The 55611-nt window shown below is 74.1% G+C and carries 56 protein-coding genes and 1 pseudogene (1 of these 57 only partly in view); 30 read left to right on the top strand and 27 right to left on the bottom strand.

Features of this window, described 5'->3' with window-relative positions; all coding sequences use genetic code 11:
* Both K7G60_RS10820 and K7G60_RS10815 read left to right on the top strand, forming a co-directional pair.
* Positions 1 to 931, top strand: the 3' portion of a protein-coding gene (locus K7G60_RS10820) for an FtsX-like permease family protein (RefSeq protein ID WP_308080681.1). It extends 1499 nt beyond the left edge of the window; 931 of the gene's 2430 nt are visible here — the last part of the coding sequence; the start codon falls outside the window, past its left edge; the stop codon is at positions 929 to 931.
* A 27-nt stretch (positions 932 to 958) separates the two neighbouring features.
* A complete protein-coding gene (locus K7G60_RS10815; protein ID WP_225800608.1) occupies positions 959 to 1390 on the top strand; it encodes a PadR family transcriptional regulator in 432 nt (143 codons plus the stop codon).
* Between the two features lie 265 nt (positions 1391 to 1655).
* On the opposite strand, the gene K7G60_RS10810 is transcribed toward K7G60_RS10815, so the two are convergent.
* The 4 genes and pseudogenes from K7G60_RS10810 to K7G60_RS10795 form a co-directional block, all read right to left on the bottom strand.
* Positions 1656 to 2438 carry an SDR family NAD(P)-dependent oxidoreductase gene (locus tag K7G60_RS10810; RefSeq protein WP_374115621.1) on the bottom strand — a complete coding sequence of 261 codons (783 nt, stop codon included), beginning with the start codon at positions 2436 to 2438 and terminating at the stop codon, positions 1656 to 1658.
* Positions 2439 to 2512: 74 nt separating this feature from the next.
* The gene (locus K7G60_RS10805; RefSeq protein ID WP_225800607.1) at positions 2513 to 3235 is read right to left on the bottom strand and encodes an HAD family hydrolase; all 723 of its coding nucleotides are present in this window, start codon (positions 3233 to 3235) and stop codon (positions 2513 to 2515) included.
* Positions 3236 to 3245: 10 nt separating this feature from the next.
* Positions 3246 to 3403, bottom strand: a pseudogene (locus K7G60_RS10800) (IS481 family transposase); the annotation flags it as partial.
* 24 nt (positions 3404 to 3427) lie between these two features.
* Complete coding sequence (locus tag K7G60_RS10795) at positions 3428 to 3976, bottom strand: hypothetical protein (RefSeq protein WP_225800606.1); 549 nt, start codon at positions 3974 to 3976, stop codon at positions 3428 to 3430.
* A 127-nt stretch (positions 3977 to 4103) separates the two neighbouring features.
* Between K7G60_RS10795 and K7G60_RS10790 the strand changes: the two genes are divergently transcribed.
* Together K7G60_RS10790 and K7G60_RS10785 are read left to right on the top strand one after the other, a co-directional pair.
* Entirely contained in the window at positions 4104 to 4682 is a 579-nt protein-coding gene (locus K7G60_RS10790; RefSeq protein WP_225800605.1) for an isochorismatase family protein, read from the top strand.
* A gap of 86 nt (positions 4683 to 4768) precedes the next feature.
* The gene (locus K7G60_RS10785; protein ID WP_225800604.1) at positions 4769 to 5128 is read left to right on the top strand and encodes a helix-turn-helix transcriptional regulator; all 360 of its coding nucleotides are present in this window, start codon (positions 4769 to 4771) and stop codon (positions 5126 to 5128) included.
* Positions 5129 to 5170: 42 nt separating this feature from the next.
* Here the strand turns inward: K7G60_RS10785 and K7G60_RS10780 are convergent, their stop codons facing one another.
* Complete coding sequence (locus tag K7G60_RS10780; protein WP_225800603.1) at positions 5171 to 5701, bottom strand: carboxymuconolactone decarboxylase family protein; 531 nt, start codon at positions 5699 to 5701, stop codon at positions 5171 to 5173.
* Between the two features lie 201 nt (positions 5702 to 5902).
* Entirely contained in the window at positions 5903 to 6715 is an 813-nt protein-coding gene (locus tag K7G60_RS10775; RefSeq protein ID WP_225800602.1) for an AraC family transcriptional regulator, read from the bottom strand.
* A 12-nt stretch (positions 6716 to 6727) separates the two neighbouring features.
* Here K7G60_RS10775 and K7G60_RS10770 point away from each other — a divergent pair, with 12 nt between their 5' ends.
* Positions 6728 to 7213, top strand: a complete 486-nt coding sequence (locus tag K7G60_RS10770; RefSeq protein WP_374115620.1) for a DUF2000 family protein — start codon at positions 6728 to 6730, stop codon at positions 7211 to 7213.
* A gap of 342 nt (positions 7214 to 7555) precedes the next feature.
* Positions 7556 to 9616 carry a SpoIIE family protein phosphatase gene (locus K7G60_RS10765; protein WP_225800600.1) on the top strand — a complete coding sequence of 687 codons (2061 nt, stop codon included), beginning with the start codon at positions 7556 to 7558 and terminating at the stop codon, positions 9614 to 9616.
* A gap of 6 nt (positions 9617 to 9622) precedes the next feature.
* On the opposite strand, the gene K7G60_RS10760 is transcribed toward K7G60_RS10765, so the two are convergent.
* From K7G60_RS10760 to K7G60_RS10750, 3 genes are all read right to left on the bottom strand, one after another.
* Positions 9623 to 10240 carry a DinB family protein gene (locus K7G60_RS10760; protein WP_225800599.1) on the bottom strand — a complete coding sequence of 206 codons (618 nt, stop codon included), beginning with the start codon at positions 10238 to 10240 and terminating at the stop codon, positions 9623 to 9625.
* Positions 10241 to 10338: 98 nt separating this feature from the next.
* Positions 10339 to 10734 carry a molybdopterin-binding protein gene (locus tag K7G60_RS10755; RefSeq protein ID WP_225800598.1) on the bottom strand — a complete coding sequence of 132 codons (396 nt, stop codon included), beginning with the start codon at positions 10732 to 10734 and terminating at the stop codon, positions 10339 to 10341.
* Positions 10735 to 10835: 101 nt separating this feature from the next.
* Entirely contained in the window at positions 10836 to 11315 is a 480-nt protein-coding gene (locus tag K7G60_RS10750; RefSeq protein ID WP_225800597.1) for an Lrp/AsnC family transcriptional regulator, read from the bottom strand.
* 723 nt (positions 11316 to 12038) lie between these two features.
* Here K7G60_RS10750 and K7G60_RS10745 point away from each other — a divergent pair.
* The 3 genes from K7G60_RS10745 (at position 12039) to K7G60_RS10735 (ending at position 17108) form a co-directional block, all read left to right on the top strand.
* Positions 12039 to 14132 (top strand): SpoIIE family protein phosphatase, encoded by a 2094-nt coding sequence (locus tag K7G60_RS10745; protein ID WP_225800596.1) that lies wholly within the window; start codon positions 12039 to 12041, stop codon positions 14130 to 14132.
* Between the two features lie 287 nt (positions 14133 to 14419).
* Positions 14420 to 15922: an FUSC family protein gene (locus K7G60_RS10740; RefSeq protein WP_225800668.1), complete on the top strand. Its 1503-nt coding sequence runs from the start codon at positions 14420 to 14422 to the stop codon at positions 15920 to 15922.
* Between the two features lie 130 nt (positions 15923 to 16052).
* The gene (locus K7G60_RS10735; RefSeq protein WP_225800595.1) at positions 16053 to 17108 is read left to right on the top strand and encodes a lactonase family protein; all 1056 of its coding nucleotides are present in this window, start codon (positions 16053 to 16055) and stop codon (positions 17106 to 17108) included.
* A 99-nt stretch (positions 17109 to 17207) separates the two neighbouring features.
* On the opposite strand, the gene K7G60_RS10730 is transcribed toward K7G60_RS10735, so the two are convergent.
* Both K7G60_RS10730 and K7G60_RS10725 read right to left on the bottom strand, forming a co-directional pair.
* Positions 17208 to 18131, bottom strand: coding sequence for a sirohydrochlorin chelatase (locus K7G60_RS10730; protein WP_225800594.1), 924 nt, complete (start codon positions 18129 to 18131; stop codon positions 17208 to 17210).
* 213 nt (positions 18132 to 18344) lie between these two features.
* A complete protein-coding gene (locus K7G60_RS10725) occupies positions 18345 to 19358 on the bottom strand; it encodes a BadF/BadG/BcrA/BcrD ATPase family protein (RefSeq protein ID WP_225800593.1) in 1014 nt (337 codons plus the stop codon).
* A gap of 97 nt (positions 19359 to 19455) precedes the next feature.
* On the opposite strand from K7G60_RS10725, the gene K7G60_RS10720 reads away from it, so the two are divergent.
* On the top strand, positions 19456 to 20133 hold the full coding sequence (locus K7G60_RS10720) for a uracil-DNA glycosylase (RefSeq protein ID WP_225800592.1): 678 nt from the start codon (positions 19456 to 19458) through the stop codon (positions 20131 to 20133).
* A gap of 43 nt (positions 20134 to 20176) precedes the next feature.
* On the opposite strand, the gene K7G60_RS10715 is transcribed toward K7G60_RS10720, so the two are convergent.
* The 3 genes from K7G60_RS10715 to K7G60_RS10705 form a co-directional block, all read right to left on the bottom strand.
* Positions 20177 to 20431: an RICIN domain-containing protein gene (locus tag K7G60_RS10715; RefSeq protein WP_225800591.1), complete on the bottom strand. Its 255-nt coding sequence runs from the start codon at positions 20429 to 20431 to the stop codon at positions 20177 to 20179.
* Positions 20432 to 20556: 125 nt separating this feature from the next.
* A complete protein-coding gene (locus tag K7G60_RS10710; protein ID WP_225800590.1) occupies positions 20557 to 21639 on the bottom strand; it encodes an exo-alpha-sialidase in 1083 nt (360 codons plus the stop codon).
* A gap of 97 nt (positions 21640 to 21736) precedes the next feature.
* Positions 21737 to 22816, bottom strand: a complete 1080-nt coding sequence (locus tag K7G60_RS10705; protein WP_225800589.1) for an NADH:flavin oxidoreductase/NADH oxidase — start codon at positions 22814 to 22816, stop codon at positions 21737 to 21739.
* Positions 22817 to 22939: 123 nt separating this feature from the next.
* On the opposite strand from K7G60_RS10705, the gene K7G60_RS10700 reads away from it, so the two are divergent.
* Complete coding sequence (locus K7G60_RS10700; RefSeq protein WP_225800588.1) at positions 22940 to 23293, top strand: helix-turn-helix transcriptional regulator; 354 nt, start codon at positions 22940 to 22942, stop codon at positions 23291 to 23293.
* A gap of 91 nt (positions 23294 to 23384) precedes the next feature.
* Here K7G60_RS10700 and K7G60_RS10695 read toward each other — a convergent pair whose 3' ends face one another.
* Positions 23385 to 24032, bottom strand: coding sequence for a DUF305 domain-containing protein (locus tag K7G60_RS10695; protein WP_374115619.1), 648 nt, complete (start codon positions 24030 to 24032; stop codon positions 23385 to 23387).
* Between the two features lie 179 nt (positions 24033 to 24211).
* Between K7G60_RS10695 and K7G60_RS10690 the strand changes: the two genes are divergently transcribed.
* Positions 24212 to 25750: an LVIVD repeat-containing protein gene (locus K7G60_RS10690; protein ID WP_225800586.1), complete on the top strand. Its 1539-nt coding sequence runs from the start codon at positions 24212 to 24214 to the stop codon at positions 25748 to 25750.
* Here K7G60_RS10690 and K7G60_RS10685 read toward each other — a convergent pair.
* The 4 genes from K7G60_RS10685 to K7G60_RS10670 all read right to left on the bottom strand — a co-directional run bounded on the left by K7G60_RS10685 (position 25729) and on the right by K7G60_RS10670 (position 28983).
* Complete coding sequence (locus K7G60_RS10685) at positions 25729 to 26400, bottom strand: TetR/AcrR family transcriptional regulator (protein ID WP_225800585.1); 672 nt, start codon at positions 26398 to 26400, stop codon at positions 25729 to 25731. The two genes, K7G60_RS10690 and K7G60_RS10685, sit on opposite strands and share 22 nt — an antisense overlap.
* A gap of 129 nt (positions 26401 to 26529) precedes the next feature.
* On the bottom strand, positions 26530 to 27228 hold the full coding sequence (locus K7G60_RS10680) for a phosphatase PAP2 family protein (protein WP_225800584.1): 699 nt from the start codon (positions 27226 to 27228) through the stop codon (positions 26530 to 26532).
* Between the two features lie 99 nt (positions 27229 to 27327).
* Positions 27328 to 28263 (bottom strand): M56 family metallopeptidase, encoded by a 936-nt coding sequence (locus tag K7G60_RS10675; protein WP_225800583.1) that lies wholly within the window; start codon positions 28261 to 28263, stop codon positions 27328 to 27330.
* Between the two features lie 126 nt (positions 28264 to 28389).
* Complete coding sequence (locus K7G60_RS10670; RefSeq protein WP_225800582.1) at positions 28390 to 28983, bottom strand: DUF5134 domain-containing protein; 594 nt, start codon at positions 28981 to 28983, stop codon at positions 28390 to 28392.
* 171 nt (positions 28984 to 29154) lie between these two features.
* On the opposite strand from K7G60_RS10670, the gene K7G60_RS10665 reads away from it, so the two are divergent.
* The 5 genes from K7G60_RS10665 (at position 29155) to K7G60_RS10645 (ending at position 33817) form a co-directional block, all read left to right on the top strand.
* Positions 29155 to 29706, top strand: coding sequence for a GNAT family N-acetyltransferase (locus tag K7G60_RS10665; protein ID WP_225800581.1), 552 nt, complete (start codon positions 29155 to 29157; stop codon positions 29704 to 29706).
* Between the two features lie 157 nt (positions 29707 to 29863).
* Positions 29864 to 31270 carry a DUF6421 family protein gene (locus tag K7G60_RS10660; protein ID WP_225800580.1) on the top strand — a complete coding sequence of 469 codons (1407 nt, stop codon included), beginning with the start codon at positions 29864 to 29866 and terminating at the stop codon, positions 31268 to 31270.
* Positions 31271 to 31305: 35 nt separating this feature from the next.
* Positions 31306 to 32067 (top strand): SDR family oxidoreductase, encoded by a 762-nt coding sequence (locus K7G60_RS10655; protein WP_225800579.1) that lies wholly within the window; start codon positions 31306 to 31308, stop codon positions 32065 to 32067.
* Complete coding sequence (locus K7G60_RS10650) at positions 32064 to 33143, top strand: low specificity L-threonine aldolase (protein ID WP_225800578.1); 1080 nt, start codon at positions 32064 to 32066, stop codon at positions 33141 to 33143. The genes K7G60_RS10655 and K7G60_RS10650 overlap by 4 nt, the downstream gene beginning before the upstream one ends.
* A gap of 74 nt (positions 33144 to 33217) precedes the next feature.
* The gene (locus K7G60_RS10645; protein WP_225800577.1) at positions 33218 to 33817 is read left to right on the top strand and encodes a transglutaminase family protein; all 600 of its coding nucleotides are present in this window, start codon (positions 33218 to 33220) and stop codon (positions 33815 to 33817) included.
* A 30-nt stretch (positions 33818 to 33847) separates the two neighbouring features.
* Here the strand turns inward: K7G60_RS10645 and K7G60_RS10640 are convergent, their stop codons facing one another.
* Entirely contained in the window at positions 33848 to 34570 is a 723-nt protein-coding gene (locus tag K7G60_RS10640) for a 1-acyl-sn-glycerol-3-phosphate acyltransferase (RefSeq protein ID WP_225800576.1), read from the bottom strand.
* A 225-nt stretch (positions 34571 to 34795) separates the two neighbouring features.
* Here K7G60_RS10640 and K7G60_RS10635 point away from each other — a divergent pair, with 225 nt between their 5' ends.
* The 6 genes from K7G60_RS10635 to K7G60_RS10610 all read left to right on the top strand — a co-directional run bounded on the left by K7G60_RS10635 (position 34796) and on the right by K7G60_RS10610 (position 41334).
* Positions 34796 to 35107 (top strand): thioredoxin family protein, encoded by a 312-nt coding sequence (locus K7G60_RS10635; protein WP_225800575.1) that lies wholly within the window; start codon positions 34796 to 34798, stop codon positions 35105 to 35107.
* Positions 35108 to 35304: 197 nt separating this feature from the next.
* Positions 35305 to 35829 carry a flavin reductase family protein gene (locus K7G60_RS10630; RefSeq protein WP_225800667.1) on the top strand — a complete coding sequence of 175 codons (525 nt, stop codon included), beginning with the start codon at positions 35305 to 35307 and terminating at the stop codon, positions 35827 to 35829.
* A gap of 199 nt (positions 35830 to 36028) precedes the next feature.
* Complete coding sequence (locus K7G60_RS10625; protein ID WP_225800574.1) at positions 36029 to 36814, top strand: electron transfer flavoprotein subunit beta/FixA family protein; 786 nt, start codon at positions 36029 to 36031, stop codon at positions 36812 to 36814.
* 89 nt (positions 36815 to 36903) lie between these two features.
* Positions 36904 to 37866 (top strand): electron transfer flavoprotein subunit alpha/FixB family protein, encoded by a 963-nt coding sequence (locus tag K7G60_RS10620; RefSeq protein WP_225800573.1) that lies wholly within the window; start codon positions 36904 to 36906, stop codon positions 37864 to 37866.
* Positions 37867 to 38021: 155 nt separating this feature from the next.
* Positions 38022 to 39311, top strand: a complete 1290-nt coding sequence (locus tag K7G60_RS10615) for an aldolase/citrate lyase family protein (protein WP_225800572.1) — start codon at positions 38022 to 38024, stop codon at positions 39309 to 39311.
* A gap of 76 nt (positions 39312 to 39387) precedes the next feature.
* On the top strand, positions 39388 to 41334 hold the full coding sequence (locus tag K7G60_RS10610) for a serine/threonine-protein kinase (RefSeq protein ID WP_225800571.1): 1947 nt from the start codon (positions 39388 to 39390) through the stop codon (positions 41332 to 41334).
* A gap of 204 nt (positions 41335 to 41538) precedes the next feature.
* On the opposite strand, the gene K7G60_RS10605 is transcribed toward K7G60_RS10610, so the two are convergent.
* On the bottom strand, positions 41539 to 42570 hold the full coding sequence (locus K7G60_RS10605) for a LacI family DNA-binding transcriptional regulator (RefSeq protein ID WP_225800570.1): 1032 nt from the start codon (positions 42568 to 42570) through the stop codon (positions 41539 to 41541).
* A 129-nt stretch (positions 42571 to 42699) separates the two neighbouring features.
* Between K7G60_RS10605 and K7G60_RS10600 the strand changes: the two genes are divergently transcribed.
* Positions 42700 to 43647: an ROK family protein gene (locus K7G60_RS10600; RefSeq protein WP_225800569.1), complete on the top strand. Its 948-nt coding sequence runs from the start codon at positions 42700 to 42702 to the stop codon at positions 43645 to 43647.
* A 79-nt stretch (positions 43648 to 43726) separates the two neighbouring features.
* On the opposite strand, the gene K7G60_RS10595 is transcribed toward K7G60_RS10600, so the two are convergent.
* A complete protein-coding gene (locus K7G60_RS10595) occupies positions 43727 to 43909 on the bottom strand; it encodes a hypothetical protein (protein WP_225800568.1) in 183 nt (60 codons plus the stop codon).
* Between the two features lie 136 nt (positions 43910 to 44045).
* Here K7G60_RS10595 and K7G60_RS10590 point away from each other — a divergent pair, with 136 nt between their 5' ends.
* On the top strand, positions 44046 to 45080 hold the full coding sequence (locus K7G60_RS10590) for an NUDIX hydrolase (protein WP_225800567.1): 1035 nt from the start codon (positions 44046 to 44048) through the stop codon (positions 45078 to 45080).
* A gap of 26 nt (positions 45081 to 45106) precedes the next feature.
* On the opposite strand, the gene K7G60_RS10585 is transcribed toward K7G60_RS10590, so the two are convergent.
* Both K7G60_RS10585 and K7G60_RS10580 read right to left on the bottom strand, forming a co-directional pair.
* Positions 45107 to 45808, bottom strand: coding sequence for an MBL fold metallo-hydrolase (locus tag K7G60_RS10585; protein ID WP_263985754.1), 702 nt, complete (start codon positions 45806 to 45808; stop codon positions 45107 to 45109).
* A 97-nt stretch (positions 45809 to 45905) separates the two neighbouring features.
* A complete protein-coding gene (locus K7G60_RS10580) occupies positions 45906 to 47270 on the bottom strand; it encodes a dipeptidase (RefSeq protein WP_225800566.1) in 1365 nt (454 codons plus the stop codon).
* Between the two features lie 344 nt (positions 47271 to 47614).
* On the opposite strand from K7G60_RS10580, the gene K7G60_RS10575 reads away from it, so the two are divergent.
* On the top strand, positions 47615 to 48865 hold the full coding sequence (locus K7G60_RS10575; RefSeq protein WP_225800665.1) for a geranylgeranyl reductase family protein: 1251 nt from the start codon (positions 47615 to 47617) through the stop codon (positions 48863 to 48865).
* Between the two features lie 33 nt (positions 48866 to 48898).
* Here K7G60_RS10575 and K7G60_RS10570 read toward each other — a convergent pair whose 3' ends face one another.
* Entirely contained in the window at positions 48899 to 49411 is a 513-nt protein-coding gene (locus K7G60_RS10570; RefSeq protein WP_225800565.1) for a nitroreductase family deazaflavin-dependent oxidoreductase, read from the bottom strand.
* 140 nt (positions 49412 to 49551) lie between these two features.
* On the opposite strand from K7G60_RS10570, the gene K7G60_RS10565 reads away from it, so the two are divergent.
* From K7G60_RS10565 to K7G60_RS10555, 3 genes are all read left to right on the top strand, one after another.
* Positions 49552 to 50247, top strand: coding sequence for a TetR/AcrR family transcriptional regulator (locus K7G60_RS10565; protein WP_225800564.1), 696 nt, complete (start codon positions 49552 to 49554; stop codon positions 50245 to 50247).
* Between the two features lie 100 nt (positions 50248 to 50347).
* The gene (locus tag K7G60_RS10560; protein WP_374115618.1) at positions 50348 to 51718 is read left to right on the top strand and encodes a sensor histidine kinase; all 1371 of its coding nucleotides are present in this window, start codon (positions 50348 to 50350) and stop codon (positions 51716 to 51718) included.
* Positions 51715 to 52380, top strand: coding sequence for a response regulator transcription factor (locus K7G60_RS10555; protein WP_225800563.1), 666 nt, complete (start codon positions 51715 to 51717; stop codon positions 52378 to 52380). The genes K7G60_RS10560 and K7G60_RS10555 overlap by 4 nt, the downstream gene beginning before the upstream one ends.
* A gap of 40 nt (positions 52381 to 52420) precedes the next feature.
* Here the strand turns inward: K7G60_RS10555 and K7G60_RS10550 are convergent, their stop codons facing one another.
* Positions 52421 to 53176, bottom strand: coding sequence for a maleylpyruvate isomerase family mycothiol-dependent enzyme (locus tag K7G60_RS10550; protein WP_225800663.1), 756 nt, complete (start codon positions 53174 to 53176; stop codon positions 52421 to 52423).
* A gap of 58 nt (positions 53177 to 53234) precedes the next feature.
* Entirely contained in the window at positions 53235 to 54467 is a 1233-nt protein-coding gene (locus K7G60_RS10545) for an MFS transporter (RefSeq protein WP_225800562.1), read from the bottom strand.
* A gap of 82 nt (positions 54468 to 54549) precedes the next feature.
* Between K7G60_RS10545 and K7G60_RS10540 the strand changes: the two genes are divergently transcribed.
* A partial coding sequence (locus K7G60_RS10540; RefSeq protein ID WP_225800561.1) for an ROK family protein occupies positions 54550 to 55611 on the top strand: 1062 nt, incomplete at its 3' end.

Genomic DNA, 55611 nt, shown 5'->3' with positions numbered 1-55611 from the left:
GGGCAGGCCCGCCGACCCGGCCGCCGTGGCGGCGGCGATCGCCGCGCTCCCGGGGACGGACTCGTGGTACCGGACCGCCCGCGCCCAGCTGGAGGTGGCAGGGCTCAAGGGAGGCGCGCCCGTCGTCGTGTACGAAGGGGACACGGCCGGCAGCCGCCACACGATGGTCTCCGGCCGCTGGTTCGGGGCCGCCGGGGAGGCCGTCGCGGCCACCCGGTTCCTGCGCGCCACCGGGGTCCGCGTCGGGGGCACGGTCACCCTCTCCGAACGGGGCCGCACGGTCCGGCTGCGGATCGTCGGCGAGGTCTTCGACCTGGGCGACGACGGCATGACCCTGCGCACCGGAGCGGCGTCCGTCGCCGCGCTCCGGGCCCGCCACCAGCCCGCCGAGTTCGCCGTGACCGTCGCCGCCGGCACGGACGCGGCGCGCTACGCGGAGCGCCTCGACGCGGCCGTGACACCGCTCGGGGCGGAGGCCGCCGTCACGGAGGGGAGCAAGTCGAGCGTCATCCGGGCGATGCAGGCCCTGGTCGTCATGCTGACCCTGATGATGGTCGTCGTCGCCTGCCTGGGCGTGCTGAACACGGTGGTCCTCGAGACCCGCGACCGCGTCCGTGACCTGGGCGTCTTCAAGGCCCTGGGGATGACCCCGGGGCAGACGGTCGCGCAGGTCCTCACGTCGGCCGGCATCCTCGGCCTCCTGTCGGGCCTCGTCGGCGTGCCGCTCGGCGTGGCCCTCCACGGCCGGGTGATGCCGGCGATGGGCCGTGCGGTCGGCACCACGATCCCGCCCGCCGACATCGACGTGTACGGGACGCCGCTGCTGGTGCTCCTCGCGACGGCGGGCGTCGTGATCGCGACGGCCGGCGCGCTGCTTCCGGCCGGCTGGGCGGCCCGCACGGCCACGGCGCGGGCGCTGCGGGCGGAGTAGGGCGGGAAGGGGGGATACGGTCGCCGCATGTCTGAAGTCCGGTTGACCACGCCCTCCTTCCTCGTGCTCGGCATCATCGACAAGCTGGGCGAGGCCAGTCCGTACGACGTGAAGGCGGAGGCCGCGCGGACGGTGGCCCCGTTCTGGTCCATGCCGCACGCGCAGGTGTACGCGCAGTGCGACCGGCTCCTGGCGGCGGGGCTGCTGTCGGAGGTACGGCAGCCGGGTGGCCGCAACCGGCGCCTGATGAGCCTCACGGAGGAGGGGACGGCGGCACTGCGCGGCTGGCTGTCCGACCCCTCCTTCGTGCCGGTCGAGGCCCGCGAACGGGGCGTCCTCAAGCTGTGGTTCGGCGCCAGTCCGCGCGTCCACGCGCCGATCCAGATCGACGAGCACCGCAGGGCCCTGGACGAGTACGAGGGACTGGCGCGGGACGTCGGCGAGCCGCTGACGCGCTGACAGCGGGAGGCGCTGGAGTTCGGCATCCGGTACGAGCGGATGATGGTCGATTTCTGGCAGTGGGCGGAGAGCCGGGAACCCTGATTCCGCCGCCGACCGCTCGTCACCGACCTCTTGTCGCCGACTGTTCGTCACCGTTCGTCACCGGCCACTCGTCCCCGACCGGTCGACCCCGTCGCGGTGACCGCGAGGCCCGGAGCCGCTCGCCGGCGGCCCCTCGGGCGGACCTCTCCCGTCCGCCCGACGGGCCGTCAGCTCCGGGATCTCAGATCGCGGTCAGCCCGCCGTCCACGGCCAGCGCGCTGCCCGTGACGAACGAGGCACGCGGGCCGGCCAGCCAGAGCGCGGCCTGGGCGACCTCCTCGGGATCCGCCATGCGCTTCTGGATCTGGCGCGTGACGAAGGCCTCCTCCAGGTGGGGGTGGGCCGCGATCGCCCCTTCGATGAGTTCGGTCCGGGTGCAGCCGACCACCAGGGAGTTGACCCGGATGCCGCGCTCGCCGTACTCGGCCGCGGCGGCCTTCGTCATGCCGATCACGGCGTGCTTGGCCGCCACGTAGGGCGCTCCGGCACCGGTCGCCACCACGCCCGCCGTGCTGGCGGTGTTCACGACGGAGCCGGATCCGTGGGCGAGCATCGCGGGGACCTGGTGGCGCAGGCAGTTCCACACGCCGCGCACGTTCACGTCCATCACCTGGTCGAAGACCGCGTCCTCGGTCTCGTGCAGGTCGGTGCCGGCCGTTCCCCAGCCGGCGTTGTTGAAGGCCACGTCCAGATGTCCGAACGTCTCCACCGCCGCGTCCACCACGCGGCGCACGTCCTCGGAGCGCGTGACGTCGCCCCGTACCGCCAGCGCCCGGCCTCCCCCGGCGTCGATCCGGGCGGCCAGCTCCTTCAGCTCGCGCTCGCGCCGCGCCATCAGCACCACGGCCGCCCCCTCGGCGGCGAACAGCCGGGCCGCCGCCGCGCCGATGCCGCTGGAAGCCCCGGTGATCATGGCGACCCTGCCCCTCAGCAGACCGCCCGTTCCACTCGTGCCCTCGTTCACCGCCCCATACCCCCTGTTTTCGTTTGATTCATGCGATTCGTGAGAGAAGGGAAAACCTGTGGGCCCACTCGCGCCTATGCCGGTGCGAGACCCTCGGTCGAAGGGGCCCAGACGCCGCCGGAGGCGGCCTCGGCGTCGACGGTGCGCAGCATCGCCTCGTCGATGGCGTGCAGCGAGTCCACGAGGTGCCGCACACCGGCGTCCTTCATCAGCTGACGCTGATGGCTGTGCTCGAAGGTGCTGGGGTGGCCGATGAAGGGAACGCCGAGTTCCTTCGCGCTCTCGGCGACGCGGGCCACGTCGTCGATGAACACCACCTGGTCGTAGGAGAGTTCGAAGACCTCGGTCGTGATCTCACGGATGCCGGGGCGGAAGTCGTTGGTGCACACGTACCCCGGACCGTCGAAGAGGTGCGCCCATTCCCCCAGGAAGCGGTCGAAGTGCTCCTTGCCCAGCCCTCCGTAGCAGATCGTGCTCAGCCCCAGGCCCCTCAGGCGGCGCACCAGGTCGACGGCGCCGTCGACCAGCCGCACCGGGTCCTCGCGCAGATGGGCGTCACGCTCGACGAAGTAGGCCTCCAGGGCCTGCTGCGCCGTCATCGGCACGTTCACCACGCCGGCCAGGTAGGCGCTGGCCGCCCGCTGGGGCTGGGAGAAGATGTTCCGCTCCACCTCGGCGGTGTACGTGCCGCCCCGGCTCACGACGAAGTGGTGGATGACCGGACTGAAGGTGTCGTTGAGCAACACGCCGTCGATGTTGAGCGCGGCGAGACGCAACTGTCTGAGTCCTGTGGACACGAGGTAACTCCTAGGTGTGTTGACCCGCGGCGTTGTGAACACGGGCGTCGGGCGGGTGTCCGTCGGGTGTAGTGCGGTGCGGCAGCGGTGGCGGTTGTGGGTGCGGAGGAAGTCTGCCAGGGCCGCTGTCCGCTCCCCGTTCGAGACGGGGGGCCGCGGGCGGGCCCACGACCGGGCCGATCCGGGCCGGGCTCATGGCCGCCGGCGCGGCGCTTCGTCGTCCGGGGTGTCCGGGCTCGCGAAGTGGAAGGGCACCGAGAGGCGTTCGGCCAGCGCCCGGCCCGCCGCCTGGGCGGCCGCGGCCGCCGGATGGAGCGACTTCGCGCCTGCCGCCTCGCCCAGGTGCCGTACGGCCGTCTCGTGGTAGATCGTGGCGAGGCGGTGCTCGGCGGCGGGTTCGGTGGAGACGGCCAGGAGGACCACGAACCAGTCGTGGACGGTGTCGCCGTCCCAGATCGCCTCGATCGCGGCCACCGGCCCCGGGCAGCCGGAGGCACGGGCGGCCAGCGACTCCAGGTCGAGGGGGCTGAGCGGGGTGCGCGCGACCCGGTCGCCGTGGTGGAGGTACCGGTCGTGGACGACCAGCTCCGCCCCGTGGAGTCCCAGACCACGGCCCCGGCAGACCTCCCAGACGATCCGCACCGCCCGGAACCGGCGGTCCTGGAGGACGTAGCCGTCGATCTCGTCGCGGACGCCCTCCGGCAGCAGCTCCCACCACTCGGACGTCGTCAACTCGGACATGCGGATCCCCCTTGCTCCCGACCCGTGAGGCTACCCGCAGGTCGGGGCGTGCGCGCGGGGGGTTCGCGGCCGTCCGGCGGGCCGAAACCCCGTGGCGGGCCGGGCCCGTGGACGTGATGATGACCGGATGACCCAGCGCGCGCAGCCCGTGGATGCCCTCATCGTCGTCGACGTGCAGTCGGCCTTCGTCACCGGCCGCGGGGCCGTGCCCGCCGCCGACCGGCTCGTCGACCGGACGACCGGACTGATCGCACGGGCCCGGCGGGACGGGGCGTTCGTCGTCCACCTGCAGAACGACGGGCCGCCCGGCGCCGAGGACGAACCGCACACGCCCGGCTGGGAGCTGCACCACCCCGTGGAGCCCGGACCCACCGAGCTCGTGATCCGCAAGCCCCACGACGACGGCTTCCAGGAGACCGCGCTGGGGGCCGTGCTCACCGGCGCGGGGGTACGGGCGGTCGCCGTCTGCGGCGTGATGTCGGAGATGTGCGTGCAGGCGACGGCCCGTACGGCCCTGGCCCTCGGCTACCGGGTCGTCGTCCCGCACGACGCCCACGCGACGCAGGACATCCCGGCGGTGCCGGGCATCGGCGGGGCCGTGCCGGCCGCGACGGTCTCCCGCGTCGCGGCGTACGCCCTCGGGGGCGACGCCGAGACCACCGTCACGGCCGCCGAGGTCACCTTCACGGCACCCCCGGCCTCCTGAGGCCGCGCACCGCTCGCCGCCCGCAGGGGCGAGGATGGGGGCATGGTGCAGAGTGCCGGGTCGACGCGAGGCGCGGGGTGGGTGCGATGAGGACGCCCCTCTACCGACGGAAGGCGGAGTTCTTCAAGACGCTGGGACATCCCGTCCGCATCCGGGTCCTGGAGCTGCTCAGCGAGCGTGAGCACGGGGTCGCCGAGATGCTGCGCGACATCGGCGTCGAAGCGGCTTACCTCTCGCAGCAGTTGGCCGTGCTGCGCCGGGCCGACCTGGTCGTCGCCCGGCGCGAGGGCACGGCCGTGTACTACGCGCTGACGAGCCCGCAGGTCGCGGAGCTCCTGCGGGTCGCCCGCACGATCCTCTCCGGCGTGTTCGCGGACCAGGCGGAACCCCGCGCCGGCCGCGGGGCCGCCGGACGGGCCCGGCCCCCCGGGGAGGCGGCTCCGTGAGCCGCCCGGGGGAGCCGCGAGGACGCCGGCCGGGACCGTCCGTCAGTCCTCGCGCCGCGGCTGGATGCCCGCGAGGAGGTTGAAGGCACCGGTGAGCAGGTTGAGGGTGACCACGCCGACCACTTCGGCGATCACCCGGTCGCTCCAGCCGTGCGCCCGCACCTCGGCGACGTCCTCGTCCGAGAGCGAACCCGGTTCGGCGAGGACCCGCAGGGCGAGGCCGATGAGGGCGGCCTCGCGAGGGTCGGTCGACGTGCCCTGGCGGGCGAGTTCGACGTCGGCCTCGGTCAGTCCCGCCGCGCGCCCGGCCTCTTGGTGCGCCTCGCGGCAGGTGCCGCAGCCGATCCACTCCTGGACGGCGAGGGACAGCTTCTCGCTCAGGGCGCGGGGGATCTTCACCCGCTTCATGGCGCGCGAGAGGCTGAGATAGCCGTCGAGCAGCGCGGGCGAGTGCGCCATCGTGGACACCATCTCGCCGGCGGAGCCGTGTCGTTCGACGATGTCGGTCAGCAGCTCGCGGGCGCGGCCGGGTGCCTGTTCGGGGGCGAGCGCGGTCAGTCTTCTCGTGGTCACGGAACCTCTCCTCTGTATACCCTTGGGGGGTATAACGTGGCGGGGCGGGTAGGGGTTCCCGAGCCGGACCGCCTCGATGCCGCCCCGGGGCGTCCCGGGCAGGATCCGGACCGGTACGGGACCCGGTGCGGGCCTCGCGCAGTCCGTCGAGCACCGCGGGCCCGGCCCGCGCGGCACGCGGGCCCGGCGTCCGCCGCTCGCTCACGAGAGCGGCGACGGGCCCCCGCGCGTCCGGGCGAAGCGCCCCGGGGTGGTGCCCACGATCCGCTTGAACGAACGGTTCAGGTGCGACTGGTCGCAGAACCCGGTCGCGGCCGCCACCTCGACCGGCGGCCGCCCGTCGAGCAGCAGGCGACGGGCCCGGTCGATCCGACGGGCCGTCAGGTACTGGTGCGGTGCGATGCCGAAGGCGCCGCTGAACGCCCGTACGAGATGAGCGGGGTGGGCGTGGAGCTGCCGGGCGGCCTCGTCCAGGGTCACGCCCTCGACGAGACGCGCGTCGAGGAGCTCCCGCAGGCCGTGCGCCACGCCGGGACCGGCTTCGCGCGCGGGCGTGACGAGCCGGGGCCGCAGATGGCCGCGCAGCCGCTCGCCGATGAGGGCGAGGCGGCTCTGCGCCTCCAGTTCGCCCCCCGGCTCCGCGAGCGCGGTGTGCAGCTGCCCGACGCGGCGCCGCAGCAGCGGGTCGACCAGGTCGGGCGCGTCGACCGCCGGACCGATGAAGCTCTCGTCCAGCTGGGTCAGGTCCAGGTACAGGACCCGTTTACGGAAGCCGTCGGAGGTGGCGGGCGAGCCGTTGTGCGGGACCTGCGGCGGGAGCAGGGACACCGTGTCGCCGGGAGTGCCGCGCTCGTGCCGGTCGAGGTCGTAGCGGACCGCGCCGTCGTCGACGATGAGCAGGGTCCACACGTCGTGCACGTGCATCGGGTACGCGTGCTCGGTGAAACGGGCGTGGAACACCTCCACGACGCCCGGTACGCGCGGGCGCCACGCCGAAACCTGCTGCCGGGTCACGTGCGGGCCACCATGCAAGGAATGTACAAGACCGCGCGGCGGGGCCGGCGGCAGTCTCGGAGCATGACGACGACCGACGACACGCCCGTACGTTTCGACACCAAGATCGCCGTGCTGCTGCGCGAGGACCTGGAGACCTGGCAGCGGCTGAACGTGACGGCCTTCCTGGTCAGCGGACTCGGCACGGAGCTCCCCGAGGTGATCGGCGAACCGTACGCCGACGCCGACGACACCCCCTACCTGCCGATGTTCCGGCAGCCCGTCCTGGTCTTCGAGGGGACCAGGGAGACGCTGACCGCCGCGCACGGCCGCGCCCTCTCCCGCTCGCTGCCCCGGGCGGTGTTCACCACCGACCTCTTCGCCACCGGCAACGACCGCGACAACCGCGCCGCCGTACGGGCCGTGGGCACGGGCCGGCTCGATCTGGCGGGCCTCGCCGTGTACGGGCCGCGCAACGCGGTCGACAAGATCCTCAAGGGGGCCCGGATGCACCCGTGAAGCCCCGCACCCGTGAAGCCCCGAGCGGCCCGGACCGCCCCTGAAACCCCAAGGGGGTCCTCGCACCCCTGAGGCCCCGGAGCGGGCCGTCGAGGAACGGGCCCGCGCCTTCCAGGCCCACGCCCGCACCCGACCCGTCATTAGCACCCGCACCCGCACCGGCACCGGCACCCGCACCGGCACTGGCACCGGCACCGGACCCGCGGCGTCCCCCGACCCGGGCGGGGGCAGCGGCCCCTACCGATCGGCCGCACTGCGCAGAGCCCGCCCCCGGCTCCTCGGCTAGGGTGATTCGGTAGGGATTGCGCCCCCCGGGGCCGGGCCGATGCGTAGGTCGAGGCGTTGGAGACTCATCAGTCGTCGAGCAGGGTCCCGCAGCCGCCCCGGGCGGCCGTCGGGGACGCGGGCGTGCTCCGCGAGCTGCTGCCGATCGCCCTCTGGCGGGAGGACGCCGAGGGCCGCATCGTCGAGTGGTCGCTCGCCGCGCAGGACCTCCTCGGCCACCGGCCGGAGCACGTCCTCGGAAGGTTCGCGACCCCGCTCCTCGTTCCCGACGCCAACCGCGAACTCGCCGACCGGCTCACCGATCGCGTCCAGTCGGGCGAGACCATGGTCGGCACGCTGCCCGTCCGCCACCGCGACGGCCACACGGTCACCATGGAGATGTGGATCGTCCCGGCCACCGATCCGGAGGGACGCCCGGGGGCGATGCTCATCGCGGTGGAGACCTCCGAGGTCCTGCGGATGCGGGAGAACCTGGCGGCGATGGAGAGCCTCTTCACCCAGTCGCCCATAGGGCTCGCCCTGCTCGGCCCCGACCTGCGCTTCCTGCGCGTCAACGACGCCCTGGCGCGGATGAACGGAGTGCCGGCCGCCCGGCACGTGGGCCACCGGCTCACCGAGGTGGTGCCCGGCGTCAACGCCGCCGGGCTCGAATCGCTCATGCGCCAGGTCATGGAGAGCGGTACGGCCGTGGTGGACGCCCGCCGGGTCGGCCGTACCCCCGCCGACCCCGACCGGGACCACATCTGGTCCTGTTCGTACGCCCCGCTCGTCGACCGCACCGAACGACGGCCGCTCGGGCTCATCGCCTCCCTCGTCGACATCACCGAGAGCCAGGAGGCGCACATCGAGGTCGAGCGCGCCCGCCAGCGCTTCGCCCTGCTCGCCGAGGCCGGCGCCCGGATCGGCACCACCCTGGACCTGAAGCAGACCGCCGAGGAGGCCGTCGGCTTCCTCGTGCCCCAGCTCGCCGACTCGGCCGACGTGCAGATGCTGGAGTCCGTCCTCGAACCCGACGATCCGGCGGACTCCACCCGGAGCGTGCTGCGGCGGCTCGCGGCCCGCTTCCCCGACCCGACCGCGCCCACGGCCCTCCTCGCCCCGGGCCAGACCTTCCAGATCCCCCTCGACTCCGTGTACGAGCAGGTGGTCATGCACGGACGCCCCACGAACCTCTACACGTCCGACATCCCGGCGCTCTTCACCGATCCGCGCGCCGAGGCCCTGCGCACCTACCTCGCCACCCGCATCGGCTCGGCCCGGCTCGTCCCCCTGGTGGCCCGGGGACAGGTGCTCGGGGCGGTCACGGTGACCCGGCTGAAGACCCGTGAGCCCTTCGACGCGCAGGACTGCGTCCTCATCGACGAGGTCGTCGCCCGCGCCGCCCTCAACATCGACAACGCCCGCCTCTACACCACCCAGCGGGAGGCCGCCCTCACCCTGCAGCGCAGCCTCACCAACAACGCCCTCCCCGACGTCACCGGCCTCGAACTCACCGGCCGCTACCTCCCCGCCAGCTCCCACGACGTCGGCGGCGACTGGTTCGACGTCATCGCGCTGCCCGGCGGCCGGACGGGTCTCGTCATCGGCGACGTCATGGGCCACGGCATCCACGCGGCGGCCGTCATGGGCCAACTGCGCACCGCGGTACGGACCCTGGCCCGCCACGACATCGCGCCGGACCGCATGCTCAGCTCCCTGGACGCCGTGGTGGCCGACCTGGGCGAGGACGAGATGGCGACCTGCGTCTACGCGGTCCACGACCCGGCGACCGGTGGCTGGGTCATCGCCCGCGCCGGCCACCTGCCGCCGGCCGTCGCCACCCCGGACGGCACCATCACCTTCCTCGACGGACCGCCCGGGACCCCGCTGGGCACCGGAGCGCACGACTTCGGTACGGAGGAGGTCGTCCTGCCCGAGGGCGGACTCCTCGTCCTCTACACGGACGGTCTCATCGAGGCCCGCGACCGCGACCTCGACCAGGGCATGCGGCAGCTCGCCGAGGCGCTGCGGCCCCTGGACCGGCCGCTGGACACGCTGTGCGACGACGTCCTCGGGCGGCTCCTCGCGGGCTCCGCCCAGGACGACGTGGCGATGCTCCTCGCCCGCACCATCCGCTGAACCCCGCTACGCGCGGAGCCGGTACAGATCGCGGAGGAGGGCGATCTCGGCCCCGTGGTGCAGGAGTTCCTGGTTCATCCACCAGACGATCTCCAGGAAGGGGTTCTCCGGGTCGCTGCCGTGCGGGTAGGTGCAGTGGCCCACCGTGTCGAGCGCCTTGTCGTCGACGGACAGCAGCGCCTCGCGCCAGGCGGTCGCGGCCGCGTCGAAGGCCGGCAGGGCGGTGGCGACGTCCCCGCCGACGGGGAAGTCGTCACGGGTCAGGCGGCGGCTGCCGTTCGTGTGGTCGGCGCGGAGCGCGAGCATCTCGGAGAGGTGGCTCAGCCGCCAGGCGATCGTGGTGAACGGCGGCGGCGCGGGGTGCGGCGGAGGGGTGGTGTCCCGGCCCCACTCGCCGGCGCCCACCAGGACGGTCGCGCGCGGCCCCGGGCCGTCGGCGTGCCGCCGGACGGACCAGCAGTCCGGCACCGGCTCCCAGAGGTACTCCGCGTCGGTCATCGGACCGACCTCGACGTCCGTCCCGTTGCCGCTGTCCATCGACGGTCCCGCCAGCCGGTCGGTGAGCCGCCGCCGGGCGAAGTCGAACTGGTCGAGGAGGGGGACGAGCCGCTCGGGCAGGGACACGGGACGCTCCGGATCACAGGGGGACAGGACCGTCGCACCCTGCCACAGGAGCCCGCCCGGCGCTCGCGAATATCCCTTCGGGACCGGGCCGTCGGCGATCAGGTCCGGTCGATGTGCACGCTGGTCGACTTCACACGGGCGGTGGCCTGCATGCCGACCTCGAGGCCCAGCTCCTCCACCGCCTCCCGGGTGAGCAGCGAGACGATCCGGTGCGGGCCGGCCTGGATCTCGACCTGGGCGGCGACGTCCCCGAGCTTGACGGCGGTCACGATCCCGGGGAAGGCGTTGCGGGCCGAGGTGTACGGTTCCTCCTCGTCGCCGGTGGCGCCCTGCCCGACCTCGACGGAGAAGGCGGCCAGATCGCGGCCGTCGATGAGACGGCGGCCGTTCTCGTCGCGGTGGGTGGTGACCCGGCCCGCGTCGGCCCAGCGGCGTGCCGTGTCGGGGCTGACGCCCAGCAGGCGTGCCGCCTGACCGATGGTGTAGGACTGCATGCCGGCCACGCTAGGCCGTACGGAATCCCACCTGCAAGGCGTGGAGGGCCGGCCCGCGACAGCCGCCGGCCCACCGGGACGGACCGTCGGGGAGGGGCGGCTCAGGCCGTGCCCGACCGCCGTCCGACCGCCTCGACCAGCGGCAGCAGCCGGTGCGCCACCCGCTCCCGCAGCGCGATCTCGGTGCGGGTGCGGACCACCCCGGGCAGCTGGATCAACCGCTGGACGACGTCCTCCAGGTGCCCGGCGTCCCGCGCCACCACCCGGGCCAGGAGGTCGCCGCCGCCGGTGATGGAGAAGGCCTCCACGATCTCCGGCACGCCCGCGAGCGCGTCGCCGACCTCGTCCAGATGACCCTGCGTCACCTCGACGTGCACGAAGGCGAGCACCGGGTGCCCCAGCGCGGCGGGGGAGAGGACCGGCCCGGTCGCCGTGATCACCCCGTCCCGCTCCAGGCGGTCGATCCTCGCCTGCACGGTGCCCCGCGCCACCCCCAGGATCCGCGCGTACTCGCGCACGCTGGTCCTCGGCTGCTCGATCAGCAGCCGCAGGATCCGCGTGTCGAGTTCGTCCACCGCCATGCTCCGTCGGCCTCCTTCGCCCCGGCTCGTCCGATTTCCGACTGTACCCACGCTCCCGGGGGGTGCCGTGCCCCCGGGCGCGTCCGGGACCACCTGTTCACGCGGCCGAAACACGGGAGGCCCCGGCCGGACCGGCGGGATGGGCGAGGCGGACCCCGGCCGTACCGCAGGCCGTACCGTCAGCGGCCGTCTCGTGGCCGAGAAGCCCCTGTTCGGAGGAGGCGGAGGGCGCGGAGGGCACGGAGGACGAGGTCCCGGAGACGGACCGGGCGCTTCGCCCGCGGGGCGGCACCGGCCCCTCGCGTCGACGGACGTCCACCGCGGCCGTCCCCGACGCGGACACGGAGACCGAGCGGCCCTGGACGGCCACCGGGTACGCGCCCCGCCGGAGACCGACGACGGCCCGCCGGAGGCCCCGGCCGCGAGCGCCGAGCGTGGCGGCCCGCCCCTGTCCCGCACCCGCGCCGGGCCACTGCGACCCCGCGAGCCCCGCGAGGCGGACCGCGACACGGCCGCCGGCGGTACCGGTCGCGGTACGGCGGCCCGGACGGATCGGACGACCGCCTCCGGACCGACGGCACCGACTGCGCGTACTGCCTCCGGAGAGGGTCCGGGCGGGCGCCGATCCGCCCGCCGCTCGGTTCGCGGGACGGCGCGATCTGGGAGAGGCTCGTCGGGACCGGCTGAGGCGCGGCCGGACACTTCCGGCGGGAGCGACGACGAGTGGACACGGACGGCGGGCAGGATCCGGCGGGGACGCCCCCGCCCGGGGCGGCCGAGCCCTGGAGCGCGGAGACCGCGTGGGGCGACGCCGTCCTGGACGCGGTGTTCACCCAGTCCGACATCGGGCTCCACGTACTCGACACGGACCTGCGCGTCGTCCGGGTGAACGCCGTCGCCGCCGGACTCCAGGGCATCCCCGCCGACCGCTTGCTCGGCATGCCCGCCGTCGAGGCGTACGCCTCGTTCGCCGGCGTCCACGTCGACGAGGCCGTCCTGCGCGAGGTCCTCGCCACGGGCCGCTCCACGACCGAGCGGCTCGTCACCGGTCACCCGCCCGGCGCCGAGCACGCCGAGCGCGTCTACTCGGCCTCCGTCCACCGCCTCCAGGACGACGCGGGCCGGGTGCTCGGCGTGGTCGTGACGAACACCGACGTCACCGACCGCGAGCAGGCCCACGCCCGCCTGCGGCTCCTGCACGAGGCGCACGAGCGGATCGGCACCGGTCTCGACGTGGAGCGCACCGCACGGGAACTCGTCGACGTGACCGTGCCGGCGTTCGCCGACTTCGTCGTCGTCGCCCTCACCGACGCCGTCCTCCGCGGGCAGGACCCGGCCCTCCAGGCCCGGGACACGGTCCCGCTGCTGCGCTGCACCGCCACCGGCGGCTCGGCGACCGGACCGGAGTGCCCGCAGGCCGGTGCCGTGCTGCTGCCGGGGATCTTCGGGGACGGGGAGCCGGCGGCGCCCGCCCGTCCGCTCCCTCCGGCGGCTACGAGCGACGAGCGGGCGACGCGTCTCGTGGTGCCGCTGACCGTGCGCGGGCAGATCTTCGGCGCGGTCGCCTTCCAGCGCCGCGCCGACGCGGAGCCGTACGGGCCCGAGGACCGCGCCCTCGCCGACGCCCTCGCGTCCCGTACCGCGAACTGTCTGGAGAACGCGCTCCGGTACACCCGTGAGCACATCGTCATGACGGCCCTGCAGAGCTGGCCGCCGCCCAAGGAGGAGGCCACCCAGAGCGCCGTCGACGTGGCCGGCCGTCACCGGCCCGGCGGCAGCGGCGCCGGCTCCTGGTGCGACGTGATCCCCCTGTCGAGTGCGCGCGTGGCCCTCGTCGTGGGGCAGGTGGAGTCCCCGGGGCCCGGCGCCGTCGCCACCATGAGCAGGCTGCGGACCGCGGTCCACAGCCTGACCACGCTCGACCTCGACCCGCACGAACTGCTCGCCCGCCTCCACGCGACCACCCTCCGGCTCGCGGCGGAGGGCTTCGCCGGGGAGGGCCTCGCGGCAGGGGCTCTCGCCGCGGAGGGTGAGGCGACGGCTCGCGGCACGCCCGACGCGCCGTCCCCCGACGCCCCCCACCCCACCGCCGGCTGCACGATCGCCGTCCACGACCCCGTCGACGGGCGGCTCGACATCGCGCGGGCCGGCGCCTCCCTGCTCGTCGTCGTCCACCCCGACGGCACGGCGGACACCCGGCCGCTCGGCGACGGGCCCCTGCTGGGCGCCGAGGGTCCGCCGTTCGCCTGCGCGACGCTCCACCTGCCCGAGGGCAGCACCCTCTGTCTGGCGTCCGGCGGCGAGGAGCCCCGGACGGAGGACCTCATGGCCGCCCTCGCCCACCCGGACCGCGACCCGGAGGCGATGGCCGACGACGTGGAACGGCTCCTCGCCCCCGACCGGGTCCTGCTGCTCGCCCGCACCCGCCATCTGCCGCCGGACGAACTCGCCGAGTGGGAGATCCCGTACGACCTGTCCGCCGTGGGGGCGGCGCGGGCCCACGTCGAGGACCGGCTCCGGCGGTGGAACCACCCCGCCGACCCGTTCGCGGTGACGCTCGTCGCCAGCGAACTCGTCACCAACGCCCTCCGTCACGGCGCCGCCCCGGTCGTCCTCCGCCTCATCGCCGACGGCCCGATCCTGACCTGCGAGGTGAGCGACGCCGGCCAGGCCGCGCCCCACCTCCGCCATGCCAAAGCCGTCGACGAGGGCGGCCGCGGCCTGCTGATCTGCGCCTCCCTCGCGGACAACTGGGGCGTGCGGTACACCGACACCGGCAAGACCGTCTGGGCCGAACTGGGCGGGGGCGAGCACTAGGGATCAGGGACGGCGACCGAAGGATGGTCCGTTGGTCTGCGAGTGGCCCGGCCGGAGGGCGATCCACCGGGCCAATGGCCCAGTGGAGCCGTGATGAGTTGAGCCAGCGGCACGCGGGTGGTTTCCTTGTCATATCCAGGTACTTTCGGCGCCGCGCAGCGCCGGGGCGGCGACGAGGCCGGTCCGGACCGCGGCGCCTTCGTCGTGTCCGCGTGCTCCCACCACCCCGGGACGGCAGGCGGCGGGCGAAAGGCAAGACAAGGGGGCGGCTCACCGCCGTGAAGAGGATGTTCGTGGCGCCGGATCCGGGGCGCGTCAGACTGAGGAACTCGCTGCGTGCCGTCCTGGGCATCGCGCTCGCCGTCGCGCTGGCGGAGTTCGCCGGCCTCTCGCTGGCGGCTTCCATCACCGGCGGCCTCGCCGCGCTGCTCGCGCTGTTCACCGTGGCCGACGCCACCGTGCGCGCCCAGTTCGTGACGACCCTGCTCCTGCCGGTCGCCGGGTTCCCCGTGCTCGCCGTGGCCACCGCCCTGCACGGCCTGACCCCGCTGCGCGACCTGGCGTTCCTCGCGGTCGTCTTCTGCGGCGTCTACGCCCGGCGCTGGGGCCCGCGCGGCCACGCGCTGGGGATCTTCGCCTTCATGAACTTCTTCACCACCCAGTTCCTGCACGCCCTGCCCGGCCAGCTCCCCGAGCTCTACGCCGCCATCGGCATCGCCCTGGCGGCCGCCGCCGCGGTGCGCTTCGTGCTGTGGCCGCTGGAGCGCCGCGTACCGCCCGCCGCCGCGCCGGCCCCGCTGCCCGGCTCCGGCCTCTCCCGCGTGACGACCCGGCAGGCCGTGCAGGCCGCGGCCGCCTGCGCCGTGGCCCTCGGCATCGGCCAGGTGCTCTCCGAGGACCGCTGGTACTGGGCCGTCGGCACGACGTGGTGGATCTTCGTGAACACGGTGTCGCGGGGCGAGACGCTCGTACGGGGCTTCCGCCGGGTCCTCGGCACGGTCATCGGCATCGCCGTCGGCATGGTCGTCGCCATACCGCTCCACGGCGCCCCCGCCCCCACGGCCGCCCTGGTCGCCCTCTGCGTCTTCGGGATCTTCTACTCGGCGCCCGTCTCGTACAGCTGGATGATGCTGGCCGTCACGGTGATGGCCGGTCTCCTCTACGGGCTCCTCGGCGTGCTCGACCCGGCGCTGCTCGTGCTGCGTCTGGAGGAGACCGCCGTCGGCGCGGTCTCCGCGGCGCTCGCCGTGCTCCTCATCCTCCCGGTCACCACCCACGCGATCAACGACGCCTGGATCCAGCGGACCCTGCAGGGCGTGCGCGCGGCCACCTCCGCCTCCCTGCGGCGCCTGTCCGGCGAACCGGACGCCGACCCGGCGCCGCACGCCGCCGAGCTGGAACTGCTGCTCGGGCGCGTGCGGCTCTCCCTCGCGCCGCTGGTCCATCCGCTCAGCCCCTTCCGCGGCCGGAAGGCCCGCGCCCGCCGGGTCCTCGCCCTCCTCGACGAGTGCGCCGACGAGGTGCGGGGACTCGCCGCGGTGGCGTCCGACCCGGCCGCGAGCCACGACGCCCGGCTCGCGGCGGCCTGCTGGCGCGTCGAGGCGGCCGTGGAGCGGCTGACCTCGCGGCACGGCGACCGTGACGCCGGCCGGGAGGCGCCGGTGGCCGAGACGGTCGCCCCCGTCGCGGGGCAGCGCGCGCTCGGCCACGTGAGCGGTCTGGAGAAGCTCCTCGCCGAGCTGGACGAGCCGCTGCGCACGCCCCCGGGCTCCCTGCTCGTCCGCTCCTGAGGATCCGGGCCCCACCACCGAGCCGTGGGGGCCCGGATTCCCCTTTTGGTCTAGACCGCCTGCTACCGTCGGCCCCACCAGACGACGGCGGGCGGTCGACCGCGACCGGCCCGGGGACAGGGGAGGCGCCGTGGACGGCACAGGGACGGTTCGAGGCCGGAGCGGGGTACGGGCGTACATCGGCTCCTTCACCACGGCGGGCGGCCGCGGCGTCCTCGCCGCCGACGTGGACGAGGAGACCGGTGCGCTGACCGTCACCGGCGGCAGCGACGCCGTCGCCGATCCCTCCTTCCTCGCCCTCGCCGGGCCCGTGCTCCACGCCGTGTCCGAGACCGGGGCGGGCGCCGTCGCCGCCTTCGACGTCACCGGCCCCGCGCCCCGGCCGCTCGGCGCCCCCGTCCCCGTCGACGGCGCGGACCCCACCCATCTGGCGCTCGCCGCCGGACACCTCCTCACCGCCAACTACACCTCCGGCAGCGTCACCGTCCTGCCCCTGGCCGAGGACGGCACCGCCCGCCCCGCCACCGCGGTCCTGCGGCACGAGGGCAGCGGCCCCGTCGCCGACCGCCAGAGCCGCCCGCACGCCCACCAGGTGCTCCCCGACCCCGGCGGCCGCTGGGTCGTCAGCGTGGACCTCGGCACCGACTCCGTACGGATCTGCGCGCTCGACCCCTCGACCGGGAAGCTCACCCTCCACGGCGAGACCGCGCTGCGCCCCGGCACCGGACCGCGCCACCTCGCCTTCCATCCGGCCGGCACGCACGCGTACGTCCTGAACGAGCTGGAGCCCACCCTCACCGTCTGCCGCTGGGACGCAGTGCGGGGCGTCCTCGAACCGCTCGGCGAGACCCCCGTCGTCCCCGAGGGCACCACCGGCCCCTGCCACCCCTCCGAGGTGGTCGTCGCCCCCGACGGCCGCTTCCTCTGGGCCGCCGTGCGCGGCGCCGACACCCTCGCCGTGCTCGCCCTCGGGGCGGCCGGCGCCGAGGCCGCTCTCGTCGCCACCGTGCCCTGCGGCGGCACCTGGCCCCGCGACCTGACCCTCGACCCTTCCGGACGGCGCCTGTACGCGGCGAACGAGCGCTCCGGGGACGTCACCTGGTTCACCCTCGACCCGGAGACCGGGATCCCGGCGCGCGCGGGCGCGATCGACGCCCCCGCGGCCTCCTGCGTCGTCCTCGGCTGAGCCGCCGGGCCCGCAGGACACGACGAAGGGCCCGCACCGGAGGAATCCGGAGCGGGCCCTTCCGTACGGCGCGAGGCCGGGCGCCTCGGAGGGCGGGCCTCAGAGCGACGGGGCGCCCTGCGGCTGCTGCGGCGCGATGCCCAGCGCGGCCGTGTACTGCGAGAGCACCAGCTTGCCGATGGCGGGGTAGGCGCCCAGCGGCTCGGCGGCGGCGCACCCGGCCTCCTTCGACGCCTCGTCGAGGAGACCGTCGGCCAGCTCGGGGCCGATCAGGTACGGCGCGAGGGCCAGCTGCTCCGCGCCGGCGGCGCGCAGCTGCTCGGCCACGGAGGCGATGGAACCCTCCTGGTCGAGGGCGGCGGCCATCACCGGGACGGCGAGGCGCGCGGCCAGCAGCATGCCGGTGATCCCGGCGGCCTGCACGGCCTCCTCGCCACCGACCGTGGCCAGGATGATGCCGTCGGCGGCCGTCGCGACCGTGAACAGCCGGGCGCGGTCGGCGCGGGCCAGACCGGCCTCGGAGAGGCGCACGTGCAGCGCCTCGGCGAGCAGCGGGTGCGGGCCGAGGACGTCGGTCAGCTCGGCGGTGTTGCCGCCGTCCATCAGGGCCTGGCGCACCTGGCGCATCTGGGCGCTGTCCGGACCCGCGAGCAGCGGGACGACGACCGCGGCCGGACCCGTCGGAGCGGTGGCCTCGCGGCCGGCGGCCAGGGCCAGCTCGTACCGCTCGGTGCGCAGCCTCTCGGTCGCCGCGAGGACGGTCGCGAGCGAGGGGTACTCGGTGTCGTCGCCGTCCAGGAAGCCGATCGCGGCCTCCAGGCCGGGCAGCTCGGAGCGCGCGATGCTCACGACCTCCTCGGCCAGCGAGCGTATGGCGGCGGACGGCGCGCCGGGCACGGCCAGAACCAGTGCGGGAGCGCCCTCGGGCGCCGCCGCGGGTTCGGGGCGACGGTGCCGCCCGGACTGGCGGGGTCGAGGCATTCGTACAGGCAGGCCGGAAGCAGGCCCAGTGGGGGAGCTCATGGCGCCGCATGCTACTGGTTTCGCCCGCCGCGTCGTTGGCTGAGGTGCGGTCACGTGCCTTCCGTCCACCTATGTCCGCTCTCGGCCCGGGATTCCGTTACGCCATCCTTTCGCGCCCGCCCCGGATCCGGTTCCGCTTCCCTTCCTCCGCCGCCCCGTCCGCGCCTTCTCCCGCCCCGGCGCACCGCGTTCCACCTGCGCGGACGGCCCTGGCTACGCCGCTCCGGCGCCGAACAGGCGGAGCAGCGACGGGTCTTCCGGCAGGCGCAGGGTGCCGGTGGCGAGCGCGGAGGCGAGGACGACCGCCCCGGCGAGCGGGTCTCCCGCGGCCTCCGCCGTCCGGGCCCCCGGCAGCAGCTCCCCGAGGGCGGACCGGAGCGGTGCGAGCAGGGGCTCGCCCATCTTGAAGAGCCCGCCGGTGAGGGCCACCAGGGCGCCGGGCTCCGCCGGGCACACGGCCTCGGCGGCCTCGGCGATGTGGGCGCCGGCCCGCGCGAGGATGCCGGCCGCCACGGGATCCGCCGCGGCGCAACGCCCCACCTCGGGCGCGAAGGAGGCGAGCACCGCGGGCCGGTCCGTACGCGGGTAGAGCAGGCCCGGCAGTCCGGCCGCCGGCCCGAAGAGCTTCTCGGCCCGGGCCAGGAGCGGCGCCGAGCCCCCGCGCCGTCCGTCGTGCGCGCGCATCGCCGCCTCCAGGCCGGCCCGGCCGATCCAGGCGCCGCTGCCGCAGTCGCCGAGGAGATGGCCCCAGCCGTCCGCCCGCCGCCAGGCCGTCAGGTCCGTGCCGAGCGCGACCAGCCCCGTACCGCCCGCGACGACGGCGCCCGGCCGCTGCCCGAGCGCCCCGGCGTAGGCGGTGACCGCGTCGGCCGCCAGCGCGAGGCGGCGCACGCCCCAGGCCTCCGCGAAGGCGCCCGGGAGTTCGGCCCGCAGTTCGTCCCCCAGGGTGGCCATTCCGGCGGCGCCCACGGCCGCGGCGACGACCGGCCGCGCGCCGGCCCGCTCCCGCAGGGCGGCGACGGCGGGCAGGACCTGCTCCAGGAAGTGACCGGCGGAGATCCCGCCGGGCCCCGTCCGCACCGGCTCCCGGGAGGAGACGGTCCCCAGGACGGTGCCGCTCGCCACGTCGGCCACCACGACGCGAAGCCCCGAACCACCGGAGTCGACGCCGACGACCAGGGCCCCGGCGGCCTCGCTCGCGGAGGGGAGGGGAAGTACGGAGTCCACGGGATCCACGGTGCACCATCCTCGGAGGCGTGAGCGGCGGCGGGCGGAGGTCCGGGCCGGACCCGGCTGTCACTGTAGGCCGGTAGAGTGACGGACTGTGACAGCGCGACCCTTGAACGAACTGGTGGAGCCCGGCTGGGCGGAGGCTCTGAGTCCCGTCGCGGGACGTGTCGCCGCGATGGGCGACTTCCTGCGGGCGGAGATCGCCGCGGGCCGGACGTACCTGCCCTCCGGGCAGAACGTGCTGCGGGCCTTCCAGCAGCCCTTCGACCAGGTGCGGGTCCTGATCGTGGGTCAGGACCCTTATCACACGCCGGGGATGGCGATGGGGCTCAGCTTCTCGGTCGCGCCCGAGGTCCGCTCGCTGCCTCCCAGCCTGGAGAACATCTTCCGGGAGCTGCACACCGACCTCGGTCTGCCCCGGCCGTCGAACGGCGACCTGACGCCGTGGGCCCGGCAGGGCGTCCTGCTGCTCAACAGGGCGCTGACCACGGCCCCGCGCAAGGCGGGTGCCCACCGGGGCAAGGGCTGGGAAGAGGTGACCGAGCAGGCCATCCGCGCGCTGGCCGCCCGTGGCAAGCCCCTGGTGTCGATCCTGTGGGGCAGCGACGCCCGCAGGGCCCGCCCGCTCCTCGGTGATCTGCCGGCGATCGAGTCCGCACACCCGTCCCCGATGTCGGCGGACCGGGGCTTCTTCGGCTCCCGTCCGTTCAGCCGGGCGAACGAGATGCTCCTCGGCATGGGCGCCGAGCCGGTGGACTGGCGCCTGCCCTGAGTCGGGAAGGGCGCCGGGACGGTGCCCGGTGCCCGGCCGGGGCTCACGCGAACACGAAGCCGAACTTCTGGTTGGCCCCGTAGTGACGGTCCCACAGACGCGCGAGGGCGCCCGCGCTCTGGCTCCGGTCGGCGACCTCCAGGCACATGCCCGAGTGCTGCGGGCGGATCGTGTACGTGAAGTCGCAGACGGGGGAGTCGGCCTGGGCGGGGGCGGCGGTGACGCCGAAGACGAGGCCGAGGGCGGCGGCGAGCGCGAGCGGGCCGCGGCGGGCGTGGGCGAAGAGGCCGGGATTCATGGTCCTCTGAGATCAGGGGCCCCGGCCGCCGGCCGGGGAAGCGGCCTCATGATCGCGTTTCCGTGCGAACCAACTCCCCTTGTGTCGAACGCCTTTGGCCCGGACCGACGGAATCCGAGATTCCGTCAGATCACGGCCGCCCGCACGCACAGCACGTCCGGCAGGTGCTCCGCCAGGAGCCGCCAGGTGTCCCCGTCGTCGGCGCTCGCGTACACCTCGCCGTTCCGGTTGCCGAAGTAGACGCCCGCCGGGTCCGCGTCGTCCGTGCACAGCGCGTCCCGCAGCACCGTGCCGTAGTGGTCGCCCTCGGGCAGTCCCCGGCCGAGCGGCTCCCAGGTCCCGCCCGCGTCCGTCGTGCGGTAGACCCGGCAGCGGCGGCCCGCCGGGACCCGGTCGGAGTCGGCGGTGATCGGGAAGACGTAGGCGGTGCCGGGGCGGTGCGGGTGCGCGGCGACCGCGAACCCGAAGTCGGAGGGGAGCCCCGAGCCGATGTCGGTCCAGTTCGCGCCCGCGTCGTCGCTGCGGAAGACCCCCCAGTGGTTCTGGAGGTAGAGCCGGTCCTTGTCGCCCGCGTCCTGGGCGATCTTGTGGACGCACTGCCCGAACTCGGGGTCCGGGTCGGGCAGGAAGACGGCGGACACGCCGTGGTTGGAGGGCGCCCACGCGGCCCCGCCGTCCCGCGAGCGGAACACCCCCGCGGTCGACACCGCGACCGTCAGCGCTCCCGGGTCGCGCGGATCGGTGACGACGGTGTGCACGGCCTCGCCGCCTCCGCCGGGCACCCACTTCGAGCGTGTCGGGTGCTCCCAGAGCGGGCGGACGAGTTCGAAGGACTCGCCGCCGTCCGCAGACCGGAAGAGCGCGGCCGGTTCGGTCCCCGCGTACACGACGTCCGGGGAGTGCTCCGGGGCCGGGTGCAGCTGCCAGACCCGCTCCAGGGAGGCCGCCGTGTCCTCGGGGAACCTCACCGCGGGGCGGGCCGGTTCGGTCCAGGTCCTGCCGAGGTCGTCGGAGTGGAAGACGGAGGGGCCCCAGTGCGCGCTGTCCCCGCCCGCGAGCAGGCGCGGGGTCGGCCGCCGGGTGTCGATGGCGACCGAGTACACCGCCTGTGCGGGGAAGGCGGGGTCGTCGAACTCCCAGCGTCCGTCACGCCTCCGGCCGATGAAGAGGCCCTTGCGGGTGCCTACGGTGAGGAGTGCGTCGGGCATGGCTGCCACCTCCAGGACGCCGTTGTCACTGATACGGGCCAGTCTGCACCCGGCCACTGACAACGGCCCCGGAGACACTCCAGGCCCCGCCCGGCGGTCAGATCGCCCAGGCGTACTGGGACGGGGCGGGGGTCCGCGCGCCCAGCTCGCGGGCGGCGCGGCGCGGCCAGGAGGCGTCGCGCAGCAGCTCGCGGCCGAGGAGGACCGCGTCGGCCTCGCCGTTGGCGAGGATCTTCTCGGCCTGCTCGCTCTCGGTGATCAGGCCGACGGCGGCGACGGGCAGCCCGGTCTCGGCCTTGACGCGGGCGGCGAAGGGCACCTGGTAGCCGGGGCCCACCGGGATCTCGGCCGGTCCGCCGTTGCCGCCGCTGGAGACGTCGAGGAGGTCGACGCCGTGCTCGCGCAGCAGGGCGGCGAAGCGCACGGTCTCGTCGACCGTCCAGCCCTGCTCCTCCAGCCAGTCGGTGGCGGAGATCCGGAAGAGGAGGGGCAGTTCCTCGGGCCAGACGGCGCGTACGGCGTCGACGATCTCCAGGGCGAGGCGGGTGCGGTTCTCGAACGAGCCGCCGTAGGCGTCCGTGCGGTGGTTGCTGTGCGGGGAGAGGAACTCGCCGATGAGGTAGCCGTGGGCGCCGTGCACCTCCAGGACCTCGAATCCGGCCGCCAGCGCGCGCCGGGCCGCGTCCGCGAACCGTCCGGTGATCTCCCGGATGCGCTCCACGGTCAGTTCGGTCGGCACGGGGTAGCCCTCGGCGAACTCGACCGGGCTGGGGCCGACGGGCTGCCAGCCCTCGGCCGGATCGACCGGGCCGCGGCCCTCCCAGGGGCGGTTGGTGGAGGCCTTGCGTCCGGCGTGCCCGATCTGGATGCCGGGCACGGTGCCGTGCTCCTTGAGGAATCCGGAGATGCGCCGCAGTCCTTCGATCTGGGTGTCGTTCCAGAGGCCGAGGTCGGCCGGGCTGATGCGGCCCTCGGGGGAGACGGCGGTCGCCTCGACGAGGATCAGTCCGGCGCCGCCGGTGGCGCGGGCCGCGTAGTGGGCGAAGTGCCAGTCGCCGGCGACGCCCGCGTTCGGTCCGCTGGTCTCCGCCGAGTACTGGCACATGGGCGCCATCCAGACCCGGTTGGGCACGGTCAGGGAACGCAGGGTGTACGGCTCGAACAGGGCGACGCTCATGACGGACTCCGTTTCGGGATGCCTCCAGGGTGCTCGTACGATACTCATCGTAGTACGGCATCTGTCAAACTACGAGGACTCTCGTACAATGGGCCGCATCCCGGATGAAGTGGAGCCGCCGCCGTGACGACCACCACCAGCCCGCGCGTCCTCGAGCACCCCACGCGCGACCAGATCCGCCTCGAAGAGGTGCTGCACGCCCTCTCGGACGCCGTGCGCCTGCGGATCGTGCGGGACATGGCGCGCGAGGGCGCCGAACTCAGCTGCTCGTACTTCGACCTCCCGGTGACCAAGTCCACGACCACGCACCACTTCCGGGTGCTCCGCGAGAGCGGCGTCATCCGGCAGATGTACCGGGGCACGGCCAAGCTCAACGCCCTGCGCCGGGACGACCTGGACGCCCTCTTCCCCGGCCTCCTCGACTCCGTCCTGGCCGCCGCCGGCGCCCAGGCGGGGCGCGAGGGGGAGACGGCCTGACGGCCGGCGCCCGGGCGGAACGCGAAGGGGCCGGGGCGGAACGCGAGAAGGGGGGCGGCCGCCGGCCGCCCCCCTCTCTCTTCGGTCGTGCCTACAGGGAGCGCATCCGGTTGATCTCCGAGGTCTGCTGGGCGATCACGTCGTTCGCCATCTCCTCCACGAGGCCGTTGTTCCCCTCGCTCAGCACCTCCGCGGCCATCGTCACGGCCCCTTCGTGGTGCGTGATCATCAGCCTCAGGAAGAGCTCGTCGAAGGCCGCGCCCTTCGCGCTCCGCAACTCCTCCAGCTGGGCCTCGGTCGCCATGCCCGGCATCGAGTGGTGATCGTGGGCGCCCTGTTCACGCGGGCCACCGTTGGTTTTCAGCCAACCTTCCATCGCGTCGATCTCCGGCCGCTGCGCCGCGGCGATCCGCTCGGCCACCTTCCTCACCTGGGACGAGGACGCCCGCCCCGGCGCCAGCGCCGTCATCGTCAGGGCCTGCCGGTGGTGCACGGTCATCATCTGCACGTAGCGGAAGTCCGCGCCGTTCGGGCTCTCGTCGGGGAGCAGTCGCGCGGCCTCCTCGGGGGATATCCGCCGGGCCGGCTCCCCGGGCTTCCCCGGTGCCACCACCGCGGGGCCGGTCGAGGCCCCGGCCTGCGGCGCGCCCTGGCCGGGGGCCGACTCGCAGGCGCCCAGGGCGAGTACGGCGACGGCGGACAGGGCCGCGGCGAAGACGGCACGCTGACGGCGGATCAACAACGCGACCTCCAGGTGTTCTTGCAGGGACAGTGACCGTTCCTAGCACTTTTCTCGGGGGGACCGATCAAAAACCTTCATTACGTCTGTGTTGCCATCTGTTGAGATGTGCACGCCACGGAAGATACTGCCGGGGTGCAACACCCGTTCAAAGCTGAACGGATACCAGGGAGGACGGAGTGACTTCGTTGCGTACCCCGCGTACCACGTCCGACACGCGTGATCCGCGTGCCCGGTTCAGACGCCTGGGTGTGGCATCCGCCGCCGCCGGGCTGCTGGCCACACTGCTCGCCGCGGGCCCCGCGGCCGCCACCCCCGACCCCGGAGACACCGGCCCCGCACAGGGCGCGGTCTCCTCGCAGCAGGCCGCCGAGGCGCGCGCCGCCATCCAGAGCGGCGAGATACCCGGCGTGGACGAGATCGTCCACAGCCGGAACATCGAGCACCTCGCGAACATCCCCAAGGACGCCCTCAAGGGCACCAACTCGGACCTCGCCTTCCAGGGCAAGTACGCCTTCGCCGGCAACTACGACGGCTTCCGCATCTTCGACATCAGCGACCCCAAGGCCCCCAAGACGGTCGCCCAGGTCCTCTGCCCGGGCTCCCAGAACGACATCTCCGTCTCCGGCAACCTCGTCTTCCTCTCCACCGACTCCTCCCGCAGCGACAACTCGTGCGCCAGCACGACGCAGCCCGCCTCGGTGAAGGAATCCTGGGAGGGCATGAAGATCTTCGACATCAGCGACATCACCAACCCGAAGTACGTCGCCGCCGTCGAGACCGCCTGTGGTTCGCACACCCACACGATCCTGCCCAAGGGCAAGGACGTGTACATCTACGTCTCCTCCTACTCGCCCAACGTGGCCTTCCCCGACTGCCAGCCCCCGCACGACGGCATCTCCGTCATCAAGGTGCCCCGCAAGGCGCCCGAGAAGGCGGCGGTCGTGGGCTTCCCCGTCCTCTTCCCGGGCGAGGGCCCGGACGGCGGCGGCAACCCGGGCGGTCCCACCAACCCGGGCGTCTCCAAGACCACCGGATGCCACGACATCACCGTGCTGCCGGGCAAGGACCTCGCGGCCGGCGCCTGCATGGGCGACGGCATCCTCTTCGACATCGAGGACCCCGAGCACCCGCGGGTGCTCGACCAGGTCCAGGACAACGTCAACTTCGCGTTCTGGCACTCCGCGACCTTCAACCAGAAGGCGAACAAGGTCGTCTTCACCGACGAGCTGGGCGGCGGCGGCGCCGCCACCTGCAACGCCCAGGTCGGCCCGAACCGGGGCGCCGACGGCATCTACGACATCGTCGGCAAGGGCGACAAGCGCAAGCTCGTCTTCCGCAGCTACTTCAAGATCCCGCGCCACCAGGCCGACACGGAGAACTGCGTCGCCCACAACGGCTCGCTGATCCCGGTCAAGGGCAAGGACCTCATGGTCCAGGCCTGGTACCAGGGCGGCGTCTCCGTCTGGGACTTCACCGACTCCTCCGCCCCGAAGGAGATCGCCTACTTCGAGCGCGGCCCGCTGTCCGCCACCACCATCTCGACGGGCGGCTCGTGGTCCGCGTACTACTACAACGGCCACATCTACTCGAACGACATCGCGAAGGGCTTCGACGTGCTGAAGCTCTCCGACGCCCGTACGGACCCGGCGAAGCGGATCCGGATGGACGAGCTCAACGTCCAGACCCAGCCGGACTACTTCGACTTCGACGACTGACCGGCGGCGTGACGGCCGGCTGACGGCCTGAGCGCCGGCGTGCCGCCGGGCGGATCCCCGTCCGGCGGCACGCCGGCCTCCCAGTCGAGTCCGTACCGCTGGAACAGCTCCGACCGCAGGCGCGCCAGGGGCATCGGAGCCCCCGGCAGCAGCGCCGCCACCACCGAGCCCATCAGCAGGGCACGCAGCAGCGGGTAGTCCGTGTCCACGTCCGTGGAGCCGTACCGCGCGACCGTGTCCCGCAGCAGGAAGGCCAGGCGCTGCTGCTCCTGGCACTGCACGAACCCCTCGGCCTGCAGGATGCCCGCCATGTGGGTCCGCATCAGCGTGGGCCGGGTCACCGCGAGCCCCAGGATCGCGTCGATCGCGCGGGCCAGCCGCTCGCGGCCGTCCTCCGTACGGGGCTCCCGTTCCAGCGCCTCCTCCAGGGTGAGGTGCATCAGCCGGTGCACCGCCGCCTGGAGCAGCTGTCGCTTGCCGGGGAAGTAGTACGAGATCAGCCCCCGCGCCGTGCCCGCCCGCTCCGCTATGTCGCCGAGGGTGGTCGCCTCGTAGCCACGGGCGTCGACCAGCTCCACGGTGGCCTGGAGAATCCGCTCGCGCGACCTGCGCCGAAGCTCTTCATTGACCGATGGGCTACGCGGGGACATGCTGGACTCCTGCGTTGACTGGCTGCCGGCCAATATACTCGGCGCATCCCGTCGGCCTGCCCGTGTGGCAGACCGCCGGGGATGCCGTCTGTTCTGGGCGACACGGGGGATCGTCCAGAACAGACGGCTTCATCCTCTTTCTCCCATTCTGCTCCCGCCGCTCCCCGCGCCGCCGCCGTCTTCCCCGGGTGGGCGGCGTGCCGCTCCGCGCCGCTCGCTCCACCGGTACGTGAGCACCGCCGCGGCCGCCCAGCACCAGCCGAGCAGCCAGCCCTCCACGACGTCCGAGGGCCAGTGCACGCCCAGATAGACCCGCGTCCAGCCCACTCCGAGCACCGAGACGAGGGCGGCACCCGCCAGGGCGCCCCAGCCGCGCCACTCGTCCCGCCAGTGCAGGGCGAGCACCCACAGCAGCAGACCGCAGGTGACCGCAGCCGTCATCGCGTGCCCCGACGGGAAGGCGGCGTACCGCGCCGAGTCCACGGGCTCGGCCCACTGCGGCCGCTCCCGCCCCACCAGCGCCTTGAGGGTCTGCTGGAACCCGGCGGCCAGCAGGCTCGTCCCCGCCACCCACAGGGCCGCCCGGCGCTCCCGCCGCCACCACAGCAGCACCGTGGCGGCCGCGGCGAGGGCGCGCATCGTCCACGGGTCCCACACCCAGTCCGTCAGGACACGGTTGACCTGGGTGAAGCCGGGGTGGGCGAGGGCGCTGCGATGCAGCGCCTCGACGACCGAACGGTCGAGGGAGAGCAGCGGCGGCCATCCCACCGCGACGAGCACGAGCAGGACCAGGGCCAGGACTCCGGAGACCACGGCGGAGGAGCGCATGCGCCGATCCTGCCCGACGATCCGCCCCGCGCGGCCCTCCGCGCGGCCCGTGCGCGTCGCCGCCGGGGCCCCGTCCGCCGTGCGTGCCGTCACCGGCCGCTATCCGAGGGCGCTGAGCGCCGGGACGAAGGCCACGAGCACGGGGACCGCGGGTACCAGGGCCGCGGCCGCCGTCAGCCGGAGCCGGCGTCCGGGAGTGAGGCGGGGGGCCGCGGTGAGGAGCCGGTTCACCCGCTGCGGCAGATCGGCGTCGTGCGCCTGGCCGGGGCCGAACACGCCACGGTCCTCGTTGAGTTCGACCAGCGCGAGCGCGATCGTCAGCCGTCCGAAGCGGCGCGAGGCCACGTCGTCGGCGGCCAGCTCCACCAGACGGTGCATCTCCTCGCGGAAGGCCGCGAAGACCGGGATCCCCGGGAACCCGGCGGCCAGCGCCGCCGAGGAGTGCAGCAGCCAGTCGTGCCGCGCCCGGGCGTGACCCTGCTCGTGCGCCAGGACCGCGTCCAGCTGACGTCCCTTCAACCGCCGCAGCGCCGCCGTCGTGATGACCAGCTGGGGCGTGGGACCGGCCATCCACCAGGCGTCCGCCCGCTCGCCCTCCAGGACCACGAGCCGCTCGCTGCCCGGCCGCTCCCCGGGCAGCAGGGGGGCGCGGACGAGCAGGTCGCAGCGGCGCTGCCGGCGCCGGGCGCGGGCCCGCCCGACCTCCCGGCCCAGCATCGCCCCGGACCAGAGCCCGCCGGCCGCCAGCACCACCGCGAGCACCGCCGACCAGGGCCCGGACGTGCCGAGCTCGTAGGCGTCGACCACCGTGCGCGGCGCGCCCGCGAAGACCTGCCCGCGCACGGCCTGCCAGGCCGCGGACGCGCTGAAGGTCATGGAGAGCGCGAAGCTGAGCAGCACCGCGGCCACCACGCACTGCCACACCCACAGGGCCACCACGGGTTCTCGCTCCACCCAGTCGGCCCGGGACAGCAGTCGGGGGGCCGCGACGGCGGTCAGGACGCCGAGCAGGAACAGCGCGAGGGAGACCCACATGGCCGTCACCCTATGAGCGCGGTACTCGCCCGGGGTATGGGCGCGGGCGGCAAGTGACGTACGCCACGGTTTGGTTGGCCGGAAGCGGCTGTCACCGGGCCGGATCCCGTGAGGTCCTCAGGGGCGTCACAGGGTCACCAGCATCGCGAGCATCGCGAGCGCCATCGAGAGCCGGCAGGCGTGGGTCAGCTCCGGCCGGCCCGCCCAGGCGCGGCCCCCGCCGCCGGCGGTCGTCCAGGCCGTGCCCGTGCCGCCCCCGGAGTTCGCCGCCACCGGCACGAGCCGGGCCCCCGAGCGGAGCACGTACGCCGTGTAATAGAGGAGGAGCCCGCCCGTGAGCACGGGTATGCCGCCCGCCGTCCCCGCCGCGTGCCCCGCGTGCGCCCCCGTCCCGCCCGGCGCCGCCATCGCCACCGCCATGTAGACCATGGCGAGCGAGCCCACCAGGTGGTGCAGATGGTGACCGCCGCGCCGGACGGCCAGGAGTCCCTGCAGCGCCGCCGCGCCGAACACCGCCGCGTACGCCGGCGGGAGCCACTCCGGCGGGGGCAGGGCCGCGGCCGGCAGCGCCATGGCCGCCATCCCGAATCCCATCACCGCCTCGCCGACCGCGGCCCGTCTCTCCTCACCGGCGCAGGCGCGCGTCCGCAGCAGGCAGTACGCGCCCGTCGCCGCGCACAGCGCGACCAGCAACCACCCGGACAGAGCCGGTCCGTGCACGGCACACCTCCCCCTCGATGCCGTCCCCTCCAGGGAGGAATGCCCGTCCCCCGGGAGCCGCACGCGGGCGCACGGGCGCGCACAGGTGTACGAGGGGAGCGGAAGAGGCGCGCGTTAGGCTCGGGACGATCGCGCACGCCGATCGTCAGCGCCCGAAGGGAGCCCCGATACATGGACACCGCCACGTCCCAGGAGACCGGCCGGATCAGCTACCGCGAAGCGGTCCTCGACGACGTCCCGGCACTCGTCCCGCTCGTGGAGTCGGCCTACCGGGGCGACGCCAGCCGGGGCGGCTGGACGACGGAGGCGGACATCCTCCAGGGGCAGCGCACCGACCCCGAGGGCGTGACGGAGGTCATCACCACCCCCGGCAGCCGGCTCCTGGTCGTCGAGCGGGACGGCGAACTGGTCGCCTGCTGCCAGCTGGAGCACCGGGGCGAGGCCGCCTACTTCGGCATGTTCGCGGTCCGCCCGGAACTGCAGGGCGCGGGCCTGGGCAAGCAGATCATCGCCGAGGCCGAGCGCCGGGTGCGCGAGCTGTGGGACGTGCGGGAGATGCACATGACGGTGATCTCCGTGCGCGAGGAGCTGATCGCCTGGTACGAGCGGCGCGGCTACCGGCGCACGGGCCGGACGACCCCGTTCCCCTACGGCGACGAGCGCTTCGGAGTGCCCCAGCGGGACGACCTGGAATTCGAGCTGCTGATCAAGCCGTTGAGCTGATCCGTCCGGCGGAAGCGTGGCTACGACCCCGGCGGACAGGAAAAACTTCTGCCACCGGGGGGGTCGCACAGGATAATTTCTCTTGTCTCCCCTTGTGGGAACGAAGCGTCAATGGTTACGTTGTCTTGACGCAAGGTTCTCCTGTGGAGGAAGAGGCATGACGGAAATTCTTGTGCAGGACGTGACCGGTGGGGGGATATCCACCGAAGCCCCTGTGATCGACCACCCGGCCTGGGCCGAGCTCAAGAATGCCGTGGAGGAGATCCGTCCCTGGCAGTCCGCGGACGGCTCCATCGACTTCGAGGCCGAGGGCGCCCCCGCCCGCGCGCTCGTCGAGCTGACGGTGGACCGCATGGTCGCCGCCGTCGAGCAGCTCTCCCCGCTCGTCCCGCACGACGGCGCCTACCACCGCGCCCTCGTCGCGGACCTGCGCAAGTGGGTCGAGAGCGGCTTCACCGTGCCGGACTTCCTGGACTCCCTCATGGAGTTCCACCCGGCCGCCGGCCGTGCCGACGGGCTCCAGCACCTCGTGCTCTTCCCGATGTACACGCAGAACGGCAACCTGGACCGCAACTTCGAGGCCGTCGTGCTCCGCATGGTCTGGCCGGAGTGGCTCTCCGAGCTGGAGCGCACCCGCTACGACAACCCGGGCTTCTGCGGCATCACCTTCGAGGACTTCACCGCCGGTTACGACACCAACTCGGCCGTCCTCTTCCCGGAGACCGTCGCCGTCCGCGAGGTCCCCGAGCGCTTCACCTGGGGCGGCATCTTCTGCGACCGCGAGGCCGCGCGCTTCCGCAAGGTCACCGAGGCCGCGGTCGACACCCTCGGCGTGAAGCTCCCCGAGGACATCGCCGTCATGCTCGGCGACCAGCAGCGCTGCCAGCAGGCCTTCGCGCTCTGGGACCTGGTCCACGACCGCGCCCACAGCCGCGGCGACCTGCCCTTCGACCCCTTCATGATCAAGCAGCGCCAGCCGTTCTGGATGTACGGCCTGGAGGAGCTCCGCTGCGACCTCACCGCCTTCAAGGAGGCCGTGAAGCTGGAGGCCGAGGGCAACGCGCACGGCCGTGACGTGCAGTACGCCGTCCTCTTCGACCGGATGTTCCGCTTCCCGCTCACCGGCGACCGCAACCGCAACTACGACGGTCTGGGCGGTCAGCTCCTCTTCGCGTACCTCCACAAGAACGACGTGGTGCGCTGGACGGACAACATCCTCACGATCGACTGGGACCGCGCTCCCGAGGTCACCAACCGCCTCTGCGCCGAGATCGAGACCCTCTACCGCGAGGGCATCGACCGTCCGAAGCTGGTCCACTGGTTCAAGGCGTACGAGTTCGTCTCCACCTACCTCGCCCCGCACCCGGGCTCGAAGTGGGCCAAGGGCCCCGACGCCCTCGACCTCTCCCTGCCGCCCCGCAAGCTCGTCGACGACGTGCTTCCGGACGAGTTTCCGCTCAGCATGTTCTTTGAGGCCCTCGCCAAGAAGCTGAAGGGCGTGATCGCCGACACCAAGGGGATCACCGCCGCCGACGTCCCGAGCACCGAGCGGGCCGCCGCGTGAGCGACCTCACCGAGAGCACGGAGGAGGCGTCGCCCATGATCGCCAACGGAAACGGCGGGCCGCTCGACGGCGCCGTCATCGCGGTGGCCGGGGCGGCCGGTCCCGCCGGCCGCGCGACGCTGCTGCGCCTCGCCGAGGCGGGCGCGACGGTCGTCGCCTCCGACGCCGACCCGGCGCGCCTCGCGGAGGCCGTCGACGCCGCCCGCTACGCGCACGGCGGAGCCAAGGTCGTCGGCGACACGGTCGACCTCCTCGACCTGGACGCCACGCGCGACTGGGCGGCGAAGACCGAGAAGGAGTTCGGCCGGATCGACGGCCTGGTCCACCTCGTCGGCGGCTGGCGCGGCGCCCCCTCCTTCGCGGAGGCCGACCTGCGGGACTGGGACTTCCTGGAGAAGCTCCTGATCCGCACCGTCCAGCACACCTCGCTCGCCTTCCACGACGGTCTGCTGCGCGCCGGCGGGCGCGGCCGGTACGTCCTGGTCAGCCAGTCCGGCGCGTCCAAGCCGGTCGCCAACAACGCCGCGTACAACGCCGGCAAGGCGGCCGCCGAGGCCTGGACCCTCGCCATGGCGGACTCGTTCCGCAAGCTGGGGGGCGACGAAGGGCCGCAGGCGGCGGCTGCCATCCTGGTGATCAAGGCATTGGTGCACGACGCGATGCGCGCCGAGCGCCCCAACGCGAAGTTCGCGGGCTTCACCGACGTGAAGGACCTGGCCGAGGAGATCGCCGGTCTCTGGGAGAAGCCCGCCCAGGAAGTGAATGGACAGCGTCTGTGGCTGACCCCCAAGCCGTGACCGCGGCACTCGGCCCCAGGACCGACGCACGTCGTCACCACGACCCGTCGGTCCGGGGCTTCGCCAGCGACAACTACGCCGGCGCCCACCCCGAGGTCCTCGCGGCCCTCGCCCTCGCCAACGGAGGCCACCAGGTCGCCTACGGCGAGGACCAGTACACCGAGCACCTCCAGCGGATCATGCACAGCCACTTCGGCCCCACCGCCGAAGCCTTCCCGGTCTTCAACGGGACCGGGGCGAACGTGACGGCCCTCCAGGCGCTCACCGACCGCTGGGGCGCCGTCGTCTGCGCCGAGACCGCCCACATCAACGTGGACGAGGGCGGCGCGCCGGAGCGGATGGGCGGCCTCAAGCTGCTCACCGTCCCGACCCCGGACGGCAAGCTCACCCCCGAGCTGATCGACCGGCAGGCCTGGGGCTGGGAGGACGAGCACCGGGCCATGCCCCAGGTCGTCTCGATCACCCAGAACACGGAGCTCGGCACCGTCTACACGGTGGAGGAGATCCGCGCGATCGTCGAGCACGCCCACGCCAAGGGCATGAAGGTGCACCTCGACGGGGCCCGGATAGCCAACGCGGCCGCCTCGCTGGACGTGCCGATGCGCGCGTTCACCAACGCGGTCGGCGTGGACGTGATCTCGTACGGCGGGACGAAGAACGGCATGCTCTTCGGCGAGGCCGTCGTCGTGCTCAACCCGGACGCGGTCAGCCACATGAAGCACCTGCGCAAGCTGTCCATGCAGCTCGCCTCGAAGATGCGCTTCGTGTCGGTGCAGCTGGAGGCCCTCCTCTCGAAGGACCTGTGGCTGCGCAACGCCCGCCACGCCAACGCGATGGCCCAGCGCCTCGCCGCCGGCGTGCGCGAGCTCGACGGGGTGGAGATCCTCTACCCGGTGCAGGCCAACGCGGTCTTCGCCCGCCTCCCGCACGAGGTGAGCCGACGCCTGCAGGAACGCTTCCGCTTCTACTTCTGGGACGAGGCCGCAGGCGATGTCCGCTGGATGTGCGCCTTCGACACCACGGAGGACGACGTGGACGCCTTCCTCCAGGCCCTGAAGGAAGAGCTGGCCCGCTAGCTTCGGATGAATGAATATGCGGCCGGATGGAAAGTCATTGACTCCGTCCGGCCGTCTTCATAGGGTCATCCCGCATGGAACTCATCCAGCAGTACCCTGACATCGAGGCATATCTCGCGGCGAGCGAGTCCGTCGACCATGAACACCCGCTCGTCAGGGCGGTGTCCGACCGCCTCGCCGACGATCACCCCGACGCATACTCATACGCCGAAGCGGCCTATGTGTACGTCCGCGACTCCATCCCGCACTCCATGGACTCCGGCGACCTCCGCGTCACCTGGCGCGCCTCCGACGTCCTGGAGCGGCGCACCGGCATCTGCTACGCCAAGTCCCTCGCGTACGCCGCGCTCCTGCGGGCCCGCGGCATCCCCGCGGCCCTCTGCTACCAGCGGCTCACCGAGGACGACGGCTCGGACCCGGTGATCCACGGCCTGGTCGCCGTCCTGCTGCCCGGCGAGGGCGCCTGGGCCCGCCAGGACGTGCGGGGAAACGGGCCGGGCATCGACGCCCGCTTCTCGCTGGGAGGGGAGCGGCTGGCCCGGCGCGTACGGCCGGAACTCGGCGAGACGGACTACCCGGAGCTGTACGCCGAGCCGCACCCGGTCGTCCTGGGCGTCCTGAAGGCCGCCCCGGACCGGCCCGCCCTCGACCGGACGCTGCCGGCCGAGCTCTGACCAGCGGGGCGGCGGGAGGGGGCGGTTCCGTCAGCCGGCTTCCTTGACCTGGGCCGGCGTCGGAGCCGTGCCGCCGAGGTGCGCGGGCACCCACCAGGTGTCGCTCGCGTCCTTGGGGCGGACCGGGTAGGCGCGCTGCGCGGCCTCCAGGAGCTCCTGGACGCGCTCGCGCAGCCGCCGCGTGATCGCGCCCGCGTACTGGTCGGAGGGGGCCTCGACCGGCTCCCCGACGCGGATGGTCACCGGGATGTGGCTCCGCTTGAAGTTCCGCGGCCGGCCCTTCGTCCACAGCCGCTGGGTGCCCCACAGCGCCATCGGGATCAGCGGGACGCCCGCCTCCTGCGCCAGGCGCGCCGCACCCGTCTTGAAGCCCTTCAGCGTGAAGGACTGCGAGATGGTCGCCTCGGGGAAGACGCCGATGATCTCGCCGGCCCGCAGCGATTCCAGGGCGTGCTTGTAGGCGTGCTCGCCCTGGGCGCGGTCCACCGGGATGTGCTTCATGCCGCGCATGAGCGGTCCCGAGATCTTGTGCTTGAAGACCGAGTCCTTCGCCATGAAGCGCACCAGGCGCTTCTGCGGGAGGGCCGCGAGGCCGGTGAAGATGAAGTCCAGATAGCTGATGTGGTTGCTCACGAGCACCGCGCCGCCGGTCCGCGGGATGTGTTCCGAACCCTGCGTGTCGATCTTCAGGTCGAGCGCCTTGAACATGGTCAGAGCGGCGCCGATGACCGGTCGATAGACGAGTTCTGCCATCGGAGAGGAACCTCTTCTTCAGCTGCCCGGAGCGGGTTCTCCCGGCGAAGTTACGCGGCCGTAGGTTTTCGGCTTTGGGCAGATCGTGCCCCATGCGCGGCCTGGTGACCAGTCCAGACGGCTTCGTACGGGGAGATTCTCGTCACTCGCGGTGGTCGTGGCGGGAATCGATCGGCGCTGTGCGACGCTGCACCGGGAGGAGCGCAAGAGCGAAAGGGGAGTGGAATGACCGAGGTCCTGGGGCCGGAGGCGCTCGGCGCCGCACTGGGGGAGAGGGCCACCCTCGTCCAGTTCTCGACGGCCTTCTGTCAGCCCTGCCGGGCCACCCGCCGCACCCTCGCCGAGGTCGCCGCCATGGTGCCGGGCGTGGGGCACGTGGAGATCGACGCCGAGGAGCGCCTCGACCTCGTGCGCGAACTCGGCGTCGTCCGCACCCCCACCGTCCTCGTCCTCGACGCCGCAGGGCGCGTCGTCCGCAGGGCCGCCGGACAGCCCCGCCGGGCGGACGTCATCGCCGCCCTGGGACGGGCCGTCTGACGTCGTGACACTTCTCCCACATCCCGGTACGCACTTGACTGCGCCGACCACCCATCGTCACCCTGACGGAGTGCCCATAGAACTCCTTCTCTACGGCCGGGCCCACGTGGATCTGGCCCGCAACGCGAGCGCGCGCTGTCCGGGTGTCTGACCACCCCAGGACTCCTCTCATGACGCCCTCGCAGAAGGACAACTCCATGACGGTTTCGCCCGAACTCCGTACCGTTCCCACGATCGGCGCACCCCGGCAGGCCTCCCCCGATCTGCTCCGCTCCGTCTTCCGCCGGCACGCCGCCGGTGTCGCGGTCATCACCGCGCACGGCGAGCGCCCCGTCGGCTTCACCGCCACCTCGCTCAACTCCGTCGCCGCCGAGCCCCCGCTGATCTCCTTCGGGGTGGGCACGGGCTCCTCCAGCTGGCCCGTCGTCTCCGAGGCCGAGTTCATCGGCGTGCACATACTCGGCGAGCACCAGCAGGAGCTCGCGGCCATCTTCGCGTGCAGCGGCGCCGACCGCTTCGGCGAGGGGACCCGCTGGAGCATCGGCCCCGAGGGCGTGCCCGTGCTCGACGGCGTCCTCGCCTGGCTGGTCTGCCGCGTGGTGGCCCGGGTGCCCGCCGGGGACCACCGGATCGTCATCGCGCAGGCGGTCGCCGGGGACCCGGACGGGACGGGGCGGCCGCTGCTCTACCACCACGGCCGCTTCAACGCGCTGCGCGACTGAGGGTTCCCGTGCGCGCCGCTCTCCGCGCGTTGGCAAGGTCACATGCCTGAGCGCTTGCTCACTGGTAACGGACTGGGTGTACTGGCGAGTAATATTTCGCTCGGGGCGTCCGGCGCCCCGACCGGAAACCCGCCCTTCAGGCGCCTATGCTGCGAGCAACAAGGCAGCCCAGTTATGACGATGCAGTAGGAGAGCCGGCGTGAGCTTGAGGATCGTTGTCTGTGTGAAGTACGTGCCCGACGCCACCGGCGACCGGCACTTCGCCGATGACCTGACGGTGGACCGCGACGACGTCGACGGCCTGCTGTCGGAGCTCGACGAGTACGCGGTCGAGCAGGCGCTCCAGATCGCCGAGGAGGCCGACGAGGCCGAGGTCACCGTGCTGACCGTCGGCCCGGAGGACGCCAAGGACGCGCTGCGCAAGGCGCTGTCCATGGGCGCCGACAAGGCCGTCCACGTCGAGGACGACGACCTGCACGGCACCGACGTCATGGGCACCTCGCTGGTGCTGGCCAAGGCGATCGAGAAGGTCGGCTACGACGTCGTCATCGCCGGCATGGCCTCCACCGACGGCACCATGGGCGTCCTGCCGGCCATCCTGGCCGAGCGGCTGGGCGTCCCGCAGGTCACCCTGCTCTCCGAGGTCAAGATCGAGGACGGCGTCGTGACGGGCCGCCGTGACGGCGACACCGCCTCCGAGCAGCTGCAGGCCTCGCTGCCGGCCGTCGTCTCCGTGACGGACCAGTCGGGCGAGGCGCGTTACCCGTCCTTCAAGGGCATCATGGCCGCCAAGAAGAAGCCGGTGGAGTCCCTGGACCTCTCCGACCTCGAGATCGAGGCCGAGGAGGTCGGCCTGGAGGGCGCCTGGACCGCGGTCGACTCCGCCGCCGAGCGTCCGGCCCGCACCGCCGGCACGATCGTCAAGGACGAGGGCGAGGGCGGCAAGCAGCTGGCCGCCTTCCTTGCGGAGCAGAAGTTCATCTAAGGGGCAGTCTCGCGAGCCGGAAGTTCATCCGAGGCTCGCGCGAGCCCGCACCAGACCGCCCCTTTTCGTTCGCAGGAGATTGAAGTCCCATGGCTGAGATTCTCGTCTACGTCGACCACGTCGACGGAGCCGTCCGCAAGCCCACCCTGGAGCTGCTGACCCTCGCCCGCCGCCTCGGCGAGCCGGTCGCCGTCGCGCTGGGCAACGGCGCCGCCGACACCGCCGCCGTCCTCGGCGAGCACGGCGCCACCCGCGTCCTGACGGCCGAGGCCGCCGAGTTCGCCGACTACCTCGTCGTCCCCAAGGTCGAGGCCCTGCAGGCCGCGTACGAGGCCGTCTCCCCGGCCGCCGTGCTCGTCCCGTCCTCCGCCGAGGGCAAGGAGATCGCCGCCCGCCTCGCGGTGCGCATCGGCTCCGGCATCATCACCGACGCCGTGGACCTGGAGGCCGGTGACGAGGGCCCGGTCGCCACGCAGTCCGCGTTCGCCGCCTCCTTCACCACCAAGTCCCGTGTCTCCAAGGGCACCCCGGTCATCACGGTCAAGCCGAACTCGGCCCCCGTGGAGGCCGCCCCGGCCGCCGGCGCCGTCGAGGCGCTCGCCGTCTCCTTCTCGGAGAAGGCCACCGGCACCAAGGTCACCTCGCGCACTCCGCGCGAGTCGACCGGCCGCCCCGAGCTGACCGAGGCCGCGATCGTGGTCTCCGGCGGCCGCGGCGTCAACGGCGCCGAGAACTTCGCGATCATCGAGGCCCTCGCCGACTCGCTCGGTGCGGCCGTCGGCGCCTCGCGCGCCGCGGTGGACGCCGGCTGGTACCCGCACTCCAACCAGGTCGGCCAGACCGGCAAGTCGGTCTCGCCGCAGCTGTACATCGCCTCCGGCATCTCGGGTGCGATCCAGCACCGCGCGGGCATGCAGACCTCGAAGACGATCGTCGCGATCAACAAGGACGCCGAGGCGCCGATCTTCGACCTCGTCGACTACGGCGTGGTGGGCGACCTCTTCGACGTCGTCCCGCAGCTCACCGAAGAGGTCAAGTCCCGCAAGGGCTGATGACCTGCGGTTCTGTCGGTCCCGGGGCCGCACGGCGATCTGTCGCCGTGCGGCCCCCGGCCGTTTCGGACAACCATTGACTCAGGTCCCGGCCGCCCACTAACTTCGCTATACGGATTGTTGATTCCGTGCAGCGGAAAACAGGAGGATGCAGGATGGGTCAGCAGGAGAAGGTGTCGACGAGCCTCGCGGGCGCGGTCAGCGAGGGCATCAGCGCCTCCCTCGCCGCGGTGGACGCCGAGCTCGACCGCCGCTACCCGGGAGACCCCGGCACCCGCCAGCCCGTCCACACCGTCTACGTCCCCGGCAACGTCTTCGACGCCGGCACCATCCGCTCCTGGGGTGCCCAGGCCCTCGCCGCCCTCGACGAGCACGCCCCCGACGCCGCCTCCTTCGCCGCCGTCCTCGGCCTCTCCGACGACCTCGCCGAGGACGTCTACGGCCGCGTGCGCGCCAAGCTGGAGCGCGAGCCCGTCGAGGACCTCCGCGTCGACTTCGAGGACGGCTACGCGGGCCAGGACGAGGATCAGGACGCCGCCCGCGCCGCCCGCCTGATCTCCGAGGCGTACGCGAACGGCACGGCCGCCCCGTACATGGGCATCCGGATGAAGTGCATGGAGGCCGCCGTACGCGACCGGGGCATCCGCACCACCGACGTCTTCCTCACCGGCCTCCTGGAGAACGGCGGCCTCCCCGACGGCCTCGTCCTCACCCTCCCCAAGGTCACCTACCCCGAGCAGGTCTCCGCCTTCGTCCGCCTCCTGGAGGCCTTCGAGAAGGCCCACGGCCTCGACGCCGGCCGCCTCGGCTTCGAGATCCAGATCGAGACCAGCCAGTCCATCCTCGCCGCCGACGGCACCGCCGCCGTCGCCCGCATGATCGGCGCCGCCGAGGGCCGCGCCACCGGACTGCACTACGGCACCTTCGACTACAGCGCCTGCCTCGGCGTCTCCGCCGCCTACCAGGCCAGCGACCACCCCGCCGCCGACCACGCCAAGGCGATCATGCAGGTCGCCGCCGCCGGCACCGGCGTCCGCGTCTCCGACGGCTCCACCAACGTCCTGCCCGTCGGCTCCACCGAGCACGTCCACGAGGCCTGGCGCCTGCACTACGGCCTCACCCGCCGCGCCCTGGCCCGTGCCTACTACCAGGGCTGGGACATGCACCCCGGTCACATCCCCACCCGCTACGCCGCCGTCTTCGCCTTCTACCGCGAGGGCTTCGAGACCGCCGCCAAGCGCCTCTCCGCCTACGCCAACCACGCCGGCGGCGACGTCATGGACGAGCCCGCCACGGCCAAGGCCCTCTCCTCCTACCTGCTGCGCGGCCTCCAGTGCGGCGCCCTCGACACCGCCGAGGTCGACGCCCTCACCGGCATGACCCGCGCCGACCTCGACCGCTTCGCCGCCCCGCGCCGGGGCGACCTGACGGCGACCGCCCAGTAACCGGGCGCTCCCGGGGAGCCCGCCACCGCCCCGTACTCTGTACGCGTCCAACGCAGCCACAGGGAACGGGGCATCGGTGTCATCGGGGGAGTACGAGCGGCTCGCCGGCCGCTACAGAGCGGTGCGGCAACTCGGGCGCGGCGGCATGGGCGTCGTCTGGCGCGCGGTCGACGAGGTCCTCGGCCGTGAGGTGGCCGTCAAGGAACTGCGCACCTACAACGACGCGTCGGGTCCCGAACTGGAGGACCTGAGGCTGCGGATGCAGCGCGAGGCGCGGGCGGCGGCCCGGGTCCGGCATCCCGGAGTCATCGCCGTCCACGACGTGACCGAGCACGAGGGCCGCCCGGTCATCGTCATGGAACTCATCGACGGCCCCTCCCTCGACGGCGTCCTCGGCGAACGGGGCACCCTCGACCCCAGGGAGGCCGCGCAGATCGGCGCCGCCGTCCTGGAGGCGCTGGCCGCCGCGCACGACGCGGGCGTGCTCCACCGCGACGTGAAGCCCGGCAACGTGCTCCTCGACCGCGGGGGCCGGGTCGTCCTCACCGACTTCGGCATCGCCACGATGGACGACCCCGGCGACGGCTCCGCCACCCATCTGACGCGCAGCGGAGAGATCGTCGGCTCGCTCGACTACCTGGCGCCCGAGCGCGCCCAGGGGCAGCAGCCGGGCCCCGCCTCGGACGTCTGGGCGCTCGGCGCCACCCTGTACGCGGCCGTCGAGGGCACCTCCCCGTTCCGCCGCACCTCCACCTGGCAGACCCTGAACGCCATCGTGGTGGAGCCCCTTCCGGCCCCCCGCCTCGCCGGGCCCCTCGCCCCGGTCCTGGCCCGGCTCCTCGACAAGGACCCGGCCCGGCGCCCGGACGCCCGGACGGCCGCCCGCCTGCTGACCGCGGTCGCGGAGGGACGGGACGCCGCGGCGCCGGGCCTGCAGGGCGTGGCACCGGGCGGACCGGCCGGGGCACCCGGGGCCGCCGGCCCGTGGCCCCCGGCCGTCGACGCCCCGGGCATGCCGACCGCGGGCCCCGGCGCGGCGCCTTCGGGCCGGGGCGAAGGGCCCGCGGCCCCGGACGCCCGGCCCGGCGGCCCCCACGCACCGGCCCCCGGCGCCCCGCATCTGTGGGCGCCCACCGAGCACGACGCCGCACCGCACCGCCCCGGGGGTTTCGGGCCGGCCGTGCCGCCGGCCGCGGGGACGGCCATGGGCGCGCCCGGCCCCGGCGGCCCGGTGCCGATGCCCGGGGTGCCGTCCGGACCCGTGGCGTACGCCGCCACCGCGCCGACGGGGCGCTCGGCCACGCGCGGGCGGGCCGGACGGAACCGTTCGGGCGCCCTGGTCGCCGCGGCGGTCGCGGGCGTCCTGCTGGTCGGCGGCGGCGTCACGTACGCCCTGGTCGGCCGGGACGGCGGCCCGCAGGAGGGGCGGTTGGCCGACGGACAGGCGCCGGCGAGCCCGGGCGCCGAGCCCGGCCGGGTCCTCGACTCGGGAGCGCCCGGGGCGGGAGCGACCGCCACCGAGAGCCCGTCCGCGTCCGCGACGCCCTCCGAGGGGGACGCGAAGAAGCCGTCGTCCGCGAGCCCGAGCCGGTCCTCGTCCCCGTCCTCCTCCTCGTCCTCTCCCGCGTCCCCGTCCCCGTCGAGGACGACCGGGGCGCCGGTGACGAGCGGCAGCACCGGCGGAACGTCCGGCGGCGGTTCGGGCACGACGGGCGGCGGCGCGTCCCCGAGCCCCGCGTCCGGCGGCTGCGTCCCCAGCGGCGGCGGGAAGTACGACTGCCAGGTGTGGCGCACCGAGAAGACGTACCGTCACGACGGCGGCGAGATGGGCATCCTGAACGCCGGCACGAACTACTTCTACTGCCAGGTCGACCTGGGCCGCCGCGAGACGTACGGCCAGTGGACCAACGTCTGGTGGGCCAGGACCGACGACGACAGCGGCAACACCAACGTGTACTTCAGCGTCGTCTACATCAAGGGCGGTGACAACGACCGGCCCGTGCCCGGCCTCCCGATCTGCTGAACGGGCGCCGGGCCGACGGCCGGTCACCCCGCCAGGAGTCCGACGGCGGCCGCGGCCACGGCGATTCCGGTGCCGGGCCGCCGTGCGGCCCGGCCCGAGCCGTGGCTCCGGACCGTCATGCGGCCTTCCTGGCGGGGGCGGGCCCGCTGGGAGCACGGGCCGGGGACGCGGAGTCCCGCGCGGGTGTACGGGCCGGGGCGGGCGTCAGTCCTCGGCCGGCGGGATCTCGCCCGAGCCGCGGGCGATCAGGCGGGTGTCCAGGACCACCGTGGCCGGCGCCTCGTCGGCCCCCTCCAGCCGCCGGAAGAGCCGCTTCGCCGCCGTCCGGCCGAGCGCGGCCGCGTCCTGGGCGATGACCGTGATCCCCAGCAGGTCGGCGAGCTCGATGTCGTCGAAGCCGACGAGGGCGACCGGGCGTTCACGGCCGGCGAGGACCCGCACGGCGGTGACCGTCACCCGGTTGTTGCCCGCGAACAGCGCCGTCACCGGCTCCGGCCCGGAGAGCATCGCCTCGGCCGCCTCCGCCACCCGCTCCGGGCCGGTCGGGCCGAGCGACACCCACGCGTCGGCCACGTCGAGACCCGCGTCCTCCATCGCCGCCCGGTAGCCGCGCAGCCGCTCCCTCGCGGTGTGGATGCGGGGCCGGTCGCCGATGAAGCCGATCCGCCGGTGGCCGTGCGCGACGAGGTGCGCCACCCCGGCCCGCGCGCCGCCGAAGCTGTCCGAGAGGACGACGTCCGCGTCGATCCCGCCCGCCGGGCGGTCGACGAACACGGTGGCGACGCCCGCCCGGATCTCCGGCTCGAGGTAACGGTGGTCGCCGCCCGCCGGGATGACGATCAGTCCGTCCACGCGCCGCGCGCACAGCGCGAGCGCCAGTTCCTGCTCCCGGTCCGGGTCCTCGGCGCTGGAGCCGTTGAACAGCAGGGCCCCGTGCTCCCGCGCCACCTCCTCGACCGCCCGGCTGAGCGGCCCGTAGAAGGGGTCGGCGAGGTCCTCCAGGACCAGCCCGACGGTCGCCGTCCGGCCCTTGCGCAGAACGCGCGCGCTGTCGTTGCGGCGGAAGCCCAGCGCCTCGATGGCCTCCCGCACCCGGCGCTCGGTGTCCGGGGTGACGCCCGGCTCGCCGTTGACGACCCGGGACACCGTCTTGAGGCCGACGCCCGCGCGGGCGGCGACGTCCTTCATCGTGGGCCGATTGCCGTAGCGGGGCTCGGGGCGGGCGATGTCGGCCACGGTGCGCGGTTCCTCCGGAGGGTGTCGAGTCGATCTCGGTTCGAGCATAGGCCCTGGACAACGTTGTCATCCCTGGGAGACTGTAGAGAACGACTTCCCGCTCCCGCCGCCGACGGAGGCTTCGCGCGCATGGACACCGACCCCGCCACGGGCCTCGTCGCCGCCCTCGACGTCGGGGGCACCAAGATCGCCGGCGCGCTGGTCGACGGGGAGGGCCGCATCCGCCTCCGCTCCCAGCGGCCCACGCCCGCGCGTGAGGACGGCGAGACGGTGATGGCGGCGGTCGAGGCGGTGCTCGCCGACCTCGCGGACTCCCCGCTGTGGGAGTCCGCCGGGGCCGTCGGCATCGGCAGCGCGGGCCCGGTCGACGCCTCCCGCGGGACCGTCAGCCCCGTGAACGTGCCCGGCTGGCGCGACTACCCGCTCGTCGAGGAGGTCCGCCGGATCACGGCCGGCCGGCCGGTCACCCTCGTCGGCGACGGCGTCGCCATGACGGCCGCCGAGCACTGGCTCGGAGCCGCCCGGGGCCATTCCCATGCCCTCTGCCTCGTGGTCTCCACGGGCGTCGGCGGCGGCCTCGTGCTCGACGGCCGGGTCCACTCCGGCCCCACCGGCAACGCCGGTCACATCGGCCACATCCCGGTGGACCTCGACGGCGAGCCCTGCGCGTGCGGCGGGCGCGGCTGCGTCGAGCGCCTCGCCAGCGGCCCGCACCTCGCCCGCCGCGCCCTGGAGAACGGCTGGCGGCCGGGCCCGGACGGCGACGCCTCCGCCGCCGCGGTGGCCGCGGCCGCACACGCCGGGGACCCGGTCGCCGTCGCCTCGTTCGAGCGCGCGGCCCAGGCGCTCGCGGCGGGCATCGCCGCCACCGCGGCTCTCGTCGAGATCGACGTCGCGGTCGTCGGCGGCGGGGTGGCGGGCGCCGGCGAGGTCCTCTTCGCCCCGCTCCGGCGCAGCCTCCGCACCTACGCCACGCTCTCCTTCGTCCGGAACCTGACGGTCGTCCCCGCCGTCACGGGCACGGACGCGGGCCTCCTCGGCGCGGCCGCGGCAGCGATGGCCCACCCGGCCTCCTGATCCCGGGCGCCCTTCACCGGGGACCGGCCCGCTCCCGTGCCCGGCCCGCTCCCGTGCCCCGCTCATCTCCGTACAGGACTCACTCCCGTACCCGCTCCGGCGCCCGCTGTTCGACGACCACCAGGAACGCGTCGGACTCCAGGTCCATCACCACTCGGGCCGGCACCCCTTCCTCGCGCCGCGCGCCGGCGAACTCCTCCGCCGGCCAGCTGCCCCGCGGGCCGCCGGCCGGAAACCGTTCGAGAACCGTACGACTGCTCATCTCCGCACCCCCTCGTGCTCGCCGTTCTCAACGAGAGCCGCCCGGAAGTGTCACGCACATGCCGAGACATGTGTTCGTGGTTTCCGTGGCAGGGTGTTGCGGGCAAGCCACTGGGGGCTACCGATGAGGGGGAAACGTGATCGTCTGGATCAACGGTGGTTTCGGCGCGGGAAAGTCCAGCACCGCGCGCGAGCTGGTCGATCTGATCCCGAACAGCACCCTGTACGACCCCGAGGTCACGGGCGGGGGACTGCGCCGGCTGCTGCCGGCCAAGCGGCTCGCCGAGGTCGAGGACTACCAGGACCTGCCGATCTGGCGGCGCCTGGTCGTCGACACCGCCGCCGCCCTGCTCGCCGAGGTCGGCGGCGTCCTGGTCGTTCCGATGACCCTGCTGCGCCAGGAATACCGGGACGAGATCTTCGGTGGGCTCGCCGCCCGCCGCATCGACGTGCGCCATGTGCTGCTCGCCCCGGAGGAAACGATCCTGCGGCAGCGGATCGACAACCGGGCGGAGTACGGCGACCCCGAGGTGGACGCCCGCGTCAGGGAGTGGTGCCACGCGCACATCCCGCCGTACCGCGCCGCCCTCGACTGGCTCGCCGACGACGCGTACACCCTCGACAACTCGGCCCTCACCGCGGCCGAGACCGCCCGGGCCGTCGCCGACGCGGTCCGGGCCGACCGGATCGCGCCCTGCGGCATCGTCCAGACACCCGAGCCGACCGGCGAGACCCTCGCCGCCGGCGTCCTGCTCTTCGACGAGCAGGACCGGTTCCTCCTCGTCGACCCCACCTACAAGCCCGGCTGGGAGTTCCCCGGCGGCGTCGTCGAGCCCGGCGAACCCCCGGCCCGGGCCGGCATGCGGGAGGTCGCCGAGGAGATCGGCCTCGAACTGGACGCCGTGCCCCGTCTGCTGCTCGTCGACTGGGAACGCCCGAAGCCTCCCGGCTACGGCGGCCTGCGCCTCCTCTTCGACGGCGGAACGCTCCGCACCGCCGACACCGAGCGCCTCCACCTCCCCGGCGCCGAACTCCGCGACTGGCGGTTCGTCACCGAGGAGGAGGCCGCCGAGCTGCTGCCCCCCGTCCGCTACCGCCGCCTGCACTGGGCCCTGCGCGCCCGCGAACGCGGCACGGTCCTCAACCTGGAGGCGGGCGACCCGGTGGGCTGAGTCGACCCGGCGGGCCGAGTCCCGGCCTACGCCCGGGCCGCCGCGGCGGCCGCCGTCAGCCGCTCCGCCGTGTCCGTCGTCACCGGTGCTCCGTGCCCGCAGCACAGCACCGAGGGCGCGAGCTTCGCGAGGGCCCGCATCGAGTCCAGGGCGAGGGCGCGGTCGACGTGGAGGACGCCGAACATGACGTCCGGCACCGAGGCCACCGTGTCCCCGGTGAACAGCACGCCGTGGCGCGGGAGGTGGACGGCGATCGAGCCGGGGGTGTGGCCCGGGGCGTGGACGACCACGGCGCCGTCGCCGAAGCCCAGCTCCTCGCCGTCCTCGACCTCCCGGTCCACCCGGGTCGGCGGCGCCTCCGGCGAGGTCAGGCCGTGCTCGAAGATCGGACGCTCCCAGTCCAGGAGGTCGGGCTCCGGGACCGGCGCCTCGCCCCTGATCACCGGCGCGTCCAGCCGGTGCGCGAGGATCTCGGCCCCGTGCCGGTCCGCGAGCTCCTGGGCCGAGCCCACGTGGTCCCGGTGGCAGTGGGTCAGCACGATCCGGCGCAGCCGGTCCGGATCCAGGCCGGCCGACCGTATCGCCGCGGCGGTGCCGTCCGCCGTGCCGGCCCAGCCGGCGTCGATCAGGGTCAGTTCCTCCTCGTCCTGCCACAGGTACGCCTGGCCGATGGAGAAGTCGAGGAGGTGGAGTCGCGGGGTGATCCTGCCGAGTTCGATGGAAGCCATACGGCGAACCTACGCATCCGCGCAGGTCCGCCGTGTGCTTCTACGCTCTCGGCGAGCTTCGCCGAGCGCTGAACCCGATCAGGTGTCGGACCTGCCGTCAGACCTGCTTCGAGCGCGCGTAGTTGACGAGGAAGTGCGCCTCGGCCACCGAGAGCCGCTCCAGCTCCTCCGGCGAGACGGACTCGTTCGGCGCGTGGATCTGCGCCTCCGGCTCGCTCAGACCGATCAGCAGGATCTCCGACTCCGGGTAGAGCGAGGCCAGCGTGTTGCACAGCGGGATCGAGCCGCCCATGCCCGCCGTCTGCATCTCCTCGCCGGGGTACGCGATCCGCATCGCCTCGGCCATCGACGCGTACGCCGGGCTCGAGGTGTCCGCCTGGAACGGCTGGCCCTGGCCGACCTGCTCCAGGGACACCCGGGCGTCCCACGGCGTGTGCTTCTCGATGTGCGCGAAGAGCAGCTTCGTCACCTCGGCCGCGTCCTCGCCCGGCGGCACCCGCAGGCTGATCTGCGCGCGCGCCGACTTCGGGACCGACGGGGTCGCGCCGGCCACCGGGTGGGCGTCGATGCCGATGACCGTGACCGCCGGGCGCGCCCAGATCCGGTCGGCGACCGTGCCGGAGCCCGGCAGGGACACGCCCGTCAGCACCTTGGCGTCCTGACGGAAGTCCTCCTCCGGGTACTGGAGGCCCTCCCACACCTGGTCGCCCGCGAGGCCGTCGATGACGGTGGAGCCGTCCGGGCCCCGCAGCGAGTCCAGGACGCGGATCAGCGCGGCCAGCGCGTCGGGCGCGGCACCGCCGAACTGGCCGGAGTGCAGGTTGCCCTCCAGGGTGTCGATCGTGACCCGGATCATCGTCATGCCGCGCAGGGTCGCGGTCACGGTCGGCAGGCCCACGCGGAAGTTGCCCGCGTCGCCGATCACGATGGCGTCGGCCGCGAGGAGCTCGGGGTGCTGCTCCGCGTACCGCTCCAGACCGCCGGTGCCCTGCTCCTCCGAGCCCTCGACGATGACCTTGACCGTCACCGGCACGCCGCCGTTCGCCTTGAGGGCGCGCAGCGCGAGCAGGTGCATGATGAAGCCGCCCTTGCAGTCGGCGGTGCCGCGCCCGTACCAGCGGCCGTCCCGCTCGGTCAGCTCGAACGGCGGGGAGAGCCAGACGGACTCGTCCAGCTTCGGCTGCACGTCGTAGTGGGCGTACAGGAGGACGGTCGGCGCGCCGGCCGGGCCGGGCAGGACGCCGTACACGGACTGCGAGCCGTCCGGGGTGTCGAGCAGCGCCACGTCCTCGAAGTCCTCGGCGCGCAGGGCGTCCGCGACCCAGTTCGCCGCGGCCTCGCACTCGCTGCGGGGCGCCACGGCCTCGTCCGCCACCGACTCGAACGCGACCAGCTCCGTGAGTTCGGCCTTGGCCCGGGGCATCAGCGACCGGACGGTCTCGGCGATCGGATTCGAGGTCATGGGCACGCTCCTGATGGGTGCGACGTTACGACGTAAGGAAGCGTCCGCCGTATGTCGTGGTAGGGCGAACGCACCGTCGATCCTACGGGCGGCCCCCTGGCTACCGCGCCGTAGGATGCGTCAGGAGCAGACCACCGGTCGGATCAGGAGCAGAAGCACACGTGAGCAGCGAGCACGCAGAGAACGCCGGTCCGGAGCACACCGAGCCCGAGGGCGCGGCTCCTGAGGCCGCCGGCAGCCCGGACGCGGAGGCGGCGCGGCTCCCCGACGAGGCGGCGCCGGACGAGGCACCGGTCCGGGCGGACGACGAGCCCGACCGGGAGCCGGCGGACGTCTGGGACGTCGTGGTCGTCGGCGCCGGGCCGGCCGGCGCGTCCGCGGCCTACGCGGCGGCGGTCGCCGGCCGACGGGTGCTGCTCCTGGAGAAGTCCGAGCTGCCCCGGTACAAGACCTGCGGCGGCGGCATCATCGGCCCCTCCCGGGACTCGCTCCCGCCGGGCTTCGAACTGCCCCTCCAGGACCGGGTCCACGCCGTCACCTTCTCCCTGGAGGGGCGCTTCGCCCGCACCCGCCGCTCGCGCCGGATGCTCTTCGGGCTCATCAACCGTCCGGAGTTCGACGCGCAGCTCGTCGAGCACGCGCAGAAGGCCGGCGCCGAACTGCGGACCGGTGCCACGGTGACCCGGGTGGAACAGCACGGCCCGGCCGTGCCGGACCGGCGGACCGTCGCCGTCGTCCTCTCCGACGGCGAGACCGTCCTCGCGCGCGCGGTCGTCGGCGCCGACGGCAGTGCCAGCCGGATAGGCGCCCACGTGGGGGTGAAGCTCGGCCAGGTCGACCTGGGCCTGGAGGCGGAGATCCCCGTGCCGCCGTCCGTGGCGGAGGACTGGAAGGGGCGCGTCCTGATCGACTGGGGTCCGATGCCCGGCAGTTACGGCTGGGTGTTCCCCAAGGGCGACACGCTGACCGTCGGCGTCATCTCGGCGCGCGGCGAGGGTGCCGCGACCAAGCGGTACATGGAGGACTTCGTCGCCCGGCTCGGTCTCGCCGGCTTCGAGCCCACGATCTCCTCCGGCCATCTGACGCGCTGCCGCACCGACGACTCGCCGCTCTCCCGCGGCCGGGTCCTGGTCTGCGGCGACGCGGCCGGTCTCCTGGAGCCGTGGACGCGCGAGGGCATCTCGTACGCACTGCGCTCGGGCCGTCTCGCCGGCGAGTGGGCGGTGCGGGTCGCCGAGTCGAACGACGCGGTCGACGCGCGGCGCCAGGCCCTGAACTACGCCTTCGCCATCAAGGCGGGGCTCGGTGTCGAGATGGCGGTCGGGCGGCGGATGCTCGCCGTCTTCGAGCGGCGGCCGGGACTGCTGCACGCGACGATAACGGGACTGCGGCCGGCCTGGAACGCCTTCGCCGACATCACCCGCGGCGCGGCCACGCTCGGCGGCATGGTCCGCTCGAACGGCATGGCCCGGCGGGCCCTGGAGCTCCTCGACAAGCGGATGGACACGTCGAGCGGTGTCGGTCCGGCGGGGCGGGGCGTCAGCCCGCGCGAGCGCGCGGCGTCCGAGCCGGAGAGCGCCTCGGAAGAGGTCTGACCGTTCCTCACGGGCCCCGTCGCCCCGGCCGCGTCACGCCGCCGGGGTGGCGGGGCCCGTCGTCGTGATGCGGAAGACCGGGTGCTTCGGGGCGATGGCCCGCAGCTCCTCCACGGACGAGTCGGGGCCGACGCCGCCGAAGAAGACGCCGACCTCGGCCTTCCAGCGCTTGAGGTAGGCGCGGAGCAGGACGGGCTTGTCGTCGTCGGCCACCTCGACCGCCGTGAACTCCTGCACGTGCTTGCCGAGGTGCAGCTGCCCGCCGCCGGCGGCCCGCATGTTGTGCGTCCACTGGACGTGGCCGCGGGGGGCGACGAGGTACTGGGCGCCGTCCACCGTCAGGAGGTTGACGGGGGTGCGGCGCCACTCGCCGCTCTTGCGGCCGCGGACGGCCAGCACGCGGGAGCCCCAGACGCTGATGCCGCGGCGGGTCATCCAGGCGACGGCGCGGTTGAAGACGTTCACCGTGAACCAGCCGGGCTTCATGACGTGGGTGGCGGCGGGGGAGGGGCCGTCGGCAGAGGGGGTGCGGGGCTGAGCGGACATGAAGGCCTCCTGGTGGGTCCTACGGACGGGAACTGTGAGCGCTGCTCTCGCTTGAGATCAGTGTGCACGGTTCAATGCTCACAAGCAAGAGCAGTGCTCTCGTTTCGTTCCGGTGCTCTGAAAGTGGCACACTGCTCTCCATGACGACCGTCCGAGGAGCCCGCGCCCGCGCCCGCATCGAGATCACCGCCGCCATCAAGGACGAGGCCCGTGCCCAGCTCGCCGCCGAGGGCGCCGCCAAGCTGTCCCTGCGGGCCGTCGCCCGCGAGCTAGGCATGGTGTCCTCCGCGCTCTACCGCTACTTCCCCAGCCGCGACGACCTGCTCACCGCCCTCATCGTCGACGCCTACGACGCCGTCGGCGCCGCCGCCGAACGGGCGGCCGCCGAGGCCGGGGCCGAGCGCCCCCTCGACCGCTGGACCGCCGTCTGCCGGGCGGTCCGCGCCTGGGCCGTCGCCCACCCCCACGAGTACGCCCTCATCTACGGCTCCCCGGTCCCCGGATACATCGCCCCCCAGGACACGATCGTCCCCGCCTCCCGCGTCGGCCTGGTCCTCATCGACATCGCCCGCCGGGCCCACACGGGCGAGGGCGTCGCCCTCCCGCCGCTGCCGGAGGCCCTGCGCCCCGAAGCCGACCGCATCCGCGCCGACATCGCCCCTGACCTCCCGCCGGCCCTCGCCGTCGCGCTCGTCGCCGCCTGGTCGCAGCTCTTCGGCCTCGTCTCCTTCGAGGTCTTCGGCCAGTTCCACCGCGTCGTCGAGGACCGCGACGCCTTCTTCGCGACGGCCGCCCGCCGGCTGGGCCGGGACGTGGGCCTGCTCCCGCGCGGCTGACCCGACCGTCCAGCGCCCCGCTCCTACTCCCGCGGGAGTAGGAGCGACCACACCGCCGGGCCGACGTGCGCGCCGGGCGGTCGAGGCTAGCGTGACCGGTATGGAAGCCGGTAGGGACGAGGAGCGGCCGGACGGACCCCGCGGCGGGCCCGGCCGCGGGCCCCGGGACGGGGACGGCTGCGGGCCCCGGGACGGGCACGGCCGTAGGCCCCGGGACGGGCACGGCCGTGAGCTCCGGCGTGGGCACGGCCGCGGGCCCCGGCGCGAGCCGCGGGAACGGGGCCGGGGGAGCGGACGGGGCCTGCCCTGGCGGTCGACGGTGCTGATCGCCGCCCTCGTCATGGCGGGAACGGGGTTCGCCGCGCGGAACCAGCCGGACCGGGAGACGCTCGACGCCCTCGGGCGGGCCCTGCTCCTGCTCGGGGCCGTCCCGCTGCTGTTCCGTCACCGCAGGCCCGTGCCGGTGCTGTTCGCGGTCGCGGCCGTCACCCTCGGGTACCTCGCGGCCGGCTACCCGTACGGCCCGGTCTTCGCCATGGTGGCCGTCGCCTGCTTCGCGGCCGTCGTCCACGGGCACCGGACCGCCGCCTGGTGGGCCGTCGGCCTGCTCTGGGCGGGCCATCTGCTGCTCTCGCACTGGTTCTACCGGTGGCTGCCCCCGGCCGGTGACGGGCCCGCCCCCTGGGGGCAGGAGCTGCCGGCCGCGGCGTTCGCGGTGGCCGTGCTCGCCGCCTCCGAGGCCGTCCGGGTGCGGCGGGAGCAGGGCGCCCAGCTGCGGGCCGAGCGGGCCGCCGCCGAGCGGCGGCGCGCCGACGAGGAGCGGCTCCGCATCGCCCGCGAACTCCACGACGTGCTCGCCCACTCGATCTCCGTGATCAACGTGCAGGCGGGCGTCGGACTCGCCCTCCTGGACTCCGATCCGGAGCAGGCCAGGACCGCGCTGACCACCATCAAGGCGGCCAGCAAGGAGGCGCTCGGCGAGGTCCGGCAGGTCCTCGACACCCTCCGTGCCCCCGGTGACGCGCCACGCGCCCCGGCCCCCGGCCTCGACCGGCTCCCCGAACTCGTCGAACAGGCCGCCGCCGCGGGCCTCGCCGTCACCGTCTCGACGAGCGGCGCCCCGCCCGCCCTGCCGCCCGGCGCCGACCTCGCCGCCTTCCGGATCGTGCAGGAGGCGCTCACCAACGTGGTGCGGCACTCCGGCTCGCGTACGGCCCGGGTGGGGATCGGGCACGGCTCCGGGCGCCTGGAGCTGACCGTCGACGACGACGGCCCCGCCACCGGCACGGAGGCCGGCGGCAGCGGCAACGGGCTCGCCGGAATGCGGGAGCGGGCCGCCGCCCTCGGTGGCACCATCGAGGCGGGCACCCGCCCGGACGGCGGTTTCCGCGTCCACGCCGCCCTCCCCCTCGGCCCGCGGGAGGCCCCGGGGGCGGGGAAGGCCCCGAGACCCGAGGAGAACCGTCCGTGATCCGTGTCCTGCTCGCCGACGACCAGTCGCTGGTACGGGCGGGGTTCCGCGCGCTGCTCGACGCCCAGCCCGACATCGAGGTGGCCGGCGAGGCCGCCGACGGCGAGGAGGCCGTGGACCGGGTCCGCGCCCTGCGCCCCGACGTCGTGCTCATGGACATCCGGATGCCCCGGCTCGACGGCCTGGAGGCGACCCGGCGCCTCACCGGGGACCCGGACCTCGGCGAGGTCCGGGTCGTCATGCTGACCACCTTCGAGCTCGACGAGTACGTCTTCGAGGCGATCCGCGCCGGCGCCTCCGGCTTCCTGGTCAAGGACACCGAGCCGGAGGAGCTCCTGCGGGCCGTGCGGGCGGTCGTCCACGGGGACGCGCTGCTCTCCCCGGGCGTCACCCGCCGGCTCATCGAGGAGTTCGCCGCCCGCTCCAAGGCCCCGGCGGCGACGGCCGCGCTGGGCGCCCTGACCGAGCGGGAGCGGGAGGTGATGGCCCTGGTGGGGATCGGCCTGTCGAACGAGGAGATCGCCCGCCGGTTGGTCGTGAGCCCGCTCACCGCCAAGACCCATGTGAGCCGCGCCATGGTGAAGCTCGGCGCCCGGGACCGCGCCCAACTCGTCGTACTCGCCTACGAGTCGGGGCTGGTCAGGCCCGGCTGGCTGGGCTGAGGGCGCCGGGCCGGCGACTTCCGGCCCGGCGGCTCCGGGCTCAACTCCAGGTGATCGCCGAGGTCTCCCGCCAGACCCGGAGGATCTCCTCGTCGCCGGTCAGGGTGACGGCCCCGGCCGGCAGCCGGTTCCACAGGGTCAGGTACAACAGGTCGGCCGGGCCGCTCAGTTCGGTGTCGGCCGTCCCGCCCGTGACGTGGAAGTCCCGCTCCGTCCGGGGCGGGTCCGTCGGCGACAGGCGGACGGTCCAGACGTCGTCCGTGTCCGTCGTCCGTACCCGCAGGGTCCGGGGTTCGGGCGTCCGCACCCGGCTGCGGTCGCGGGCGTGGAAGGCGCCGAACAGCTCGTCGATTCCGTCGGCGGCGACCGCCGGGTCCACCGGCCCCGGACCGCCGGCGAGCGCCGACTCGGCGTCCGCGCGGTGGACGGTCGTCTCGTGCGCCTGGCGGCGCGCCCAGAAGGCGAGCGGTGAGGGCGCCGGGAGGAAGGTCCAGCACTCCAGGGTCTCCGGCGCCGTGCGCAGGGCGGCGACCAGCCGCGCGTGACCCTCGCGGAAGTGGGCCAGCAGCTCCTCGCCGTCGAGGGTCGTCTCGCCCTCGCCCGGGTGGAAGGCGGTGCGCCCCTCGGCCACGAAGGTCGTGGCCCAGCGGTGCACCATGGCCGTGTGGCGGAGGAGGTCCCGGACCCGCCACCCGGGGCAGGTCGGCACCTCCGCGTCGGGTCCGGCCTCGGCGGCGGCGTCCGCGAGGCCGAGGCCGGCCGCCTCCAGCGCCTGGATGTGCTCGGTGATCTTCAGGGTGTCCATGCCGCGGATTCTGGCAGTCCGGGAGCGGCGGCGCACAGGGTGTGCCCGCTCAACTGTCCCGGGAGGCTCCCGCGTTGCGCGCTCCGTAGCCCATGACCGCCGCGCCGGCGGCGAGCACCGCGACCGTCGTGAGGGCCACCGGCAGGGAGAAGCGGTCGGCGAGGAAGCCGATGGCGGGCGGGCCGAGCAGCATGCCCCCGTAGCCGAGCGTGGAGGCCGTCGCGACCCCGCCGGGGCCGGCGACGGCGCCCGCGCGGGCCACGGCGACGGGGAAGATGTTGGCGAGGCCGAGGCCGGTGATCGCGAAGCCCAGGAGCGCGACCCAGACGCTCGGCGCGAGCGCGCCGAGCAGCATGCCGAGGGCGGCGGTGGCGCCGCCCGCGACCAGGGCGCGGGTCTGGCCGAGGCGTTCGAGCAGCGCGGTCCCGGAGAGCCGGCCGGCGGTCATGGTCAGCGCGAAGACGGAGTACCCGGCGGCGGCGACACCCGGGTGCGCGTGCAGGTCCTGGGAGAGGTGGAGGGCGCCCCAGTCGGCCAGCGCCCCTTCGCCGTACGCGGTGCAGAGCGCGATCACCCCGAAGACGAGGACCGTGCGGCGTGACCCGGCCGTCCGCGTCCCGGCGCCGTCCGGCGCGGACGGCGCCGGGAGGGTCTCGGGGAGCACGGGGGAGGGCCGGCGCAGCAGTGCGGGACCGGCGACGGCGGTCAGGGTCAGGCCGGCGACCGTGAGGCCGAGCAGGTGGGCGGCGGGGGACAGGCTTCCGGCGAGCAGCCCGCCGAGGCCGGCGCCGAGCATGCCGCCGAGGCTGAAGGCGGCGTGGAAGCTCGGCATCACGGGCCGTCGGAGCGCGGTGACGAGGTCGACGGCGGCGCTGTTCATGGCCACGTTGATCCCGCCGTACGCGGCGCCGAAGACGAGGAGCACGAGGCCGAGCGCGAGCGGGGACCGGGTGAGGGCGGGGAGGGCGACCGAGAGGGAGAGCAGGACGGCGGTGACGACGGTGACGGCGTGGGAGCCGTACCGCCGGCAGAGCCGGCCGGTCAGCGTCATCGTGATCACGGCGCCCGCCGAGACGCCCAGGAGGGCGAGGCCGAGGTCGCCGGCCGAGGCGCCGGTCTGCTCCTTGACGGCGGGGATCCGGACCACCCAGCCGGCGAACAGGAAGCCGTCGAGGGCGAAGAAGAGGGTCAGGGCGGTGCGGAGGCGGGACAGGGAGCGGGCGGCGGTGTCTCCGCCGGAGCCCCCCGGTAGGGCCGTCCGTACTTTGTTTAGTAGCGGCACAAACTCAGGATAGGGGTCGACGGGCGGGGGAATCAACCGGGCGGGGACGGCCCCCCGGTCCGATCATGGGAGACTCACCACCATGAACGGCAAGGCGACGACGGCCCGGACACGGCTGGACAGGGGGCGCAACGCACTCGGCCCCGCACTGGAGCTGGTGCACACCGGCAGGGCCCCGACCCGGGCCGTCCTCACCGCCGAACTCGGCGTCACCCGGGCCACCGCGGGCGCCGTCGCCGCCGAGCTGGAGGCCCTCGGCCTCATCCGCGTCGACTCCAACCCCGGTGCAGCCGCGGGCTCCCAGGGACGGCCCTCCCACCGCCTCGCCGTCGACGAGAAGGGCCCCGTCGCCCTCGCCGCCCAGGTCCACGCGGACGGTTTCCGCGCCGCCCTCGTCGGCCTCGGCGGCACCATCGTGGCCACCGCCCCCGGCTGCGTCACCGTCTCCGCCGACCCCGCGCAGGTCCTCGGTGCCGTCGTCGACGCGGGGGCCGCGCTGCTCCGGGAGACCGGCCGCCGGTGCGTCGGCGCCGGACTCGCCGCCCCCTCCGCCGTGGCCGAGCCCGAGGGCACGGCGCTCAACCCGCTCCACCTCGCCTGGCCCGCCGGAGCGCCGGTCCGGGAGATCTTCGCCGAGCGGGTGCGGGCCGCCGGCATCGAAGGCCCCGCCTTCACGGGCAACGACGTCAACCTCGCCGCGCTCGCCGAGCACCGCCACGGCGCGGGGCGCGGCGCCCGTGACCTGCTCTGCGTCGCCACCGGCCACCGGGGCGTCGGCGGCGCGCTCGTCCTCGACGGCCGCCTGCACACGGGGAGTTCGGGCCTCGCCCTGGAGGTCGGCCATCTGACGGTCAACCCCGAGGGCCGGCCCTGTCACTGCGGCAGCCGCGGCTGCCTCGACGTCGAGACGGACCCGCTCGCGTTCCTCACGGCCGCGGGCCGGGCCCCCGGCCCCGAGGTCTCCCTGCTCCAGCAGTCCCGCGACCTGCTCCGCACGAGCCCCGACGACCCGGGCGTCCGGGTGGCGGTGGGGGAGCTGATCGACCGGCTCGGACTCGGGCTCGCCGGCCTGGTGAACATCGCCGAATCGATGCGCACACGCATAACCGTGCCGCCCTCACGGTATATACGCCCGCATATGCGC

Source organism: Streptomyces sp. NK15101, assembly GCF_020400725.1.
GTDB lineage: Bacteria > Actinomycetota > Actinomycetes > Streptomycetales > Streptomycetaceae > Streptomyces.
The sequence above is the reverse complement of the archived record's forward strand: the minus strand, read 5'-3'. Positions and strand labels throughout refer to the sequence as shown.

What these genes read in the sequence shown, in the direction of transcription:
- K7G60_RS10580 (WP_225800566.1), bottom strand. Translation starts at nt 47,270, where the DNA reads ATGACCTCGAATCCGATCGCCGAGACCGTCCGGTCGCTGATGCCCCGG.
- K7G60_RS10615 (WP_225800572.1), top strand. Translation starts at nt 38,022, where the DNA reads ATGGGTCAGCAGGAGAAGGTGTCGACGAGCCTCGCGGGCGCGGTCAGC.
- K7G60_RS10685 (WP_225800585.1), bottom strand. Translation starts at nt 26,400, where the DNA reads ATGTCCCCGCGTAGCCCATCGGTCAATGAAGAGCTTCGGCGCAGGTCG.
- K7G60_RS10790 (WP_225800605.1), top strand. Translation starts at nt 4,104, where the DNA reads ATGACCCAGCGCGCGCAGCCCGTGGATGCCCTCATCGTCGTCGACGTG.
- K7G60_RS10600 (WP_225800569.1), top strand. Translation starts at nt 42,700, where the DNA reads ATGGACACCGACCCCGCCACGGGCCTCGTCGCCGCCCTCGACGTCGGG.
- K7G60_RS10730 (WP_225800594.1), bottom strand. Translation starts at nt 18,131, where the DNA reads ATGAGCTCCCCCACTGGGCCTGCTTCCGGCCTGCCTGTACGAATGCCT.
- K7G60_RS10640 (WP_225800576.1), bottom strand. Translation starts at nt 34,570, where the DNA reads ATGGCAGAACTCGTCTATCGACCGGTCATCGGCGCCGCTCTGACCATG.
- K7G60_RS10675 (WP_225800583.1), bottom strand. Translation starts at nt 28,263, where the DNA reads ATGTGGGTCTCCCTCGCGCTGTTCCTGCTCGGCGTCCTGACCGCCGTC.
- K7G60_RS10770 (WP_374115620.1), top strand. Translation starts at nt 6,728, where the DNA reads ATGCAAGGAATGTACAAGACCGCGCGGCGGGGCCGGCGGCAGTCTCGG.
- K7G60_RS10645 (WP_225800577.1), top strand. Translation starts at nt 33,218, where the DNA reads ATGGAACTCATCCAGCAGTACCCTGACATCGAGGCATATCTCGCGGCG.
- K7G60_RS10560 (WP_374115618.1), top strand. Translation starts at nt 50,348, where the DNA reads ATGGAAGCCGGTAGGGACGAGGAGCGGCCGGACGGACCCCGCGGCGGG.
- K7G60_RS10750 (WP_225800597.1), bottom strand. Translation starts at nt 11,315, where the DNA reads ATGGCGGTGGACGAACTCGACACGCGGATCCTGCGGCTGCTGATCGAG.
- K7G60_RS10620 (WP_225800573.1), top strand. Translation starts at nt 36,904, where the DNA reads ATGGCTGAGATTCTCGTCTACGTCGACCACGTCGACGGAGCCGTCCGC.
- K7G60_RS10655 (WP_225800579.1), top strand. Translation starts at nt 31,306, where the DNA reads ATGATCGCCAACGGAAACGGCGGGCCGCTCGACGGCGCCGTCATCGCG.
- K7G60_RS10715 (WP_225800591.1), bottom strand. Translation starts at nt 20,431, where the DNA reads ATGAATCCCGGCCTCTTCGCCCACGCCCGCCGCGGCCCGCTCGCGCTC.
- K7G60_RS10785 (WP_225800604.1), top strand. Translation starts at nt 4,769, where the DNA reads ATGAGGACGCCCCTCTACCGACGGAAGGCGGAGTTCTTCAAGACGCTG.
- K7G60_RS10630 (WP_225800667.1), top strand. Translation starts at nt 35,305, where the DNA reads ATGACGGTTTCGCCCGAACTCCGTACCGTTCCCACGATCGGCGCACCC.
- K7G60_RS10705 (WP_225800589.1), bottom strand. Translation starts at nt 22,816, where the DNA reads ATGAGCGTCGCCCTGTTCGAGCCGTACACCCTGCGTTCCCTGACCGTG.
- K7G60_RS10815 (WP_225800608.1), top strand. Translation starts at nt 959, where the DNA reads ATGTCTGAAGTCCGGTTGACCACGCCCTCCTTCCTCGTGCTCGGCATC.
- K7G60_RS10755 (WP_225800598.1), bottom strand. Translation starts at nt 10,734, where the DNA reads ATGCAGTCCTACACCATCGGTCAGGCGGCACGCCTGCTGGGCGTCAGC.
- K7G60_RS10635 (WP_225800575.1), top strand. Translation starts at nt 34,796, where the DNA reads ATGACCGAGGTCCTGGGGCCGGAGGCGCTCGGCGCCGCACTGGGGGAG.
- K7G60_RS10660 (WP_225800580.1), top strand. Translation starts at nt 29,864, where the DNA reads ATGACGGAAATTCTTGTGCAGGACGTGACCGGTGGGGGGATATCCACC.
- K7G60_RS10595 (WP_225800568.1), bottom strand. Translation starts at nt 43,909, where the DNA reads ATGAGCAGTCGTACGGTTCTCGAACGGTTTCCGGCCGGCGGCCCGCGG.
- K7G60_RS10795 (WP_225800606.1), bottom strand. Translation starts at nt 3,976, where the DNA reads ATGTCCGAGTTGACGACGTCCGAGTGGTGGGAGCTGCTGCCGGAGGGC.
- K7G60_RS10740 (WP_225800668.1), top strand. Translation starts at nt 14,420, where the DNA reads ATGTTCGTGGCGCCGGATCCGGGGCGCGTCAGACTGAGGAACTCGCTG.
- K7G60_RS10710 (WP_225800590.1), bottom strand. Translation starts at nt 21,639, where the DNA reads ATGCCCGACGCACTCCTCACCGTAGGCACCCGCAAGGGCCTCTTCATC.
- K7G60_RS10680 (WP_225800584.1), bottom strand. Translation starts at nt 27,228, where the DNA reads ATGCGCTCCTCCGCCGTGGTCTCCGGAGTCCTGGCCCTGGTCCTGCTC.
- K7G60_RS10585 (WP_263985754.1), bottom strand. Translation starts at nt 45,808, where the DNA reads ATGGCTTCCATCGAACTCGGCAGGATCACCCCGCGACTCCACCTCCTC.
- K7G60_RS10565 (WP_225800564.1), top strand. Translation starts at nt 49,552, where the DNA reads ATGACGACCGTCCGAGGAGCCCGCGCCCGCGCCCGCATCGAGATCACC.
- K7G60_RS10665 (WP_225800581.1), top strand. Translation starts at nt 29,155, where the DNA reads ATGGACACCGCCACGTCCCAGGAGACCGGCCGGATCAGCTACCGCGAA.
- K7G60_RS10570 (WP_225800565.1), bottom strand. Translation starts at nt 49,411, where the DNA reads ATGTCCGCTCAGCCCCGCACCCCCTCTGCCGACGGCCCCTCCCCCGCC.